A 55709-nucleotide genomic window follows, 5' to 3' on the forward strand; every position below is an offset into this window, starting at 1 on the left:
CAGGGCACCATCGTCAAGGTCGCCGTCGAGGAAGGCCAGCAGGTCGCCGAAGGCGACCTCGTCGTCGTCCTCGAAGCGATGAAGATGGAACAGCCGCTGAACGCGCACCGCTCCGGCACGATCAAGGGCCTGACCGCCGAGGTCGGCGCCTCGCTCTCGTCCGGCGCGGTGATCTGCGAGATCAAGGACTGACAGCCGGTACGGGACGGCCGGTACGGCCGTCCGGTCCGCCCGCGCGGGGGCCCGTGGCACTTGAGTGCCACGGGCCCCCGCGCTTTTCATGGAACGCATGGATGCGCACCTCGCGGCCCTGGCGACGACCACCGCCCAGGAGCTGTTCGCCCGGTCGCGGACGGACCGGTGGCACCGCTCACGCGACGAACTGACCGGTCTGCTCGCCCGGTTCAGCCCCGGCGGCGTCGACCGCGAGGCGCTCACCGACGAACTGGAGGACTCCCGCGAGGAGTTCCTGACCGCCCGGCTGGAGGGCGACCCCGCGGCGGCCGACGACGTGGAGGCCGGGTGGCGGGCGCGGCTGCGCCGCCTGCTGCGCGCGTCCCCCGCCCTGGCCGGCCCGTTGCGGGACCTGCTGGCCCGCTGGAGCGCGGCGGACGACCGGCAGGAGGGCGCGGGGCCTCCGTACCGTCCCGGGCCCGGTGTCAGGAGCTGTTGACCACGTCCTCCGGGAACGTCAGCTGCCGGCTCATCCACTGGAGCGCGGCGGGCAGTTCGCGCCGCCAGGTGGCGAAGTTGTGGCTGCCCTGGTCGAGGATGATCGACTCGGCCTTCATCGGCGGCTTGACCGCGTTCAGGAACTCCTTCGCCGCCGGGTAGTTCTTCTCGCCCTCCCGGCTGGTGCCGATCAGCACCGAGACCCGCGGTGCGGGCAGGTGCGCCAGCCGCCACATCAGGTCGTGCTCCCGCTTGCGCTCGGCGCGCTCCTTGCCGTCTCCGAAGAGGTTGCCGGTGGTGGGGTCGCTGGTGACTTTGTAATCGGGCGAGAGGGCCGCCGCCGAGGTGTACGTGCGGGGGTGCCGCATGGTGAGCTGGAGGGCGCAGCTACCGCCGGACGAGTAGCCGAGCAGCCCCCAGCCGCTGGCGGCGTGCCCGACCCGGTAGTGCTCCTTCAGCGCGGTGGGCAGGTCGCTCGCGAAGAACGTCTCCGCCTGCGGGCCGTCCGGCACGTCCACGCACTGGGTGTCGCGGGGCGGCGCGATGGTGGGCCGCAGCATGACGATGACGGTGGGCTGCATCTTCCCCTTGCCGATCAGGCCGCCGGCGGTCTGCGGCACCCGCAGGTGCTGGCCCAGCAGGAAGTGACCGCCGGGGTAGCCGCTGATGGCGACGATGACGGGGAAGCGCTGGCGCTCGTACTGCTTCTGGAAGTACTGCGGCGGCAGGTAGACGTACGCGGGGTCGACGGCCTTGGTGCGCTTGCCGACGATCCGTACGGACTCCACCCGGCCCACCTTGTCGGGCGGTCCTTTGGGCAGGCCGTGCACCTTCTCCAGGTCCTCCGTGCCGGCGGGCTGCACCAGCCCCTTCGACGGGTCGCCGGCCGGGCCCGCTCCCCCGTCGCCCCACTTGGCGACCGCGCCCGGGGCGTCGTCGTACAGGCCGAGCAGTTCGTGCCAGGAACCGTAGAACTGGAAGTTGGCGTTCACCACGAGGCCGAGCGCGGCGACGATGGAGAGCTGCGTGGCGAGGATGGAACCGATACGGCCCAGCCAGGCCAGCGGGCCGCGCCTGGCGAAGCGCGGCCACTGCCAGAGCGTGACTCCCACGCACACCACGGCGACCGCGATCATGGTGTACAGCAGCGATCGGCTGGTCAGTTCCATTGCTTCCCCAGGTGTTCCCGCACGCGTTCGGACGGTCTCTGCAGACCCCATTGCGCCAGGTTTGATGCCCCTCGGACGTGCTCCGTTGCCACCTTGGCCACTTGTTCGCCGAGGCGCCCGCGCCGCCTTCCCTCCCCGTCATCCGCGGGCCGCCTGCCGTCCACCCCGCGCTCCGGGCGGCGCCCGCGCGGAGCGGGGCGCCGTCCCGGTCCGAAGGCTGGCGGCCCGGGGGCAGTGGCATCCTGGGGGCACCGGTCCGCTGGAGGGCCGCGCTCAGGGAGGACGGCGAGGACGGCGATGGTGACCGAGACGGCAGGGCAGGAATCCGTACGACCCATGCGTGCCGACGCGCGCCGCAACTACGAGCGGCTGCTGGCGGTGGCCCGCACGGCCTTCACGGACCACGGCACCGACACCTCGCTGGAGGACATCGCACGGCGTGCGGGCGTGGGGATCGGCACGCTCTACCGGCACTTCCCCAACCGGACGGCCCTGATGGGCGCCGTGTTCCAAGGCGAGGTGGACGCGCTGCTGGCGCACGCGCGGGAGCTGAGCGACGCGCCGCAGCCGTGCGCGGCGCTGGTGGAGTGGCTGCGGGCGATCATCACGCACGCCAGCACCTACCGCGGGCTGTCGCGGGCGCTGATGGCCGCGCCCGGCGACGCCAGTTCGGGGCTGTCCCGGTGCAGTGTCCCGATGCGCGAGGCGGGCGGCGAACTGCTCAGCCGCGCGCAGCAGGCCGGTGCCGTACGGTCCGATGTGAGCATCGGTGATCTGATGCAGTTGACCAACGGCATCGCCCTGGCCGCGGAGGAGTCACCGGACGACCCCCGGCTGGCCGACCGGCTGCTCACCCTGACGCTGACGGGGCTGCGCGCCGAGCAGGGGTGAGCGGGGCCGGGCGTTGCCGTGCGCCGTACGGGGCCGGGCGCTGCCGTGCGCCGTACGGGGCCGGGTGGCGCCGTCCGCCCGGCCGTTCACCGTGCGGTGCCGACGCGGCCGTACGCGCGCCGGCACCCGCTCAGCGACGGCGCGGCGCCAGGTCGGCGACCCGGCTGCCCGGCGGCTCCGTGAGGGGAGCGGCCGTACGCAGCTGGGGCCCGGAACCACCGCCGCCCGGAGCCAGATTGCGCCGTTGGCCGGGCAGCGGCACGTCCCGGCGTGGGCCGCGGCGGTCGGCCGCCACCGCCTCCGGTGCCTGCTGGGCGGCGCCCGCACCGGGGCCGCCGGCCACCGCGATCTGCACACCCTGGTCGGCCAGGGCCTGCAGCTCGGTCGCGGCCCGGTCGTCGTGGCCCGGCGGCTCGTCGGTCACCAGCCGGGTGATCACGTCGGTGGGCACCGTCTGGAACATGGTGTCCGTACCGAGCTTGGTGTGGTCGGCGAGGACCACGACCTCCGCCGCCGCCTGCACCAGCGCCCGGTCCACGCTCGCGGAGAGCATGTTGGACGTGGACAGGCCGCGCTCGGCGGTCAGGCCGCTGCCCGAGAGGAAGGCGCGGGAGACCCGCAGCCCCTGGAGCGACTGTTCGGCCCCGCTGCCGACCAGCGCGTAGTTCGACCCGCGCAGGGTGCCGCCGGTCATCACGACCTCGACACGGTTGGCGTGGGCCAACGCCTGGGCGACCAGGAGGGAGTTGGTGACCACGGTCAGACCGGGCACCCGAGCGAGCCGGCGGGCCAGCTCCTGCGTGGTGGTCCCGGCGCCGACCACGATGGCCTCGCCTTCTTCGACGAAGCCGGCGGCGAGATCGGCGATGGCCGTCTTCTCCGCGGTCGCTAGATGGGATTTCTGTGGGAAGCCGGACTCCCGGGCGAAACCGCCCGGCAAGACCGCACCGCCGTGCCGGCGGTCGAGCAGTCCTTCTGCCTCCAGCGCCCGCACGTCCCGCCGTACGGTTACTTCGGAGGTCTGGACGACGCGGGCGAGCTCACGGAGCGACACCGCTCCGTTCGCGCGCACCATTTCGAGGATCAGTTGGCGACGTTCTGCAGCGAACACGAAACTGACAGTAACGCCAACGACCGTCTGCTTTCAGCAGGTTGCACCAATTAACGGAAGTTGTTCGTTACCGACCCTCGCACGTGGTATATGCCGCTGGCCGGTCACTCAGGGACACCAGACTGCCACGAACCGGCCCCCGCCGCCTGCCTTCCGCGGCAGGACGGCACCGGAAGCGGTACGCGGAACGGCCCGCCGCGCGGGCGGGCGCACCCCGTCCCAAGGGGTGCCGCACCGCCCGCCGGGCGGACCGTTCATCCGGCTGGCCGCGGTCTATTCGCTGGACATCTTGCGCGTGTGCAGTTGCCGCGCCACCTCGGCGATCGACCCGGACAGCGACGGGTAGACCGTGAACGCGCTGGCGATCTGCTCCACCGTGAGGTTGTTGTCCACCGCGATCGAGATCGGGTGGATCAGCTCACTGGCGCGCGGCGAGACGACCACACCGCCCACCACGATGCCCGTGCCGGGGCGGCAGAACAGCTTCACGAAACCGTCCCGGATGCCCTGCATCTTCGCGCGCGGGTTACGCAGCAGCGGCAGCTTGACGACCCGGGCGTCTATCCGGCCCGCGTCCACGTCCGCCTGGCTGTAACCGACGGTGGCGATCTCCGGGTCGGTGAAGACGTTCGCGGAGACGGTCTTGAGGTTGAGCGGCGTCACCGCGTCACCCAGGAAGTGGTACATCGCGATCCGGCCCTGCATCGCGGCGACCGAGGCCAGCGCGAACACGCCGGTGCAGTCGCCCGCCGCGTAGACGCCGGGGGCCGAGGTGCGCGAGACCTTGTCCGTCCAGATGTGGCCGGACTCCTTCAGCCGTACGCCGGCCTCTTCGAGCCCTATGCCCGCGGTGTTCGGGATGGAGCCCACCGCCATCAGGCAGTGCGAGCCGGTGATCGTACGGCCGTCCGACAGGGTGACCTCGACGCGGTCGCCCACCCTCTTGGCGGAGGCGGCACGCGAGCGCGCCATGACGTTCATGCCGCGGCGGCGGAAGACGTCCTCCAGGACGGCGGCGGCGTCCGGGTCCTCGCCGGGGAGCACCCGGTCGCGGGAGGAGACGAGGGTGACGCGGGAGCCGAGCGCCTGATAGGCGCCCGCGAACTCGGCGCCGGTGACGCCGGAGCCGACCACGATCAGCTCTTCCGGCAGCTCGTCCAGGTCGTAGACCTGCGTCCAGTTCAGGATGCGCTCGCCGTCGGGCTGCGCGTCCGGGATCTCGCGCGGGTGCGCGCCGGTCGAGACGAGGACCGCGTCGGCGGTCAGCGTCTCCTCCGTACCGTCCGCGGCGGTGACCGTGACCGTGCGCGAACCGTCCGGCGACTGCCCCGGCTCCAGACGGCCGCGGCCGCGCATCACCCGGCCACCCGCGCGGGTGACGGAGGCCGTGATGTCGTGCGACTGGGCGAGCGCGAGGCGCTTCACCCGGCGGTTGACCTTGCCGAGGTCCACCCCGACGACGCGCGCGGGACGGTCGATCGGCGGCGTGTCGTCCGCGACGATGATGCCCAGCTCGTCGTACGACGAGTCGAAGGTGGTCATCACCTCGGCCGTCGCGATGAGGGTCTTGGACGGGACGCAGTCGGTCAGCACCGACGCCCCGCCCAGGCCGTCGCAGTCGACGACGGTCACCTCCGCGCCGAGAGAGGCGCCCACCAGGGCCGCCTCGTATCCGCCGGGTCCGCCACCGATGATCACGATCCGAGTCACGTCCTCCATTGTCCCGTACGCCCGCGCCGGGTTACCCCCCGGGGGCCGCCGTTCGAACCTCACGTACCACGAGCGCACCCCTGGACCTCCCGTACCCTCGGAACCATGTCGCTCTACGCCGCGTACGCCGGCAACCTCGACGCGCGGCTGATGACCCGCCGCGCTCCGCACTCGCCGCTGCGCGGCACCGGCTGGCTCAACGGCTGGCGGCTCACGTTCGGCGGGGAGCAGATGGGCTGGGAGGGAGCGCTCCCGACGATCGTCGAGGCCCCCCGCTCGCAGGTCTTCGTCGCCCTCTACGACATCGCCCCGATGGACGAGGAGTCCATGGACCGCTGGGAGGGCGTGGGCATGGACATCTACCGCCGTATGCGCGTACGGGTCCACACCCTCGACGGCGACGAGGCCGCCTGGCTGTACGTCCTCAACGGCTACGAGGGCGGTCTGCCCGCGGCCCGTTACCTCGGCGAGATCGCCGACGCGGCGGAGTCGGCCGGGGCGCCGCACGACTATGTGATGGAGCTGCGGAAGCGTCCCTGCTGAGGGGAGGACGGCCGGAGCGGGCGGCGCCCCGGACACCGTCCGGCCCCCGTCGACGCGGCCCGCGAACCGGGCGGCGGGACCGGTGCGGCCCGTGCCTGCCGGTGTAACGCCCACGCATTCGTAGAGAGCTACGAACAGATCGGCGGGATGCCGTCGGCGAGGACATCTACGCGCGTAGGCATTTACCGGCTACCCTCGTCCGCGTGAACGCATCTGTTACCCCGGACATCGCGCGCGACCCGCAGGGCGCCGCTGCCGACGCCGCCGCCCGCCTGCGCGAGCTGACCGGCGCCGAGACCCACGACGTCGCCCTGGTGATGGGCTCCGGCTGGGCCCCGGCCGCCGAGGAGCTGGGCGCGCCCGAGCACGAATTCCCGGTCACCGAGCTGCCCGGCTTCCCGGCGCCGGCCGTCGAGGGCCACGGCGGCAAGTTCCGCTCGTACAAGATCGGTGACAAGCGGGCCCTGGTCTTCCTGGGCCGTACGCACTACTACGAGGGCCGCGGTGTGGCCCCCGTCGTGCACGGTGTGCGGACCGCCGTCGCCGCGGGCTGCAAGACCGTGGTGCTCACCAACGGGTGCGGCGGTCTGCGCGACGGCATGCGCCCCGGCCAGCCGGTCCTCATCAGCGACCACCTGAACATGACCGCCACCTCCCCGATCGTCGGCGCGCGCTTCGTCGACCTGACGGACCTGTACTCGCAGCGGCTGCGCGCGCTGTGCAAGGAGGTCGACGCGACGCTGGAGGAGGGCGTGTACGCCCAGCTCCCCGGCCCGCACTACGAGACCCCGGCCGAGATCAAGATGCTCCGCACCCTGGGCGCGGACCTGGTCGGCATGTCCACCGTCCTGGAGGCCATCGCCGCCCGCGAGGCCGGCGCCGAGGTGCTCGGGCTGTCGCTGGTGACGAACCTCGCCGCGGGCATGACCGGTGAGCCGCTCAACCACGAAGAGGTCCTGCAGGCCGGGCGCGACTCCGCGACCCGCATGGGCAGCCTGCTCGCGCAGGTGCTCGGCAAGCTCTGAGCCGCGCGCGGCAGAGCAGCGGTACGGGGCGTTCTCGGGCGCCCCGTACGGCGTTCGGGGTACCTGCGCGGGTGCTCCGTACGGCGTCAGGGGCGCCCGCCGGCGCTCCGCAGACATGAAGCCGGGGTGTCCCGGTGGCGCGGCGCGCGGCCGGTGTCCGCGCGCCCGCCGGTCGAACCATCGCGCGGAGTGGGTAAGCGTTAACGCGCCGAGCGCTTCCCCCACCACCGCAACCAGAGGCAGGAGCATCACGTGGCAACCGATCCCGCGGAGCTGATCAGCCGGGCGAAGGCATGGCTGGCCGAGGACCCCGACCTCGAAACCCGCGAAGAGCTGGGCAAGCTGATCGACGCCGAGGACCTGGACGAGCTGTCCGCCCGGTTCGCGGGCACCTTGCAGTTCGGCACCGCCGGGCTCCGCGGTGAGCTGGGCGCGGGCCCGATGCGGATGAACCGCGCCGTCGTCATCCGCGCGGCGGCCGGGCTGGCCGCGTACCTCAAGGACCAGGGCCGGGCCGGGGGCCTGGTCGTCGTCGGGTACGACGCCCGCTACAAGAGCGCGGACTTCGCGCGGGACACCGCGGCCGTGATGGTGGGTGCCGGACTGCGCGCCGCGGTCCTGCCGCGCCCGCTGCCCACCCCCGTGCTGGCCTTCGCCATACGGCACCTGGGCGCCGTCGCGGGCGTCGAGGTCACCGCCAGCCACAACCCGCCACGCGACAACGGCTACAAGGTGTACCTGGGGGACGGCTCGCAGATCGTGCCGCCCGCCGACGGGCTGATCGCGGAGCGGATCGCGGCGGTGCGGTCGCTGGACGACGTGCCGCGGCCGGAGCAGGGCTGGGAGGTGCTGGGCGAGGACGTGCTCCAGGCGTACCTGGAGCGTACGGACGCGGTGCTCACGCCGGGCTCGCCGCGCGACACCCGCGTGGTCTACACGCCGATGCACGGCGTCGGCCGGGACGTGCTGGTCGCCGCCTTCGCGCGGGCCGGCTTCCCGGCGCCGACCGTGGTCGCCGAGCAGGCCGAGCCGGACCCGGACTTCCCGACCGTGGCCTTCCCCAACCCGGAGGAACCGGGCGCGATGGACCTGTCCTTCGCGACCGCGCGCTCCGTCGGCCCGGACATCGTCATCGCCAACGACCCGGACGCGGACCGCTGCGCCGTCGCCGTGCCGGACCCCGGTACCAAGGACGGCTGGCGGATGCTGAGGGGTGACGAGGTGGGCGCGCTGCTGGCCGCGCACCTGGTCGGCAAGCAGGCGACCGGCACCTTCGCCACCACGATCGTGTCGTCCTCGCTGATGTCGCGGATCGCCGCCGCGGCCTCGCTGCCGTACGAGGAGACGCTGACCGGCTTCAAGTGGCTGGCCCGGGTGGACGGCCTGCGGTACGCGTACGAGGAGGCGCTGGGCTACTGCGTCGACCCCGAGGGCGTACGGGACAAGGACGGCATCACCGCCGCCCTGCTGATCACCGAGCTGGCGGCCGAACTGAAGCAGTCCGGCCGCACGCTGACGGACCTGCTGGACGACCTGGCGTTGCAGTTCGGCCTGCACGCCACCGACCAGCTTTCGGTCCGCGTCGAGGATCTGTCGCTGATCGCCGACGCCATGCGGCGGCTGCGCGAGCAGCCGCCGGCCGCACTGGCGGGCCTGGCCGTGTCGTCCTCCGACGACCTCTCCCGGGGGACGGACACCCTGCCGCCCACCGACGGCCTGCGCTACTACCTCGCGGGCTCGGAGCAGGACGGCGTGGAGGCAGGCCGGGTGGTGGTCCGGCCCAGCGGTACCGAGCCCAAGCTGAAGTGCTACCTGGAGGTCGTGGTGCCGGTGGCCGACGCCCAGGGGCTGGGCGCGGCGCGCGCCAAGGCCGACGCGGTGCTCGGTGCGATCAAGGCGGACCTGTCGGCGGCGGCCGGCATCTGACCTGACCGCGCACACGGCTGTCACGTAGGACGGGCCCCGGGACCACGGCGTTCCGGGGCCCGATCCGTTTCCCCCGTACGGGTGGCAGCCGTACTGCACCTGCCGCAACGCGCCCGTCCGGCGTCCGGCACCTCGGGACACCCTGGTCTGGTCCGACAACCTGCCCGGCCCACCCAGGAGTTGCCGCAGTGCCCCCGACCGCGCCCGGTCCGACCGCGTCCCCTTCGACCGCGCCCGGCCCGGCCGCCGTCTCCGCACCGGTCGCGGGCCCCGCTTCCCGCGGTCCCGCCGCGCGGGTGGCCGGGGACCTGCTGCGCCGCGCCGGGCCCGCGCTGCTCGGCTACACCGCCGTACGGCTGCTGGGCACCCTCGTGCTGATGAAGTGGGCGCATCTCCAGCACCGCGGTCTGTGGCCGCTGCTGGCCGACCGGTGGGATTCCCGCTGGTACCTGGGGATCGCGGACCACGGCTACGCGTACGCGTTCGACGCGGACGGCTTCAACGAGAGCAACCTCGCGTTCTTCCCGCTGTACCCGGTGGTGGTGAAGGCCGTCGCGGGAGTGACACCGGGCTCGCGTGCCTCGGTCGGGGTGGTCGTCGCGGTCGGCTGTGCGCTGCTGGCCGCCTGGGGGATCTTCGCGGTGGGCGACCGGCTCCACGGGGCGCGGGTCGGCACCGTGCTGGCCGTGCTGTGGGGTGCCACGCCGGTCGCCCTCGTGCAGTGGATGGGCTATACGGAGTCGCTGTTCACGGCGCTGGTGGCGTGGTCCCTGTACGCCGTGCTGGCCGACCGCTGGGTCGCGGCCGGTGTGCTCTGCCTGCTCGCCGGCCTCACCCGCCCCACCGGTCTCGCGCTGGTCGCGGCGGTCTGTGTCAGCGCCGTCGTCGCCCTGTGGCGCCTGCGCCGCGTCGCCCTCGTTCCGGAGCCCGCGGACTCCGGCGCGCCGCCCGCGCCGGAGCCCGCGCCGGAGTCCGTTCCGGGCCGGGCGCCGGAGCCCGCCCCGGCGCCCGGCCCGGAACCCGCGCCCCTCGCCGCGGACCGCGACCGGGTGCGCCGGATCGTCCTCGGCGCGCTGCTGGCGCCGCTCGGCTGGCTCGCGTACGTCGGGTGGGTGGGCCTGCGGCTGGGCCGCGCCGACGGCTATTTCGCGGTCCAGCGGCAGTGGGAGAACCAGTGGGACGGCGGCAGGGAGACGCTGCGTACGCTGCGCGACCTCTTGATGTACCCGTCGCACCCACAGCTCTTCCTGGTCGTGGTGGCGCTGGTGCTGATCGTGTCGGTGGCGCTGTTCATCCTGTGCGTGGGCGACCGGCAGCCCCTGCCGCTGCTGGTCTTCAGCGCCGCCCTGCTGCTGATCGTCCTGGGCAGCGGCGGCGTCTTCTTCCCCCGGGCCCGCTTCCTGCTGCCCGGTTTCCCGCTGCTGCTCCCCCTGGCCCTGGCGATCGCCCGGGCACACCGCCGCGTCGCCGTGCTGGCCCTGGCGGGTGCCGCGCTGGGCTCGGCGTACTTCGGGGCGTACATGTCCCTGGTGTACGGCGGCCCACCGTGACCCGCCCGCACAACTGCCCGCGCGCTCCCGAACCGCTCAGGGGGCGGGGCGGTGGCGGAGGTGGACCATGCCGTTGCGGAAGCGGCGTTCTTCGAGCGGTTCGAGGTCCAGCCGGACGCCGGCGGGGAAGTACGGGGTGCCGCCGCCCACCAGGACCGGGGTGAGGAAAAGGTGGTACTCGTCGACCAGGCCCGCCCGGATCGTCTGCGCGGCCAGCCCGGGGCCGCCCACGGCCAGGTCCCGTCGGGCCGGCGCCTTGGGGTGTGGGACCGCCGCCGGGTCGAATCCACGTTCCAGACGGGTCCTGGCGGTCGTCACCGACTCCGGCGTCGTGGAGTAGACGATCTTGTCAGCGCCGCGCCACAGCTCCGCGAAGTCCCGGACCGCCGGTGACGACTCGTCATGGGCGTCCACGGCCTCCCAGACGGCCATCGTCTCGTACATCCGGCGGCCGAAGAGGCAGGTGCCGCACGAGCGCATCAGCTCGTTGACGAAACCGTGCGCCTCCTCGTCCGGGGCGGCCCAGGTGAACGCACCCTGCGCGTCCGCCGCGTGCCCGTCGAGCGACGTGATGGCCGAGTAGATCAGCTTGCCCACCGCGGTCTCCTACCCGCCGCCCGGTGCCCGCCGTACGACCGGCACCGCACGCCACACCGCGGCGCCGCACGCGACGCTCCCGGCACCGCGTCTAGACGGTGACGAGGACCACCAGCGCCACCGCGCCCACCACGCACGGCGCCAGGATCTCGTACGCCCACTTCACCACCGGAGCGCCCTGCGCGCCCTTCCGCGCGGCGCCCCGCTCCTGGAGTTCCCGCAGTTCGTCGAGCGACCGGTCGGCAGTGGCCCGCGGCACACCGGACTCCGCGCCGGAGCCGAGGTGCGCGTCACCACGGCCGCGCGCCGGGCGCCCCGCGGCGGCGCGCTGCGCCTGCCGGTTCGCCCTCTTGCGCTGCCGCAGCGACACCGGAATCGACCAGAGCTGGTACTTCGTACCGTCCGCGGTGAAGACCTCGCTGGAGAACGACGCCCGCAGGTCGGCGACCGCCGCCCAGGGCAGCGTGATCGTACGGAACGGGTTGCGCACCAGCAGCCGGTCCGCACCGGCCCGCACCAGCGGGCGCAGCGTGAAGGCGACCACCAGCGGCACCGCGAACAGCAGCCCGGCCACCGCCGTGAGCTTGGTGTGCGCCGTGCCGCGCACCAGCGCGTCACCGCCCAGCCAGGCGGCCAGCGCGAGCAGCAGCACTCCGCCGACGAGGGCCGCGGGCGAGCGGTAGCTGCGGTCCGCGTACTGCTCCTGCGGCGTGGAGGACTGTTCCGGGCTCGTCATGCCTGCGATTCTGCCTGAGCGTCCGGAACCCGGACATTGCGGTACGGCATCATTCGTACGCGGGGCGCCCGCGCCCGGCGGCCACGCCCGGCGCCCGCGCCCGGTGCCCGCCCCCTCGGTCCGCCGTCTCAGTCCGCCACCAGATCGGCGTAGACCACGATGTTGTCCGGCCGGTGGCCGTCCACCAGATCGCCGCCGCAGGTCACCAGGCGCAGCTCGGGCCGGTCGGTGTCGCCGTAGACCCGCTGGGTGGGGAACGCCTTCTTGTCGACCTGCTGGAGCGCCCGGACGGCGAAGACCGCGGTGCGCCCGTCCGCCCGGTCGACGTAGATCTTGTCGCCGGGCCCGATGCGGCCGACGTTCCGCAGGACGGCGGGGCCGTCGACGGTGTCGTAGTGGCCTATGAGGACGGCGGGCCCGGTCTCACCGGGGGTGACGCCCTGGTCGTACCAGCCGATCCGGTCGGCCTGCGCCACGGACGGCACCTGCGCCGTGCCGTCGGCGGTGAGTCCCAGGCCGAGGACCGGACCGGTGTTCACACCGGCGGCCGGTATGCGGACGCGTACCGGCCGGGAGGCGGGCAGGGCGGCCGGGGCCGGCGCGCGCGGGGCCGCGGCGGGGGCGCCGACGTTCGCGACGTGCACGGGCGGCGCCGCCCCGGAGGCGCCGCTGCCCAGGACACCCCGGGCGATCAGTACGCCGCCCGCCACGAGGAGGAGCAGACTGGCCGCCGTCAGCAGACGGCCCGGCAGGCGCCGGTCAGGGCCCCGGCTCAGCACCCCGTTCCCTCGGACTGACGGCGTCGGCGCACCGCGAAGACGACGCCCGCCGCACCGGCCGCGGCGAACAGGCCGCCCGCGGCGAACAGCGGGGTGGTGTCCGGCTGCTCCAGGTTCTCGTAACCGGCGGCCACGGCGCCCTTGGGCAGCACCTTGGTCTGGCTGCCGGTCGGCGTGGCCTGGGCGCCGACCGCGCCCGGGCTCTTGCTGCCCGCGGGCTTGGCGCCGGGCGCGCCGCTCTTGGCGGGCTTCGCGGCCGGGGCGCAGCCCTGGGGCAGGGCGGGGAAGTTGGCGGTGCCGGGCGGGTAGTTTCCGCCCTGCATCTTGAAGCGGAGCTTGGGGCGGGCGCCGTACGGGTCGACGATCTTCGCGCCGAAGCGGGCCAGGGTCGGGTGCGCACGGTCGAGGCGGGCGCCCGGTACGGCGTTGCCCGGACCGTCCTCGAACGTCGCCGAGGGCCCCTGCGGACCACGCTTCAGTACGGCGAGGGTGCCGCCGCCGATGGCCACGCGGCGGGTGACGGTGCAGCTCTTGCGGCTGCCGGAGGCCGTGCCGCTGTCGGTCCGGTGCGCGGTGGGCCGGCCCTGCGGGTGTGCGGTGGCCTGGCCCGCCTGGTGTCTGCCGGCCGTGTCGCCACCGGCCGACTTGCCGCCCGCCGCGGGCGCGGCGGACTGCGGCAACGCGAAGCTCCTCGCGCCGCCGGGGCCGCCGCTGACGTGCAGCTTCGGCGACGTGCCCGAGAGGCCGGTCAGCCGCAGGGACAGGCCCTTGAGGTGTGCGCTCGGGTGCTCGCGGTCGAGCAGGCCGAGCACCCGGACCAGGTACCAGTCGCCCGGCTTCCACTGCGGACCGACGTAACGGATCCACGCCTCCGGTCCGCCCGCGGCGGGCACGTTGCGCAACACGGCCACCATGCCGTTGCCGATGGCGACCGGCTTGCCCTCGTAGCGGGCGGTGGGGTCGGCGGCGGACTGCGCGGCAGTGGCCACTGTGACGGGCGTGGTGGTCGTTGCGGGGGTGGCGGCGAAGGCGCCGGAGGCGGAGCCGAGGACGGCGGCCCCCAGGGCGGCGGACGCGACGGCGGCACGCAGTGTGCGGCGGGCGGACTGTGCGGTCATGCGGACCCCCGGGGGATGGTCGGTCGTTCGGCGACGTGACCACATCCGCCGCCCTTCGTGCGGAAGGCCGGAAAGTGCTGCGGTGCGGTGCGGCACTACTGAAGGTAGGGGACTGCCGTGACGACCCGTCCGCTGTTGTGTAACGGTCGCCGCACAGAAGCGCATCACTCCCCCGCGCGCCTGTTACAGAACGCCTGCGCACAGCCGTTACGGGGCCCCTGCGCACGTTGTTACGGAGCGCTCGCGCGAAACGGCCGCACGCCCCCCGTGCCCCGCCGCGAACGGCGCCGGCGCACCCGGCCGGACGGCCGCCGCGCCCGTATCCGTCCGCGGGGGGTGACATGCAGCTACGCGCGTAGATATGCTCCCCTCGTGACCATGCCCACCACTGTTCCCGCATACGGCAAGGAAGCCGCGGGGCGTCTGGCGTCGATGGCGGACGTGACCGCTTCCGACGGTGCGCTGCGCCGCTTCCTGCACGGCCTCCCGGGCGTCGACGCGGTCGGCCTCCAGGCCCGCGCCGCGACCCTCGGCACCCGCTCGATCAAGACCACGGCGAAGGCGTACGCCATCGATCTCGCCATCTCGATGATCGACCTGACGACGCTCGAAGGAGCGGACACCCCGGGCAAGGTCCGGGCCCTGTGCGCCAAGGGGATCAACCCCGATCCCACCGACCGCGGCACCCCCAAGGTCGCCGCGATCTGCGTCTACCCCGACATGGTGGCGACCGCCAAGGAGGCCCTGACCGGCTCCGGCATCCACGTCGCCTCCGTCGCCACCGCCTTCCCGGCGGGACGGGCCGCGCTGCCCGTCAAGCTGGCCGACACCCGTGACGCGGTCGCGGCCGGCGCCGACGAGATCGACATGGTGATCGACCGGGGCGCGTTCCTGTCCGGCCGGTACCTGTCCGTCTTCGAGGAGATCAAGCAGGTCAAGGAGGCGTGCCGCCGCGAGGACGGTTCGTACGCCCACCTGAAGGTCATCTTCGAGACCGGCGAGCTCCAGACGTACGACAACGTGCGCCGGGTCTCCTGGCTCGCGATGCTCGCGGGCGCGGACTTCATCAAGACGTCGACCGGCAAGGTCGCGGTCAACGCCACCCCGCCGGTGACCCTGCTGATGCTGGAGGCCGTCCGCGACTTCCACGCCACGACCGGCGTGCAGGTCGGCGTGAAGCCGGCCGGCGGCATCCGTACGACCAAGGACGCGATGAAGTACCTGGTCATGGTCAACGAGACGCTGGGCGAGGAGTGGCTGACCGCGGACTGGTTCCGCTTCGGCGCCTCCAGCCTGCTCAACGACCTGCTGATGCAGCGGCAGAAGCTCGGCACCGGCCGCTACTCCGGCCCCGACTACGTCACGGTGGACTGAACCGATGAGCTCAGTATTCGCATACGCACCGGCGCCCGAGTCGCGCGCCGTCGTTGACATCGCGCCGTCCTACGGCCTGTTCATCGACGGCGAGTTCACCGAGGCGGCCGGCGGCAAGGTCTTCAAGACCGTCTCGCCCGCGAACGAGGAGGTCCTCTCCGAGGTCGCGCAGGCCGGCTCCGAGGACGTGGAGCGCGCCGTCAAGGCCGCCCGTAAGGCGTTCGAGAAGTGGTCGGCGCTGCCCGGCGCCGAGCGCGCCAAGTACCTCTTCCGCATCGCGCGGATCATCCAGGAGCGCTCCCGCGAGCTGGCCGTGCTGGAGTCGCTGGACAACGGCAAGCCGATCCGCGAGTCCCGCGACTCGGACCTGCCGCTGGTCGCCGCGCACTTCTTCTACTACGCGGGCTGGGCCGACAAGCTGGGCCACGCGGGCTACGGCGCCGACCCGAAGCCGCTGGGCGTGGCCGGCCAGGTCATCCCGTGGAACTTCCCGCTGCTGATGCTGGCGTGGAAGATCGCCCCGGCGCTGGCCTGCGGCAACACCGTGGTCCTCAAGCCCGCCGAGACCACGCCGCTGTCCGCGCTGTTCTTCGCGGACATCTGCCGTCAGGCGGGCCTGCCGAAGGGTGTCGTCAACATCCTGACCGGTGACGGTTCGACCGGCGCCGAGCTGGTCGCGCACCCGGACGTGAACAAGGTCGCCTTCACCGGCTCGACCGAGGTCGGCAAGGCCATCGCCCGTACCGTCGCCGGTACGGACAAGAAGCTCACCCTGGAGCTGGGCGGCAAGGCCGCGAACATCGTCTTCGACGACGCGCCGATCGACCAGGCCGTCGAGGGCATCGTCAACGGCATCTTCTTCAACCAGGGCCACGTCTGCTGCGCGGGCTCGCGCCTGCTGGTGCAGGAGTCCGTGCAGGACGAGCTGCTGGCGGCGCTCAAGCGCCGGATGAGCACGCTGCGCGTCGGCGACCCGCTGGACAAGAACACCGACATCGGCGCCATCAACTCCGCCGAGCAACTGGCCCGTATCACGGAGCTGGCCGACGCGGGCGAGTCCGAGGGCGCCGAGCGCTGGGCCCCGGCCTGCGAACTGCCCGACACGGGCTACTGGTTCGCGCCGACGCTGTTCACCGGCGTCACCCAGGCCCACCGCATCGCCCAGGAGGAGATCTTCGGGCCGGTGCTGTCGGTGCTCACCTTCCGTACGCCGGAGGAGGCCGTCGCCAAGGCCAACAACACCCCGTACGGGCTGTCGGCGGGCGTCTGGACGGAGAAGGGCTCGCGCATCCTGTGGATGGCGAGCAAGCTCCGGGCGGGCATCGTCTGGTCCAACACGTTCAACAAGTTCGACCCGGCCTCGCCGTTCGGCGGCTACAAGGAGTCGGGCTTCGGCCGCGAGGGCGGCCGGCACGGTCTGGAGGCGTACCTCGATGTCTGATCGCTTGAGCGTTCTCAAGACCTACAAGCTGTACGTCGGGGGCAAGTTCCCCCGGTCCGAGAGCGGGCGGGTGTACGAGGTGACCGACGCAAAGGGCAAGTGGCTCGCCAACGCCCCGCTGTCCTCCCGTAAGGACGCCCGGGACGCGGTGGTCGCGGCCCGTAAGGCGTTCGGCGGCTGGTCCGGTGCGACCGCGTACAACCGCGGTCAGATCCTCTACCGCGTCGCGGAGATGCTGGAGGGCCGCCGCGAGCAGTTCGCCGCGGAGGTCGCCGACGCCGAGGGCCTGTCGAAGGCCAAGGCCGCGGCGCAGGTGGACGCGGCGATCGACCGCTGGGTCTGGTACGCGGGCTGGTCCGACAAGGTCGCCCAGATCGCGGGTTCGGCGAACCCGGTCGCCGGACCGTACTTCAACCTGTCCTCGCCGGAGCCGACCGGTGTGGTGGCCGTACTGGCGCCGCAGGAGTCGTCGTTCCTCGGCCTGGTGTCGGTGATCGCCCCGGCGATCGTCACGGGCAACACCGTCGTGGTCGTCACGAGCGAGAAGTCGCCGCTGCCCGCGCTGTCCTTGGGCGAGGTGCTGGCCACCTCCGACCTGCCGGGCGGCGTGGTCAACGTGCTGTCCGGCCGCGTCAACGAGCTGGGCGGGCCGCTGGCCGCGCACCAGGACGTCAACGCGATCGACCTGGCGGGCGCCGCGGGCGACGCGGAGCTGGTCAAGGCGCTGGAGACGGCCGCGGCCGACAACCTCAAGCGCGTGCTGCGTCCACAGGCTGTGGACGGCGCCGCCGACTGGGCCGCCGACCCCGGTACGGAACGGATGCTGGCCTTCCTGGAGACGAAGACCGTCTGGCACCCGATGGGAGTCTGACTCCCCCGGCCCGCGCGCGTCCGTGCCCGCGAGCCACTGCCTCCGCGCGCGTCCGCGCCCGCGGAAGTACGCCGCCGCCCGCCCTCATCCGTCCATGAGGGCGGGCGGTCCGCGTCCCACCCCGTGACCGGCGGCCTCAGCCGGGCAGCAGCCCCACGGCCGCGCCGGTCAGCGGCAGATCCTCCAACGCGCCTCCACGGGCGATCGGATCCGTCACGATGCCGGTGGTCAGCGGCTTGAAGTCGGCGACCTGGGTGCCGATCTTGTTGGTCAGCGGGTCGGCGGTGGTGCCCGCCAGCGGGTCCAGTTTGAGGCTCTTGACCGGCCCGACTCCGCCCGCGAGGGAGTGCTGCAACGCGCCCCCCAACGCCTTGCCGGCCGCCTGGACGTCCAGGTCGCTGTCGTGGCCGGGCGCCGCGCCCGCCGGTGCCGCACCGGCCGCCGCGAGCGCCGCACCGGCCACCGTGAGCGCCAGACCCACGCGCGTCGGACCGCGCGGTACGCGGCGCCGGTGCCGGGGTCGTGCATGTGAGGCCATGTGCCACCTGCCTGTGCGTCGCCGGAGACATAATTGCGTAATCGAACGATTGCGAAGCGTAGTTGAGCGGTGCCGGGCCGTTCCAGCGACCGCGCTCCGGGTAACCCGCACGGCCCAATGCGCGACAATGGCTTCCCGTGAGCTCCCACACCGCCGCCCGGCCGCCCGCCGCCCGGGTCGTCCTGCTGACCGGCCCCTCCGGCTCCGGCAAGTCGTCCCTCGCCGCCCGCAGTGGCCTGCCCGTGCTCAACCTCGACGACTTCTACAAGGAGGGCACGGACCCGACGCTGCCGTCGCTGGCCGACGGCGGCGGCACCGACTGGGACTCGCCGCTGTCGTGGGACGCCGGTGCCGCCGTGGCCGCGATCGAGGAACTGTGCCGTACGGGACGTACGGCCGTGCCGGTGTACGACATCGCCGCCAGCGCACGGGTCGGTGAGACGGTTCTGGAGCGGGGCGACGCGCCACTGTTCCTCGCGGAGGGCGTCTTCGCGGCGGACATCGTCGAGCGCTGCCGTACGGCGGGTCTGCTCGCCGACGCGCTGTGCCTGCGCGGCCGCCCCACCACGACCTTCCGGCGGCGGCTCGTCCGTGACCTGCGCGAAGCCCGCAAGCCGGTGCCGGTCCTGCTGCGCCGCGGACTGCGCCTGCTGCGCGCCGAGCGCGCGATCGTCGCCCGGCACACCGCGCTGGGCGCCCACCCGTGCGCGAAGCCGGAGGCGCTGGCCCGGATCGCGGCGGCCCGGGACGCGGCCGCCGGAGCAGGCCACGCCGCCGCGACCCCCACGCATTCCGCGACCCCCGCGGACCCCGCGTCTGCGACCGTGAGCGTCTGAACACCTGAATACCGTTCGGGTCCGCGGCATGCGGCCCGAACGGCGAAGGAGCGGATTCGCGCCGTACCCCCCGGCCGGCCGAACCCGCTCCTCATCCCCCCGTGTCCCCCGTGCTTCCCCCTCGGGCCCCCGTCCCCCCTCTTCTCGCTCCCCCGTGTCCCCCCGTCTTCCCCGCCCTCAGGCCACCAGCTCGCCGAAGGACTCCTGCTCGTCACGGCCGAAGCTGAGGACGTCGTCCTCGCGCAGCCGGCGCAGGGAGCGCCAGATGCTGGACTTCACCGTGCCGACACTGATGTTGAGAATGTCCGCGATCTCCGGGTCCGTACGGCCCTCGTAGTAGCGCAGCACCAGCATCGTGCGCTGCGTCTCGGGCAGTCGGGCCAGCGCCTGCCACAGCACCGCGCGCAGCTCCGTGCCGCGCATCGCGTCCGTGTCACCGGCCGTCTCCGGCAGCTCCTCGGTCGGGTACTCGTTCAGCTTGCGGCGGCGCCACGCGCTGATGTGCAGGTTGGTCATCGTGCGGCGCAGGTAACCGCCCAGCGCCGCCTTGTCACTGATCCGGTCCCATGCCCGGTAGGTCGAGAACAGCGCGCTCTGCAGCAGGTCCTCGGCCTCGAAGCGGTCGCCGGTCAGGTGGTAAGCGGTGGCGTACAGGGAAGCGCGGCGCTCCTGGACGTAGGCGGTGAACGCCGCGGCGGCGTCCCCCGTTTCCTCCGCCTGCGACGCGGTGCGCCGTTCCCCCGTGCCCTCCCTGTACGCCGGTCCCGCGGCGGAAGCACCGTCGCCCCCGTCGGTTCCCCCGTGTCCCCCGTCGCGCTGCGTCATCGCGTCGATCGCGACCATGTAAGGAATGCGATGACGCCCGGTGCCGCGAGCGCACCCCCGCCCGCCCACGGCACCGGACTTCTCGACGGCCCGGCCGACATCGTGCAGACGCGTGATGACTGCGCTGGTCGTGGTGCTGTGCAGTGTGTTCATCGCGCGCCCCCCGTCGGTAGACCCTGCTTGCTTCGGTTCGTGATGGGGAAAACTCTGCCGAAGCAGTTTCATGACGCTGTCTGCCGTCTGTCACAGCCCTGTCACAGCGGGAGGGTCGCGGCCGGAACACCGTACGGACGCGGGGCGGGCCGGGGCACGGGCCCCGCCGGACACCGTGCAGGTCGAAGTCCTGGTCCCCCATGGGCCAGAATGGCCGGTGTGCCTTTCCTGTTGCTGATCGAGGACGACGACGCCATCCGCACGGCCCTCGAACTCTCCCTGTCGCGCCAGGGTCACCGTGTGGTGACCGCGGCGACGGGCGAGGACGGCCTGAAGCTGCTGCGCGAGCAGCGCCCGGACCTGATCGTGCTGGACGTGATGCTGCCGGGCATCGACGGTTTCGAGGTGTGCCGGCGGATCAGGCGTACGGACCAGCTGCCCATCATCCTGCTGACCGCGCGCAACGACGACATCGACGTGGTGGTCGGGCTGGAGTCCGGCGCGGACGACTATGTCGTCAAGCCGGTGCAGGGGCGGGTGCTGGACGCCCGGATCCGGGCCGTGCTGCGGCGCGGGGAGCGGGAGTCCAACGACGCGGCGACGTTCGGTTCCCTGGTCATCGACCGCTCGGCCATGACGGTCACCAAGAACGGCGAGGACCTCCAGCTCACCCCCACCGAGCTGCGGCTGCTGCTGGAGCTGAGCCGCCGGCCCGGGCAGGCGCTGTCCCGGCAGCAGCTGCTGCGGCTGGTGTGGGAGCACGACTACCTCGGTGACTCGCGGCTGGTGGACGCGTGCGTGCAGCGCCTCCGGGCGAAGGTGGAGGACGTACCGTCCTCGCCGACCCTGATCCGTACGGTGCGCGGTGTCGGCTACCGGCTGGACACCCCGCAGTGACGGAGCCCGTGTCCGGAAGCCGTACGGATGCCGAAGCGGCCGGTGACGGCGAGGACACGCCCGGGCGGCCCGGTTTCCTCCGGCGGTGCGTACGGGCGCTCGGCCTGCTGCGCTGGACCAGCCTGCGGCTGCGGCTCGTCTTCGTCTTCGCGCTGGTCGCGCTGACCGCGGCGGTCTCCGCCTCCGGCATCGCGTACTGGCTCAACCGCAACACCGTGCTGGACCGCACCCAGAACTCCGCGCTCAACGACTTCCGCAAGTCGCTGGAGGACAGCACCCGTTCGCTGTCGCTGCGGCCGCGGTGCGCGGAGCTGGACGAGGCGGCACGGCAGATGGCGGGCGGGCCGCAGAACTACGCCGTCCTGCTGGTCGCGCAGGGCAGCGACGGCAAGCAGTGCGTGGCGTCCACGGACAAGGACCTGTTCACGCTCAAGACGGTGCCCAAGGCGCTGCAGACGGCGGTCAACGAGAAGCGCGCGCTGGACGACGGCAACCGCGTCCCGTACCACATGTACTGGCAGCGCAAGGAGCTGCGGGACACCCCGTACCTCGTCGCCGGGGCCCGGATGAACGGCGGCGGCCCGACCGGCTACATGCTCAAGTCGCTGGCCACCGAGCGGCAGGACCTCAACTCGCTGGCCTGGTCACTGGGGATCGCCACCGCGCTGGCCCTGGTCGGCTCGGCGCTGCTGGCGCAGGCCGCCGCGACGACCGTGCTGCGGCCCGTGCAGCGCCTGGGCCACGCGGCCCGGCAACTGGGCGAGGGGCGGCTGGACACCCGGCTCCGGGTGACCGGCACCGACGAACTCGCCGACCTCTCGCGCACCTTCAACCGCACGGCCGAGCGCCTGGAACAGCGGGTCGAGGAGCTGAGCGGCCGCGAGGCGTCCTCCCGCCGCTTCGTCGCCGACATGTCGCACGAGCTGCGGACGCCGCTGACGGCGATCACGGCCGTCACCGAGGTGCTGGAGGAAGAGGAGGACTCCCTCGACCCGATGATCGCGCCCGCGGTGAAGCTGGTGGTCAGCGAGACCCGGCGGCTGAACGACCTGGTGGAGAACCTGATGGAGGTCACCCGCTTCGACGCGGGGACGGCGCGTCTGGTGCAGGACGAGGTGGACGTCGCCGACCAGGTGACCGCGTGCATCGACGCGCGGGCCTGGCTGGACGCGGTCGAGCTGGACGCCGAGCGCGGCATCGTGGCCCGGCTGGACCCGCGCCGCCTCGACGTCATCCTGGCCAACCTCATCGGCAACGCGCTCAAGCACGGCGGCTCGCCGGTCCGGGTGTCGGTGCGCACCGAGGCCACGCCGGACGGCGAGGATCTGCTGATCCGGGTACGGGACCACGGCCCCGGCATCCCGCAGGAAGTCCTGCCGCACGTCTTCGACCGCTTCTACAAGGCGAGCGCCTCCCGGCCGCGGTCGGAGGGCAGCGGTCTGGGCCTGTCGATCGCGCTGGAGAACGCCCACATCCACGGCGGCGAGATCACGGCCGCGAACTCGCCGGAAGGCGGCGCGGTCTTCACCCTGCGGCTGCCGGTGGGCCTCTCGGCCGCCGGCTCCGCCGCGGAGACGGACACCGGTACGGACGCGGGCACCGGTACGGAGGCAGGCCCCCGCGCCGACGCGGACGCCGGTTCCGGAGGCACGGAGCGCCGCGGCACCGAAACCCGCGGCACGGAAGACGGTGACGGCCGATGACGTGGCGCACCCGCACCCTGTCGACGGGGCCCGGACCCGGTCCCCGTACCCGCACCCGGTCCGCACCCCGGCGCCGGGCCGCGGCACTGACCGCCGTGGCCCTGGGCGCCCTCGTACCGGCGCTGGCGAGCTGCGGCATCCGCGGTACGTCCGTGCCGGTCGACGCCGGGGGCGCGCCCTCCCGCGTGAGCTGCAAGGTTCCCGCGGAATCGGTCCCCCCGGTCCCGCCCGACAGCTCGCGGGTCACCGTCTACCTGGAGTGCAGCTCGGCGCTGGCACCGGCGGAGCGGACCGTGACCCACCCCAAGCAGCAGCCCGCCGACCGTCTCCGGTCGGCCCGCGCGCTGCTGGACGAGCTCCAGGAGCAGCCGGGGCCCGTCGAGGAGGAGGCCGGGTTCGTCACGGCGGTGCCGGAGAACCTGGAGGTGTCCGGGCCGCGTGCGGGTGATCCCGCCGGGACGCTGCGGCTGAGCGCGCGGCCGGAGGACCTGCCGTCCTTCGCGCTCGCCCAGATCGTGTGCACGTTCGGCGAGAGCGCGGCCCTGGGCCGTACGCACGCCGCGGTACTGGGCGGCCCCGGCGATGGGCATCCGCAGCGTTACGCCTGCTCGGACGAGGTGCGCACGCACCCGGACAGCGTGCTGGGCGCCGGTTCGGACGCTCCGGCGACGTCGGGCTGAGGCGGACGGGCCCGGAGTGCGGGCGTGGGGCGGGAGCGCTGGGCACGGGCGCTGGGCACGGGCGCTGGGCACGGGCGCTGGGCACGGGCGCTGGGCGCCTCTCCTCCCGGAACAGCCGCTCCGTGCCCCGGAGTGACCGGGACGACCGCGGGCAAGGGGTCTTACGGAACCGCGGCCGCCGGTAGGCGCGTCCTGGCCTGTGTGCAGGGTCATGGCCGCGGCGGTACCGCCGCCCTCCGTATGCGCGCCGCGGGAGCCGTTCTCCTCGTGGCGCATCTGCTGGTCGTCGGCTGGCTGTCGCTGCGTCCCCGTACGGTTCCCTGGGTGCCCGCCGCGAACCTCCGGCCGCTGGCGACGATCCGCGCGGAGCTGGCGCACGGGCCGTGGGAGGCCGTGCAGAGTCTCGGGGGCGCGGTGCTGCTGCTGGCGCCGCTGGGCATCCTGCTGCCGATGGCAGCCGGCCGCCTGAACGTTTCTCCGCTGGGCTCCCTGGCGCGTACGGTCTTCACCGGCGCGATGGTCTCGCTGGCGATCGAACTGCTGCAGGCCGGCATACCCGGCCGGGTGCCGGACGTCGACATGGTGCTGCTCAACACGGCCGGGGTGATACTGGCGCACCTGCTGGTCGTACCAGGGTTCCGGTACCGGCTACGCCGCAAGGAGGACCCGCCCGCACGGCCGACCCCCACGAGGGCCAGGGTTCACATCGCACCGCAGGCCGACGCCCTGTCGGGCTCCCGGACCTACCTTTGAGACATCGGGGCACACCGTCCCGTACCCGGTCGAAAAGGAGTCGTGAACCATGGCCGCCGCACTGGTCCGCCCCCGCAACAACAGGATGATCGCCGGAGTGTGCGCGGGCCTTGCGCGGCGCTTCGGCACCACGCCCGGCACGATGCGCGTGCTCTTCCTTCTCTCGTGCCTGCTCCCGGGCCCGCAGTTCCTGATCTACCTGGCCCTGTGGCTGTTCCTGCCCTCCGAGGACAAGGCCCACCGGAGCGCCTGGTAGTCCGCACACGGCCGTGCCCCGGCTCCGTACACGAAGTACGGGCCGGGGCACGGCCGTGTCCGCTCCGGGACGCGTCGCGGAGCCGGTGACTCAGCCGAGCGCCTTGGTGAGGCCCCCGGCAGGCAGGCCGCCCAGCAGGTTGCCCTTGTTGTTGGTCTTCAGGGCGTGCTCGGCGCCGTGGTCGCCGGTGACGCCCTTGGCGGTCTCCTGGACGGGCAGGCTGTTCTGCAGTGTGTCCGCGACGTCACCCGGTACGTTGGCGCCGGTCACCTCGGCGGCGGAAGCCGTACCGGCCGCCGCGGCGGCGAAGGCGACGCCGAGCGCGGCGGCACCGAGGGTCCTGATGGTTCCCTGCTTCATGGAAATACATCCTTGTGATGGGAGATCGACCGGACCGGAATCTAGTGACGCCACCGACACGCCGCAAACACCCGCCGGGAACGGAAAACGACCGGCGCTTGACACGCCAGCCGTTCCCTTCTCCCGTAAGCGTTCCGCTTACTCGGAGCGATACTCGCTGATCACCGCGGGCTCGGCGTCCACCTGACGGAACAGCCATTCGGACCGCAGTTCGGCGTAGCCGGGCTTGATGACATCGTTGATCATCGCCAGGCGTTCATCGAAAGGAATGAACGCGCTCTTCATCGCATTGACGGTGAACCACTGCATGTCGTCGAGCGTGTATCGAAATGTCGAGACCAGGTGCTCGAATTCCCGGGACATGCTCGTACCGCTCATCAGCCGGTTGTCGGTGTTGACCGTCAGACGGAACTGGAGCCGGCGCAGCAGGCCGATCGGGTGCTCCGCGTACGAGGTGGCGGCACCGGTCTGGAGGTTGGAGGTGGGGCACATCTCCAGCGGGATGCGCTTGTCCCGTACGTACGAGGCGAGCCGGCCCAGCTTCACCGAGCCGTCGTCGGCGACCTCCATGTCGTCGGTGATGCGCACGCCGTGGCCGAGCCGGTCGGCGCCGCACCACTGGAGGGCCTGCCAGATCGAGGGCAGGCCGAACGCCTCGCCCGCGTGGATCGTGAAGTGGTTGTTCTCCCGCTTGAGGTACTCGAACGCGTCGAGGTGGCGGGTGGGCGGGAAGCCGGCCTCGGCGCCCGCGATGTCGAACCCGGCGACCCCCAGGTCGCGGTAGCGGTTGGCCAGTTCGGCGATCTCCAGGGCCCGGGCCGCGTGCCGCATGGCGGTCAGCAGGGCGCCGACGCGGATGCGGTGGCCGGCCGCGCGGGCCCGCCGCTCGCCCTCGCGGAACCCCGCGTTGACCGCCTCGACGACCTCTTCGAGGGTGAGGCCCTTCTCCAGGTGCTGCTCGGGCGCGTACCGGACCTCGGCGTACACGACGCCGTCCGCGGCCAGGTCCTCGGCGCACTCGGCCGCCACCCGCGTCAGGGCCTCGCGGGTCTGCATGACGGCACAGGTGTGCGCGAAGGTCTCCAGATAGCGTTCCAGCGAACCGGAGTCGGCGGCCTCGCGGAACCAGACGCCGAGCTTCTCGGGGTCGGTCTCGGGCAGGCTCTCGTAGCCGACCTCGCGGGCCAGCTCGACGATGGTGGCGGGGCGCAGGCCGCCGTCGAGGTGATCGTGCAGCAGCACCTTGGGCGCGCGACGGATCTGGTCGACGGTCGGCAGGGTGGTGGTCTCGCTCGTCATCTCGGCACTGTAGCCCCTACGCGCGTAGAACTTCACGAACGATACCCAACGGTGACCCGTACACGGGGTGGCCGGAGGCTCGCCTTCTGCCATCGTTTCGGTCATGGCTCAGCAAGCGTTGCCGGTGCGCGGTGCCCGGCTGGGGAAACCGCGGGGAGCGGCCGGAGCGGGACGGGCGGTGTGCGGCGTCGCGCTGTTACTGCCGGAGGGCGGCCCTTCGGGCACCCGGCGCCCCTCCCCCTTGTCCACCCTGGCGGCCCGTCCGCTGGCCGCCCGGCTGGCCCGGGCGGGCCGGACGGAGGGCCTGGTGGCCCACGTCGTGCACTACCGCTGCCGCGGCTGGAACGGTGCGGCAGCCCATCCGGCGGCGGACGCCGCCTGGGCACTGGAGGAGGTGGTGCGGCGGTACGGGGACGTGCCGGTCTGTCTGGCCGGTACGGGCATGGGCGCCCGCGCCGCACTGCACGCCGCGGGCCATCCGGCGGTCAACTCCGTACTGGCACTGGCCCCGTGGATACCCGACCTGGGCCCGGAGGGCGCCGACTCCGTACCCGTGAAGCAGCTCGCCGGCCGGCGGGTACTGCTCGTCCACGGCACCAACGACGAGCGGACCGATCCGGACCTGTCCTACCGCTACGCCGAACGCGCCAAGAAGATCAACCGCGACGTCTGCCGCTTCGAGGTCCACTCGGACGGCCACTCCCTGCACCAGCACCGCGCCGAAGTCCTGTCCCTGGCAGCCGACTTCGTCCTGGGATCGCTCTTCGCCCACAGCTACGCCCGCCCGGTCGCGGACGCGCTGGCGGCGCCGCCGCCGCTGGGCCTGCGGATGCCGCTGGCGTCGGGCTTCGGGGAGTCGCTGAAGCACTAGGAAGGAGGTACGCGCGGCAGCGCGGTTTCCGGGCTCCTGCCCACCGTCAGCTCCGTCGACCGACTTGATCGGCTTGATCGGCTCGATCGGCTCGATCGGCTCGATCGGCTCGATCGTCAGGGAGGCTCTCGTGCCGAACACGCTCGACCACGTGATCGTCCACTGCCACGACCAGAAGGCCACCGCCGCCTTCCTGAGCGACCTCATGGACGCCCCCGCGCCCGCCGACTGGGGGCCGTTCACCCAGGTGCAGACCGCCAACGGCGTCGGCATCGACTTCCTCGACAGCCAGGTGGCGCCGGACGCGATCAACGGCAGCCATGTCGCGTTCCTGGTCACCGACGAGGAGTTCGACGCGATCTTCGACCGGATCCAGCAGCGGTCGGTGCGCTACTGGGCCGACCCGTACCGCGCGAAGGAAGGCGAGATCAACCACCACTGGGGCGGTCGCGGGCTCTACGTCCTCGACCCGGGCGGCACGGTCGCCATCGAGTTCATGACCGTGACGTACGGAGCCCTGGAGGACATGGGAACGGAGTGACGCCGGCGGAACGCCCGCATCTCACCGGGGAATCAGCTTCCCCCTCCGCCCCAGCAGGAACTTTTTGAACGCCGCCACCGGAGGCGTGTCGGGATGACCGTCCATCCAGGCCAGCCCGATCTCGCGGACCGCACGCGGGGCCGTGACCGTCAGCTCGGCGACGCCCGGGCGCGGCACGGCCGGCGGCGGCAGCAGCGCCACCCCGAGACCGGCGGCGACCAGGCCGCGCAGCGTCTCGGCCTCCTCCCCCTCGAACGCGATCTTCGGCGTGAAGCCCGCCTCGGCACACAGCGCGTCGGTGATGCGGCGCAGCCCGTACCCCGGTTCCAGGGTCACGAACAGCTCCCCCGCCGCCTCGGCCAGCCGGACCCGCTTACGGGCCGCCAGCGGATGGTCGTCCGGCACGACCAGCCGCAGCTTCTGCTCGTCCAGACGGCGCGCGACCAGGTCCGGATAGTCCGGGACCGGCGAGGTCAGGCAGAGATCCAGGTCACCGGCGCGCAGCCGCTCGATCATCGCCTCGCCGTAGTTCTGGACGAGCTGGAAACGCACCCGCGGGTGGTCGGCGCGGAAGGTGCGGATCAGGCCCGGTACGGTCTCCGAGCCCATGGTGTGCAGGAAGCCGAAGGCGACCTTGCCCGCCGTGGGGTCGGTGTCGGCCCGTACGGACTCGGTGGCACGCTCGACGTCCAGCAGCGCGCGCTCGGTGGAGGCCAGGAACGCACGGCCCGCCGGGGTCAGGGAGAGCGCCCGGCCGCGCCGGGCGAAGAGCGCGACGCCGAGGTCGGCCTCCAGCCGGACGATGGCGCGGCTGAGGGTGGACTGCGGCATGCCCAGCTCGTGCGCGGCCCGCGTGACGTGCTCGTGGCGTGCGACGGCGGCGAACTGCGCGAGCCGGGGCGTCAGGGCCAGCGCCCACGAATCCACCCCGAGGTCCGCGGTCTCCGCCGGCTCCCCCGCCCGCGCCCGGATGTCTTTCGCGTTGCCATTGTGCGACAGAGGCTGCCCTGAGCTGCTGTTATGTGCCACAGCATCGATTATGGCGTTTCCATGCATTGGACGCATGAAACCGGCAGGCATACGTTCGGATCATGCCTCCCGCCGATACCGGGGCGTCGGCCGCCGCGCGCGCCGACGCCTCCGCGCAGTCGTCCCCCGTCACCTCCTCCGCGCCCGCCGCCGACGCGCCCCCGGCGCCCGACCCCGAGGCCGCCAAGCTGCACCCGGGCGGCCCCGGTTACCGCCGGATGAGCTTCGCCCTCTTCGCGGCAGGCGTCGCCACCTTCGCGCTCCTGTACTCCACCCAGGCGCTGCTCCCCGCGATCTCGGCCGACCTCGCCGTCCCGCCCGACCAGGCCAGTTGGTCCGTGTCGGCCGCGACCTTCGGCCTGGCCCTGGCCGTCGTACCGCTGAGCGCGCTGTCCGAACGCTTCGGCCGCCGCACGATGATGACCGCCTCCCTGACGGTGGCCGCGCTGATCGCGATGCTGGTGCCGTTCGCCCCCGACCTGGGCTGGCTGGTCGCGCTGCGCGCCGTCCAGGGCGTGGCGCTGGCCGGACTGCCGGCCTCCGCGATGGCGTTCCTCGCCGAGGAGGTACGGGCCAAGGCGCTGGTCGCCGCGATCGGCCTGTTCGTGGCGGGCAACAGCATCGGCGGCATGTCGGGCCGGATCGTCACCGGCTGGGTGGCCCAGGCCTGGGGCTGGCGAGCCGGGCTCGGCGCGGTCGGACTGCTGGCCGTGCTCTGCGCGGTGGCCTTCCGCCTCCTGGTCCCCAAGGCCCGGCACTTCTCCCCCCGCGCGGTCGGCCCGCGCGCCCTGGCCCGTACCCTCGGCGGCCACCTCTCCGACCCGCTGCTGCGCCGCCTGTACGGCATCGGCGCGCTCTTCATGACGGTCTTCGGCGCCGTCTACACCGTCATCGGCTACCGCCTGGTCGACGCGCCCTTCAACCTTCCGCAGGGCATCGTCGGCTCGATCTTCCTCATCTACCTGGTCGGCACGGTCTCCTCCGCCGCGGCCGGCCGCCTGGTGGGCCGCGTCGGCCGCCGCGGGGCCCTCTATCTCGCGGTCGGCACCACGGCGGCGGGCCTGCTGCTCACCCTCACCACGTCGCTCGCCGCCGTCCTGCTGGGCCTGGTCCTGATCACAGCGGGCTTCTTCGCGGGCCACGCGGTGGCGTCGTCCTCGGTGAGCCGTACCGCGAAGACCGCCCGCGCACAGGCGTCGGCCCTGTACCAGTGCGCGTACTACATCGGCAGCAGCGTCGGCGGCGCGCTCGGCGCGGCGGCGTTCCACGCGGGCGGCTGGGAGGCCACCGTCGCCCTGGCCCTGGCCGCGATGGCCGGCGCCGCGTCGATCACGCTGTACGCGACGCGGAAGGCGATGGCGGAACGGCGCGTCCTGCACGTACGGCAGGCCGCGTAGGCGGCTCCGCCGCCCGGAACCCGGAAGGCCCACTCCGCCACCTGTCCTGGTGGGGTGGGTCTTTCGTCCGTCTCAGGGACCGAAGGGAAACACGCTGGTGTCGATGGTGAGGCCGAAGGGCTCCGGGAGGTGAATGTCCTCCCCGAACTTCACCGCCTGGAGTTCCTGGTAGACGGCGTCTTCCGGCTCCCCGAACAGCGTGACCGTGGGTCCGGCGGGAGCGAAGCGATCAATGAGGAGGTAGAGCGGAACGCCCGCCTCCGCGTACGCGGCTGCCTTGTTCAGCCGGTCGTAGCCCGCGTTGTTCGGCGAGGTGACTTCGACGATCAGCTCCGCAGAGGTGAGCGGGACGTCCTCGCCTCCTTCGATCCGGTCCAGCACGTCGTCCGGGACCACGACGAGGTCCGGGATGAACAACCGCCCACGCATGGGATGCGTGACCCCGAGGGTCTGGTAGACCTCCCAGTCCTTCGGCAGCACTGAGTACAGGCTGCGCTGGACCTTGGCGGCGATGCGGTTGTGCGGTGCGGCCGGTGGTGGTGACACAACGATGACTCCATCATGAATCTCCACCTTGCTGCCCTCTGGCCAGTCCGCTTCCTGCCGGAAGCGGAGCAGCTCATCCCAGTACTCCGCCGGAGCGGGGTCGGCGGGGAGTGCACTCATGGCGGTCTCCTTACGTGTTGTGGCACCGATCCCAGCATGCCGAACAGGACCGGCACTGGTCCACCGGTCCCGTTCACCCGAACGATTCATCCCCTCACCCCTTCAACGGATCATGCCCCCAGTTCATCAACGAATACCGCCATGTCGTCTCCTTCACGTCCCCCGACGGCTTCTGCGCGAGATGGCGGTGGACGTACCCCGTCACCTTGCGCATGTGCGCGTAATCGTCGTCCGAAAGATCCGCACGCTTGGTGCGCAGCAGCGAAACGATTCGGCGGCCCGACTCGTGGCCCACGGACTCCCCACCCCCCTTGTGCTGCCCTGACTCCTTGGACTCGTCCTTCCTCAACCAGGACTCCAGCTCGGACGGGGACATGTTCACCGCGTCCTTGAAGTCCTCCCAGACGGTGTCCTGGTCGTCCTCCGTCTTCGCCATGGCCTCAGGACCGCTTCTTCTTCAGGGCGCCGGGCTTGTGCACGGCCGAGCCGCCGGACTTCTCGCTGCGGACCTTGTACTGCGGGTCGTCCGGCGAGGCGTCCACCGTGCGGCCCGCTTCCTCCGTACGGCTCGTGATCTTCTTCTCCACCTTGCCGACGGCCTCACTGCCGTGGCTCTTCCAGGTGACCTTGTCGCCCTTGCTGAAGTCGTCCTTCTTCTTCGCCATCGCCGGTCTCCTCGCGGTCGGGTGCTTCCAGGACAGCACCGGTCGGGGCGCGGCGCGCGTCGGGCGCGCCCCGGAAGGAGCGCGCCCGACGGCGGCGGTGCGGGGCCGGATCAGCCGATGCGGTCCAGCACCACCGGGTTCGGGGTGAAGTCCGTGCCGGGCGGGGCGATCAGGACGCCGCCGTCGAGGGCTTCGAGGGCGTAGGGGAACTTTTCAGGGGTGTCGGTGTGGAGGGTGAGCAGGGGCTGGCCCTCCTTGACCTCGTCGCCGGGCTTGGCGTGGAGTTCGATGCCCGCGCCCGCCTGGACCGGGTCCTCCTTGCGGGCGCGGCCGGCGCCCAGGCGCCAGGCGGAGACGCCCACCGCGTACGCGTCGAGGGTGGTCAGGACGCCGGAGGAGGAGGCGTTGACGGTGTGCTGTTCGCGGGCGACCGGGAGCGGGGCGTCGGGGTCGCCACCCTGGGCCTGGATCATGCGGCGCCAGTGGTCCATGGCGGAGCCGTCGGCGAGGGCCTTGGCCGGGTCGGCGTCCTTCAGGCCGGCCGCGTCGAGCATGTCGCGGGCGAGGGCAAGGGTGAGTTCGATGACGTCGGCCGGGCCGCCGCCTGCCAGGACCTCGACGGACTCGCGTACTTCGAGGGCGTTGCCGGCGGTCAGGCCGAGGGGGGTGGACATGTCGGTGAGCAGCGCGGAGGTCCGTACGCCGTGGTCGGCGCCGAGTTCGACCATGGTGGTGGCCAGTTCGCGGGCGTCCTCGATGTTCTTCATGAAGGCGCCGGAGCCGACCTTGACGTCCAGGACGAGCGAGCCGGTGCCCTCGGCGATCTTCTTGGACATGATCGAGGAGGCGATCAGCGGGATGGCCTCGACGGTGGCGGTGACGTCGCGCAGCGCGTACAGCTTCTTGTCGGCGGGGGCCAGGCCGTCGCCCGCGGCGCAGATGACGGAGCCGACGCGGTCGAGTACGTCCATCATCTCGGCGTTGGAGAGCAGCGCGCGCCAGCCGGGGATGGCCTCCAGCTTGTCGAGGGTGCCACCGGTGTGGCCGAGGCCGCGGCCGGAGAGCTGGGGTACGGCCGCGCCGCAGGCGGCGACGAGGGGCGCGAGCGGCAGGGTGATCTTGTCGCCGACGCCGCCGGTGGAGTGCTTGTCGGCGGTCGGGCGGGCCAGGCCGGCGAAGTCCATCCGCTCGCCGGAGGCGATCATGGCGGCGGTCCAGCGGGCGATCTCCGTACGGTTCATGCCGTTGAGGAAGACGGCCATCGCGAGGGCCGACATCTGCTCGTGGGCCACCTCGCCGCGCGTGTAGGCGTCGATGACCCAGTCGATCTGCTCGGGGGTCAGCTCCTGCTTGTCGCGCTTGGCGCGGATGACCGAGATGACGTCCATCTGGGCTTCCTTTCGTGGAACGGCCGGCTCAGCCCGTCCCTGTACCCGGGAACGACGCGGCGAGCGGGCGTGAACAGTTCTACACGCATAGAGCCGGGAGATCGAGAGGCCCGCACCATCGGATGCGACGGTGCGGGCCCGGCGTTCTCGGGAAGGCTCTAGCGGCCCAGGTGCTGGGGGCCGAAGGCGTCCGGGAGGAGGTCGTCCAGGCGTCGGACGCCCCCGTCGCCGGCGTCGACCAGCAGGCCGGGGCCACCGTGCTCGTACAGCAACTGGCGGCAGCGGCCGCACGGCACGAGCAGTTCGCCCCGGCCGTCCACGCAGGTGAACGCGGTCAGCCGGCCGCCGCCGGTGGCGGCCAGCGCGGAGACCAGGCCGCACTCGGCGCACAGGCCCAGTCCGTACGAGGCGTTCTCCACGTTGCAGCCGACGACCGTACGGCCGTCGTCCACCAGGGCCGCGGCGCCGACCGGGTAGCCGGAGTACGGGGCGTACGCCCGGGACATCGCGTCCCGGGCCGCCTCACGGAGCGTCTCCCAGTCGACCGGTGCCCGGCCGTCGTCGTTCCGGCCTTCGTTCATCCGGCCATCGTCCGTCATGTGCCCTGCCCCCGCCGGTACGGCTTGCCGTTGGCCTTCGGGGGCCGCAGCCGCTGCGCGAACAACGCCAGCACCAGCAGCGTGGCGATGTACGGGCTGGCCTCGACGAGCTCCAGCGGCACCGCGTCGGTGAGGAAGTACCAGAGGACGAGGAGGACCGCCGCGACACCCGCGACCGACGCCTGGGCGCGCTTGGCCGCGCGCAGGCGGAACAGCGCCAGGACGGCGAGCAGCGCGGCCAGGCCCAGCAGCAGCGCGTGCACGGTCGGGCCGCCGCTGCGCAGTTGCATGGCGTCCATGAAGCCGAACAGGCCCGCCCCCATCGCGACCCCGCCGGGCCGCCAGTTGCCGAAGATCATCGTGGCCAGGCCGATGTAGCCGCGGCCGCCGGTCTGCCCGTCCTGGAAGAAGTGCGTACTGATGGACAGGAACGCGCCGCCGAGCCCGGCCAGCGCACCGGAGACCAGCACCGCCGCGTACTTGTACGTGTAGACGTTGACGCCCAGCGACTCCGCCGAGACCGGCGCCTCGCCGCAGGACCGTAGCCGCAGGCCGAAGGAGGAGCGCCACAGCAGGTAGAAGGTGCCGACGAAGAGCAGTACGGCCAGCACGGTGAGCCAGGAGACGTTGGTTACCAGGCCGCCCAGGATGCCGGCCACGTCGGAGACCAGGAACCAGTGGTGGTTTTCGAGGGATCGCAACGCGTCCGAGAGGCCCGGGACCGTGAACGTCGGCATGTCGGCCATCGGCGGCGACTGCTTGTCGTTGCCGCCCGCCCGCATCGCCGCGCTGCCCTCCGCCCCGAACCACAGCGTGGCCAGGTACTGCGTCGCGCCCAGCGCCAGGATGTTGATCGCCACACCGGAGACGATGTGGTCGACGCCGAAGCTGACGGTGGCAATCGCGTGCACCAGCCCGCCGAGGGCGCCGCCCAGGATGCCGACGGCCGCGGCGGCCCATGGGCCGTGCTGCCAGCCGATCCAGCCGGCCGCGAACGAGCCGAGCATCATCATGCCTTCGAGACCGATGTTGACCACGCCGGCCCGCTCGGCCCACAGGCCGCCGAGACCGGCCAGGCCGATCGAGGTGGCGGCGGCGAGCGCCGCGCTGAACTGTCCGGCCGAGGTCAGGTCGTCGGTGCCGGTCACCGCGCGCAGCAGGGACACCGCGACGATCGCCCCGGCGACGATCAGCAGGATGACGGGGTAGGTCAGCTTGCGGCGGCCGCCCCGCGACGCACTGGCGCCGGGCCGGGCCGCGGGCTTGAGTTCGGTACTCACGCGGTCGCCTCCGCCTTGTCGTTCTCACCTGGGTTCGTACGGGCCTGGGCGGCCAGCTCCTCGCCGACCTTGCGCTGCTGGGCGCGCAGCCCGTACCGGCGCACGATCTCGTACGCGATGACCACGCACAGCACGATCACGCCCTGGATGACGCCGACGATCTCCTGTGCGTACCCCTCGAACTCCAGGCGGGAGCCGGTGCGGTCGAGGAACGCCCACAACAGCGCGCCGAACGCCATGCCCACCGGGTGGTTGCGGCCCAGCAGCGCGATGGCGATGCCGGTGAAGCCGATGCCGGCCGGGAAGTCGGTGCCGTAGTTGAAGGACTCGTTGAGCAGGGTCGGCATGCCCACCAGGCCCGCCGCGGCACCAGAGAGCAGCATGGAGATGACCACCATGCGCTTGACGCTGACGCCGCTCGCCTCGGCGGCCGGCTCGGAAGCACCCACCGCGCGCAGGTCGAAACCGAAGCGGGTGCGGTTGAGCACGAACCAGTAGACGAAGCCGGCCAGCGCCGCGATCAGCACGAAGCCGTAGACCGGCTTGGGGTCGGTCGGGAAGCTGAAGAAGTGGCTGGACTCCGGCAGGAACTTCGTGTGCAGGAGGTTGCCGTCCTTGATCGCGAGGCGGCCGTCCTGGAGGAAGTAGCCGATCACGGAGGCGGCGATGGCGTTCAGCATGATCGTGGTGATCACCTCGCTGACGCCGCGCGAGGTCTTCAGTACGCCCGCGATGCCCGCCCACACCGCGCCCACCAGCATGGCGATCACGATGAGCAGGATGATCTGGAGCGCGCCGGGCAGCGCGATCGCGCCGCCGACCGCGGCCGCCGCGAAGGCCGCCAGCCGGTACTGCCCGTCCACACCGATGTTGAACAGGTTCATCCGGAAGCCGATGGCGACCGCCAGTGCCGACAGGTAGTACGGCACCGCCTTGTTGACGATCCAGACCTGGCTGTCGCTGTAATGGCCGTAATCGACCATGATCCAGTAGGCGCGCAGCGGGTTCTCGCCCGACGCCAGGAAGACCAGCGAACTGATGACGAACGCGGCGGCGACGGCCAGCAGCGGCGCCGCGAGCGCCAACAGCACCTTGTCCTTGGTGAACGACCTGGTCAGCGTCTTCACTCCCGGTCACCACCCTCGCGCGTCTCAGCGTCTTCAGCGGTGAGGTGACCGCTGGCGGCACCGGTCATGGCCGAGCCCAACTCCTCCGGGGTGATGGTCGCGGGGTCGGCGTCCGCGACCAGCCGGCCCCGGTACATCACCCGCAGGGTGTCGGAGAGCCCGATCAGCTCGTCCAGGTCGGCAGAGATCAGCAGGACCGCCAGGCCCTCCCGGCGCGCCGCGCGGATCTGCTCCCAGATCTGCGCCTGCGCGCCGACGTCCACGCCGCGCGTGGGGTGGGCGGCGATCAGCAGCTTGGGGTGATGGCTCATCTCCCGGCCGACGATCAGCTTCTGCTGGTTGCCGCCGGACAGCGAGGCCGCCGTCACCTCGATACCGGGCGTCCGTACGTCGTACTCGGCGACGATCCGCTCGGTGTCCTTACGGGCACCGGCCAGGTCGAGCAGCCGGCCCTTGCTGTTCGGTCGCTCCGTGACGTGCCCCAGGACGCGGTTCTCCCACAGGGGTGCCTCCAGGAGCAGGCCGTGCCGGTGGCGGTCCTCGGGTACGTAACCGATGCCGTCCTCGCGGCGCTTGCGCGTGCTGGCGCCGGACAGGTCCTGCCCGTCCAGCGTCACGGTGCCGGTGTCCAAGGCGCGGGTGCCGATGATCGCCTCGACCAGTTCGGCCTGTCCGTTGCCCTCCACGCCGGCGACGCCGAGCACCTCGCCCTTGTGAATGGTGAAGGTGATGCCGTCCAGCACGGTCCGTACGACGCCGTCGGAGTCGGTGGCGCTCAGACGGAGATCCGCGACGCCCAGCATCGGTGTGTCCGTCACCGTCGACTCACGCGTCTCCGGGGACGGCAGTTCGCTGCCCACCATCAGCTCGGCGAGCTGCTTCGGCGTGGTCTTCGACGGCTCCACCGAGGCGACGGTGGTGCCCCGGCGGATGACGGTGATGTCGTCCGCGACGGACAGCACCTCGCCCAGCTTGTGCGAGATGAAGATGACGGTCAGGCCCTCGGACTTCAGCTCCCGCAGGTTGTCGAAGAGCGCGTCGACCTCCTGCGGGACCAGGACCGCGGTCGGCTCGTCGAGGATGAGCGTACGGGCGCCGCGGTAGAGGACCTTGAGGATCTCCACCCGCTGCCGGTCCGCGACGCCGAGGTCCTCCACGAGGACGTCGGGCCGGACGGCGAGTCCGTACGCGTCCGAGATCTCCATGATCTTGGCGCGGGCCCTGCCGGCGATGCCGTGCAGCTTCTCCGCGCCGAGGACCACGTTCTCCAGGACGGTGAGGTTGTCGGCCAGCATGAAGTGCTGGTGCACCATGCCGATGCCGCGGGCGATGGCGTCCGCCGGGGTGCCCAGTGCCGCCTGCTCGCCGTCGAGCGTGATGGTGCCCTCGTCCGGCTTCTGCATGCCGTAAAGGATCTTCATCAGCGTCGACTTGCCCGCGCCGTTCTCGCCGCACAGGGCGTGCACGGTGCCGCGGCGCACGGTCAGGTCGATGTCGTGGTTGGCGACGACACCGGGGAAACGCTTGGTGATACCGCGGAGTTCGACGGCTGCGGGGCCCGGCTTCGCCGGGCGGCTGATCGTGGGTGCTGCGTTGATGGCGCACTCCCCTCGGGGGTGGTTGTCCTTGGCCATGTCCTGGGCGGACGGCGTGTCCTTGGGCGGACGGCGGCAGCGAATACCGGCCGTCGGGGGCGCGGGCGGGGGTGTGTCCGCGGCCGCGTGGTGATTCGGCCGGGGTCTGTCCGCGGCCGGACGGTGATCCGGCCGGGGTGTCTCCGCGGCCGCGGTGGGGCGCACGGTATCGGGCCGCGATGCGGCGGGACACCGTCCGGCGCCCTGCTACGGCGTCTCCTTGACCTTCACCTTGCCCTCGACGATCTTCTGCCGGGCGGCGTCGATCTGCGGCTGGATGTCCTTGATGAAGCCGCCCGACGTGGCGAGCGTGACGCCCTTCTTCTTCATGTCGTACGCGTGCACGCCCGTCAACGGCTTGCCGTCCTCGACGCTCTTGATCAGGTCGAACACCGCCACGTCCACGTTCTTGACCACCGACGTCAGGATGCAGTCCTTGTACTTCGCCAGGCCCGGCTGAAGGTACTGGTCGGAGTCCACGCCGATCGCCCAGGCGCCCTTGCGCTTGCTGATCGCCTCGATGGCGCCCGCGCCCGACTGGCCGGCCGCGGAGTAGATCACGTCGATACCGCTGTCCAGCATGCCGCCGGCCTTGGCCTTCGCGGCGGCCGGATCGTTGAACCCCTTGTCGTTGTTGGGGTACAGGTACTGCGACGTGATCTTGGTGTTCGGGTCGGTGTCCCGTACACCTTGCTCGAAACCGGCCTGGAACTTCTGGATCAGCGCGTTGTTCACGCCGCCGATGAAGCCGACCTTGTGGTTCTTGCTCTTGAGCGCGGCGGCGACGCCCGCCAGGTACGAGCCCTCGTGCTCCGCGAAGACCATCGCGTCCACGTTCTTGCCCTGCGGCACCGCGTCCACGACGCCGAACGTCGTCTCCGGGAAATCCTTGGCGACGTTCTCGATGGACCGGCTGTAGGCGAAACCGACCCCTATGACCGGGTTGTATCCGGCCTCGGCGAACGACGTGAGCCGCTGCTCGCGGTCCGCCTCCGTCTCGCCGTTCTTCGCGGTCAGCATCTTGACGTTGACGCCCAGCTTCTTCCTGGCGTTCTCGGTGCCGCGGGCGGCCGCCTCGTTGAAGGAGTGGTCGTCCCGCCCGCCGATGTCGAACGCGAGCCCGACACCGGCATGGCTGGCCCGGTTCGCCTCGGCGAAGCTCTGGCCGCAAGCGGTGGCGGTGACCGCGAGAAACGCGGAGGCGCTGGCCGCGGCGGCAAACCTGGTGACCCGACGCACGGGGCCTTCCCTTCGCTCACAGCGCCCACGGTGGCGCTGGCTTGACGGGAGATTAACGCGCGTAGACCTGGCGCAAAACCCTTCACTGCGTGGCCGTTATCTGATTGTTCCTCCCGGCCGGGCCACCGGGCCACCGGGCCGCCGGGCCGCCGGGCCGCCGGCGCGGCGGGTGGGGGTGGTGGGCCTTGCGCGGTTCGCATTGCTTGCGTCGTGGGGCGGGGGCGCGCAGGGGGCCATCTCCTCGGCATCCTTTAGTTAAGGTGCATCGGATACGTGGGCCAGTGTCCGGACTGCCTGCGGGGATGGCCCCCTGCACGCCCCCTCCGGTCGGATTGGCGAGCTCGGCCCGGTGGGGGAGAAAAAGAACGATCACCCTGGTGCGCGCCCACCTGGTGCAGAGGCTCACGGGAGCGTCGGCGCCACCGCTGTGCCCCTCCGGGGCGCCTCCCGCTGCTCCGCGCGGGAGAAGGGCCCCTCGTGCTGTGCGCAGGAGACGGGGCCCCGTCGCGCTGTGCGCGGGAGAGCGGCCGTCCTCGCGCTGTGCGCGAGGGACGGGCTCTCGGGCTTGTGAGAGTGCACAGCCCGATCGCCTGGGACAGCCGCCCGACGGTCAGGGCTCGGGGACATTCCGGGGTCTCCCCGCAGGCAGTCCGGACACTGGCCCACTATCCGATGCGCCTTGGCTAAAGGATGCCGTGGGGGCGCCCCCGGCCGAAGGTTGGGGGAGAGTGGCCCCGAGCCCTCGCCACCGACCCCATCGCGCCCCCACCAGACCGCACTACCCCAGCAACGCCGCCGCCGTGAACAGTTCCACCCCGGCGCGGATCGAGCTTTCGTCCACGTCGAAGTCGCCTCGGTGGAGGTCGAAGCGGGCCGTGCTGCCCGGGGGGCGGACGCCGAGGCGGGCCATGGCGCCGGGGACGTGTTCCAGGTACCAGGAGAAGTCCTCGCCGCCGAGGGACTGCTCGGTGCCTTCGACGGCGTGTGAGCCGCGGCGGGCGGCCATCGCGTCGTGCAGGAGCTGGGTGGAGACCGGTTCGTTCACGACCGGTGGTACGCCCCTCACGTAGGTGACCTGGCACTTCGCCCCGTACAGCGCAGCGACCTCATCGATCGCCGCGTGCACCATGTCGGGTGCGCCGCGCCAGGCGTCGAGGTCCAGGCAGCGCACCGTGCCGGCCAGCTCCGCGTGCTGGGGGATGACGTTGCAGGCGTGGCCCACGTCCAGGCGTCCCCAGGTCACCGCGAGACCGGCGCGGGTGTCGACGCGCCGGGAGAGGAGGGCGGGGACGTCGACGACGACGCGGGCGGCGGCCGTGACGAGGTCGGTGGTCAGGTGGGGCCGGGCGGTGTGGCCGCCGGGGCCGTCGAGGGTGACCTCCAGACGGTCGCAGGCGGAGGTGATCGCTCCGGTGCGCAGCCCGATGCGGCCGGCGTCGACGCGGGGGTCGCAGTGCACGGCGAGGATGCGTCCGACCCCGTCGAGCGCCCCGGTGCCGATCACATCGGTGGCGCCGCCGGGCAGCGCTTCCTCGGCGGGCTGGAAGAGGAGGCGTACGGGGCGCGGCAGCCGGCCTTCGCGGGCCAGTTCGGCGAGGAGGAGGCCGGCGCCGAGGACGACGGTGGTGTGGACGTCGTGGCCGCAGGCGTGTGCGCGGTTGGGGACGGTCGAGCGGTAGGGCACCGTCTTCACGTCGGGAATCGGCAGCGCGTCGATGTCGGCGCGCAGGGCGAGCAGCGGTTGCCCGCCGTCCCAAGGGGTGAGACCGGGCGTGATGTCACAGATCAGGCCGGTGCCGATGGACAGGACGCGTGGGGTGAGGCCGGCCCGCTCAAGGCGCGCCTTGAGCGCGGCGGTGGTGCGGAACTCCTGGTTGCCGAGCTCGGGGTGCATGTGCAAGTCGCGGCGGAACGCGATCAGTTCGGCGCACAGCTCTTCCGGCAGCGCGCCGGGCAGCGGTTCCCCGGCAGGGGCGTCTTCGGTTGCGGCCTCGCGGGACATCAAGTGGTTCACCCGTTGAAGGTTACGGGTGCGGTTGGGGCAACTGTCCCTCGATCAACAAAAGTTCAGCCCGTTAGGGGAAGGAAATCTAGGCCGCCCGGCGCATGGAGCAGTCATCACGGGGGTATCAGTATCGGTTCCGCTTCTTTCCGGAATCAGGGGTGCCGGTCGCCTCGGGCGCCCCGTGCGGCGGTCCGGCCCCCGGCGTCGACGGCGCCGCGGGGAGGCGTCGTACGGCCCGTGCGGTGCCGGTCACGCCGGACAGGAAACCTTCGGCGCGTGGGGACGCCTTGCTGGTCAGCCAGGTCGGGTCGATGTCGCAGACGGCGACGCCGACCTCGGTTCCGGCGAGGGCGAGCGGCAGTGTGTGGACCACGGTGGACGGGAAGCTGAGCACGAGGCGGCCAACGGGTCCGCGCCGGGCGATGAGTTCCAGGGGCAGGTCGGGGCGGACCACCTCGAGGCCGGTCTCGGTGGCGATGCGGTGAAGTTTGGTGGCCGATTCACGCCGGTGGGCGAAGTAGCGGGTGGCGCCGTGGTCCCGGGCGAGTGCGGCGACGGCCGTCAGGTAGCGGTCGGGGTCGACGACGCCGGTCTCGACGAGGGAGGTGCCGACGATGTCCGCGCCGCGGGTGAGCCGGGGCGGCCCGAACCGCCGTCTGGTCCAGGCGAATTCGTTCGACAGGGTGGCGATGCCCGGTGGCGGGTCGACGGGCATCGAGGTGAAGAGGGCCACGGCCCGGCGGCGACGGCCGGGGGCGAGCCGGCGGCGGGCGGCGGCCGCGAACGGTGCGAAGAGCAGGTCGCGCGGGCCGCGGCCGCCGTGGCGGTGCCAGCGTACGAGGCGTTCACCGTTGGCCAGTTGGGTGACGAACTCCATCGTGGCCGTGCCGTCGTCGACCACGACGAGATCGCGGGCGCTGGTGAGGGTGAGCAGGAGCTGGACGTAGCGGGAGAAGGGGTCGCCGATGACGACGCGGCCGGCGCGTCGCAGCCGGGGGGTGAGGCCGCCGATGGTGCGCAGGGGTGCGGCGGCTCCCCCGCGGGCTTCTTCCCACCGTACGGAGAAGCCTTCTTCGCGGGCGAGTTCGGCCATCCGCCGGAGCTGGCCGCGGGTCATCGGGTCGTGCGGGGCGAGGACGACGACCGTGAGGTCCGTGGCCTGTTCGCGGTACGCCCATTCCAGGACGTTCAGCAACTGGACCGGGCTCTCGACGAAGGCGAGGGTGCCCGCGGCCGCGCGCCGCGCGTCGCGTCGGGCCGCCCGCCCGGTGGCACGGGTGTGCTGGGCCGTCTCCCCGGTCCCGGCGCGGTGCGCGGCGGATCTGCGGCGCTGCCGGGGGACCCCCAGGAGGCGGCGGGCGGGAGTCCCCGCCGCCTCCCGGGGCGGGCCACAGGCCCCGTCTGGTGAGCTCACGGTGGGTACGTCCCGTTCGTCAGGCGTCTGGAGCGTCGTGCGCGGGCGGGTGCGGCCGTACGGAGGTGAGTACGGGTACGGGTCAGGCGGAGACCGGCTCGCGGTCGGCGGCCTCCGCCTCGGCGACGACGCCGGCGACGCGGCGCAGCTTCTTCATCGGGCCGAGTTCGCTGTCGTAGACCTTCTTGACGCCGTCGCCGAGGGAGTCCTCGATGGTGCGGATGTCGCGGACCAGGCGGGTCAGGCCCTGGGGCTCGACGGAGGCGGCCTGGTCGGAGCCCCACATGGCGCGGTCGAGGGTGATGTGGCGTTCGACGAAGGCGGCGCCGAGGGCGACGGCGGCGAGGGTGGTCTGCAGGCCGGTCTCGTGGCCGCTGTAGCCGATCGGGACGTTGGGGTATTCGGCCTGGAGGGTGTGGATCATGCGGAGGTTCAGCTCTCCGGCCTTGGCGGGGTAGGTCGAAGTGGCGTGGCACAGGACGATGTTGTCGCTGCCCAGCACCTCGACGGCGTGCCGGATCTGCTTGGGGGTGGACATGCCGGTGGAGAGGATCACCGTGCGGCCGGTGGCGCGCAGTGCGCGCAGCAGTTCGTCGTCGGTGAGGGAGGCGGAGGCGACCTTGTAGGCGGGGACGTCGAACTTTTCCAGGAAGGCGACGGACTCGACGTCCCACGGGGAGGCGAACCAGGCGATGCCGCGCTTCTTGGCGTACTCGTCGATGGCGCGGTAGCCGTCCTCGTCGAACTCCACGCGGTGGCGGTAGTCGATGTAGGTCATCCGGCCCCAGGGGGTGTCCCGCTCGATGTCCCACTGGTCACGCGGGGTGCAGATCTCGGGGGTGCGCTTCTGGAACTTCACGGCGTCGCAGCCGGCGTCCGCGGCGGCGTCGATGAGCGCGAAGGCGTTCTCCAGGTCGCCGTTGTGGTTGATGCCGATCTCACCGGTGACGTAGACGGGACGGCCGGGGCCGACGAGGCGGTCGCCGAGGGTGCGAAGGCGGGGGTTGCTGGTCATCTGGGTGAGTTCCTTACCTGGTCAGAGGGTCGGGCCGAGGATCCACGAGGCGATCTCGCGGATCGCGCCGCTGCCTCCGGGGGTGGAGGTGACGGCGCGGGCGGCGCCGCGTACGACGTCGTGGGCGCCGGCGACCGCCACGGGCCAGCCGACGAGGCCGAAGCACGGGAGGTCGTTGACGTCGTTGCCGACGTAGAGCACGCGCTCGGGCGCGATGCCCTGTTCCTCGCACCACTGCTTGAGCGCGAGGTCCTTGCGGTCGATGCCGTGGAGCACGGGCAGGCGCAGTTTCCTGGCCCGTGCGGCGACGACCGGGTTCACTTCCGTGGACAGGATGAGCAGCTTCAGTTCCGCCTTGCGCAGGGCGGCGATACCGAGGCCGTCGCCGCGGTGCACGGCGACCATCTCCCGTCCGTCGGAGTCGACGAGCACCCGGTCGTCGGTCTGGGTGCCGTCGAAGTCGAGGACGACCGCGTCGATGTCGTCGCGGGTCGGCAGCGCGCCGGGGCGCGCAGTGTCCAGCAGGGGCGCGAGGGCGCGGGCGCGCGCCAGGTCGTGCGGGTCGTCGACCTCCAGCACGCGGGCCGGATCGGTGCGGACCAGTTCCGTACGGCCGAAGAAGCGGTGCCCGGCGGCGCGGAAGCCGGCGGCGTCCATGGCGTAGGCGGCGCCGGTCTCCAGGTAGTCCTGGGGGCGGTCCTGGCGGCGGGGGCGGAAGGCTTTGTCGTGGTTGACACCGGTGCCGCCGGGAATCGTGGGGGCGGCCTCCGCCTCGACCGCCGCGTCGGCGCCTTCGCGCCATACGAAGCCGTGGAACGGGGCCACGGTCAGCGCGCTGTCCGCACCGGTCTCGACGACCGCGGCGGCGACCGCGTCGATGTCCTCGCTGATCAGGAAGGGGCTGGTGCACTGGACGAGCAGGACCGCGTCGACGGGCCTGCCGTGCTCGGCCTCGTAGGCGTCCATGGCGTGCAGGACCGCGGCCTCGCTGGTGGCCGTGTCGCCCGCGATGGTGCCGGGGCGGCGTACGACGACGGCGCCCGCGCCGCGCGCCGCGGCGGCGATCGCCGCGTCGTCCGTGGAGACCACGACGTCGGTGACCCGGCGGGCCGCGCGGCATTCGCGGACCGCGCGGGCGATCAGCGGGACGCCGCCGACGGCGGCGAGGTTCTTGGCGGGTACGCCCTTGGAGCCGCCGCGGGCGGGGATGACGGCCACGACGGTGGGCACGGCCGTACGGCTCGGGGTGGTCGGCATTGCGGGCTCCTTCCGGGGGCCGTGCGGGCTCCGGGAGCGGGCGGGTGGGCGGCTCACAGCTGTCCCCAGCGGCGGATGGCGGGCGCGACGCGCTGGACGCCGTGGCGGTAGGCCCCGCGGGCGGCGTCGCGCACGGTGTCGCGGGCGAGCCGTCGCAGGCCGCCGGTCTCCGCGGGTTCGGCGGTCCGTCCTGGCAGCGGTTCGCCCTCGGGGCCGAGGCCGTGGCGGGCGAGGATGCCGGGGAGGTGGCCGGGGGCGGTGCGGGGTGTGTAGTACGGGGTGAGGGGCGGCAGGCGGTCTGCGGCGCGCAGAGCGGTGACGCGGGTGCGGGCGGCGTCGAAGGCGGTGGCGTAGCGGGAGCCGGGGGCCACGCCTTGGCGGTCCAGCCAGTCCGGGTCGGGGTCGGGGTGGTGTCCGGCGTCGAGTTCGTCCCAGGAGGCGAGGCAGCCGGAGCCGAGGAAGTGGTGGTTGCCGAGGACTTCGCGGATGCCGAGGTCGGTGAGGACGGCGGTGGGGATGCCGCGGTGCAGGGATTCCAGTGCGGCGGTCGAGCTGACGGTCACCAGGAGGTCGGTGCGGTCCAGGACGTCGCCCATGTTGCCGTACGCGAGGCGGCAGTTGGGGGGCAGGCCGCCGGGGAGGCGGGCGGCCAGTTTCTGGTACGGGAGTTCCTCGATGTGTGTGGTGTGTTCGCCGGGCTTGCTGCGCAGCTTGATCAGCACCTCGCGGCCGGGGTTGCGGCGGGCGTGTGCGGCGGCGCGGCGCAGGAGGTACGTACGGTCCTCGCGGCGGTCCGGTACGGAGGGCTGGGCGGCGAAGACGACCGTGTGCGGGCGGTCGTCGGCGGGTGCGTACGGGGCACCGCCCAGGAAGGGCAGGGCGCACTCGACGACGCTGCCGCTGTCCGCGCCGACGCCTTCGTACACCGCGCGGAAACGCTCCGCGTCGTGGCGGGAGTTGGCGAGGACGACGTCCGCTCCGTGCCGCAGCAGCAGGCCGTCGGCGAGCTTCTCGTAGACGACGCCGACGTAGCCGGTGACGACGACGGGCCGCCGGGCCGCGCCGCGCCAGGCGCGGGCGAGGCCGTGCAGCATCGCCTGCACGGCGCCGCCGACGCAGGCGAGGACGACCACGTCGTACCGCGTGGTGTCCTTCATCAGCTCCAGGAAGTCCGCGCCGCGGATCTCGCGCAGCGTCTCCGCACGGGCGCCGACCTCGTCGAGCTGGCGGACCGTGGGGGTGGCGCGGCCGCGGAGCAGATATCCGTCCAGACGGATGTCCGATTGAATACGGTGCGCTGTCGAAGCGCCCCATTTCCATCGGGTGTCCGAATCCGCGAGCACCGCGACACGCGGCTGGGAAGTGGTACGAGTGGGCACGACGAAAACGCTAGGAAGGCGTTCCGTTCGGCGGGCCAACTGTGCCGCAACAACGGGTTAACAGCGCGACGCGGGACAGCGAACCGGCCGGCCGAATTGCCCGGTTAACCATCCCGCCATTCTTCGTTCACCGTGGAGCCCGCGTCCCGTCAAGACGAATGCCGGGACCGCGCCTAACGTCACCCGGGTGGTTAAGCTCTCCGTCGTCGTGCCGTTCTACAACGTGCAGACATATGCGCCCGACACCCTGCGAAGCCTGGCGGCCAACGCCCGTGAGGACTTCGAATTCCTGCTGGTGGACGACTGCTCGCGGGACGAGACGCCGCAGATCCTGGCGCGCGCCGAGGGCGAGCTGCCCGGCGCGCGGGTGCTGCGGCACGAGCAGAACGGTGGCCTGGCCACCGCCCGCAACACCGGCCTGGACGCGGCCAACGGCGAGTACGTGACCTTCCTGGACGGTGACGACTGGCTGGCGCCCGGGTACTACGGGCAACTCCTCGCCACCATCGAGGGGTTGGGGTGCGACTTCGTCCGTACGGACCATGTGCAGTGCACCGCGCGCGCCCGTTCCGTGCACCGCGTGCCGCACGGCCGCCGGAACACCGTGCTGGACCCGCGCGCGCTGATCCTGCCCGCCGACCGCTCCACCTCCGTCGACTACGCCTTCGCCTGGGCCGGCATCTACCACCGGCGGCTGCTGGACGACGGACTGCTGCACTTCCGGCACGGTCTGCGCACCGCGGAGGACCGGCCGTGGATCTGGCGGCTGCACCGTGCGGCCCGGTCGATGGCGGTGTCCGGGCTGCTCGGTGTCTTCTACCGGCGCGGGGTGGCGTCCTCCCTCACCCAGATCGGCGATGTGCGGCAGCTCGATTTCATCCGCGCATTTGACCAGGTCATCGAAGAAACGGCACAGGACCGGGAAGCGGACCGGCTGCTGCCGAAAGCCGTCCGCACTTATTGCGCCATCATTGCCCATCACCTCGGTTCGATCGAACGATTCGAACCGCAGGTCGCCCGTCAATTGCGCGCACTGAGCGCGGCGGCGCTGAGAAGAATGCCGCAGGACGTACTGAAGGAAGCACTGAATTCCATGGACACGCAGCGTGCCTCCCGTCTGCGACGGCTGCGCCGGCGCCCGGTTCCGGCGGAGGTGGCCGTCTGATGGCCCCCCGTACCGACGCCGAGCACCGGCCGGGCCGGCCGCGTACGCAGCTCTTCCTGGCGTCCACCCTGTACGGGGCCGCGACGCTGGCCGCCGCGCTGGACGCGGACCGCTTCGGGCCGGCCGACCGCCGGCTGCTGCTGGTCAGCAACAACGCGGCGACCCCGGAGACCGCCACGCCGGTGGACCGGATGCCCGGCTTCGAGCGGCTGCGCGGCCGCTTCGACCGGGTCCTGTCGTGGAACGAGACGATCCGCCCGTTCCACCCCGGCGGCTGGTCCCCGCGCCCGGACGACGTCCCGCTGTGGGAGCGGTACCTGCGGCTGCTGTGGGAGCTGGGCGAGGACGAGATCGAGCTGGTCGTGGAGTCCCTCCAGGTCCACCCGGCGCTGGCACTGGCGCAGCTCTTCCCGGACGCGCCGGTCGACGTGTACGCGGACGGCCTGATGAGTTACGGCCCGACGCGCAACAAGCTGGACCCGCTGGTCGGCACCCGGGTCCGCCGCCTGCTGCACCTGGACCTCGTGCCCGGCCTGAAGCCGCTGCTCCTCACCGAGTTCGGGGTGGGCGCGGAGGCCGTGCCGGACGCGGCGTTCCGGGAGGTGCTCGCCGACCTGGCCGCGGACTTCGACGACCCGGCGCTGCACGCCGTACCGGAAGGCGCCGCGCTGCTTCTGGGGCAGTACCTGTCGGCGCTCGGCATCCTCACGCCCGAGGAAGAGGAGGAGCTGCACGTCCGGATGGTGCGCGGCGTGGTCCGGCGCGGGCACCGCGAGGTGGTGTTCAAGCCGCACCCGTCGGCGCCGGCCCGCTGGTCCCGTGCGCTGGAGCGGGAGGCGGAACAGCTCGGCGCCGCGCTGACCGTACTGGCCACACCGGTCCTCGCCGAGGTGCTCTACCAGCGCAAACGGCCCGCGCTCGTGGTCGGCTGCTTCTCCACCGCGCTGCTGACGGCGTCCGTCTTCTACGGCCTGCCGACCGCCCGCGCCGGCACGGAGCTGCTGCTGGAGCGCCTGACCCCGTACCAGAACAGCAACCGCGTGCCGGTCACCCTCGTGGACGCGCTGGTGCCCGATCTGGCGGACGAGCCGGGCACGAAGCCGGTGCCGACCCACATCAACGGGCTGGTCAGCGCGGTCGGTTACGCGATGCAGAACCAGATCTACCCGGACCTGCGCCCGGTCGCCGAGCGCTACCTCGCCTCCCACCTGAACGAGCGCACCTGGCGCTACTTCAAGCGCCGCCGCCTGACCGCGCTCGCCCTGCCCGGCGCGCTGCCGTCCCAGCTCTCCTTCATCCCGCGCAACGCGGCCGTCCGCAGGGTCGCGCGGCGCGCCCGGGCGATGCAGCGGCGCCTGAAGAAGCGGGCCGCGTTCGGATGACCGCGCAGCTCCCGGCCGGCGCGCCGATACCGGCGACGGTCGCCCGGCCCCTGCCCGCCGTGCCGGACGTACGGCACGGCGCGGCGGCCCCGCCGGCCAAGAGACCCCGTGGCGTGCCCCGTCTGCGCGCCCTCGACGGGCTGCGGCTGTGCGCCGCCCTGATGGTCGCCGCCTACCACCTCGGCGGCCGGAACGGCGAGATAGCCAAGGCGTGGGGCAGCTCACCGGCACACCAGTTCCCCACGCTGCACAGCGCGTTCGCGTACGGCTGTCTCGGCGTCCAGATCTTCTTCGTGATCAGCGGCTTCGTCATCTGCATGAGCGGCTGGGGGCGTTCGCTGCGCTCCTTCATCGCCTCCCGCGTCGCGCGGCTGTATCCGGCGTACTGGGTGGCGATCCTGCTGGTGACGGCCGTCTTCGCGCTGCCGTGGGTGGCGTTCGGGGCACTGGGGCCGAGCGAGGTGCTGACGAATCTGACGATGCTCCAGCAGCCGCTGGGCGCGAAGCGGGTGCTCGGGGTGTGCTGGACGCTCTGGGCGGAGATGCGGTTCTACGCGCTGTTCGCGCTGTGCGTCGTGCTGCCGGGTGCCACCCGCCGCCGGGTGGTGCTGTTCTGCGCCGGGTGGACGCTGGCGGCGGCGCTGGCCCAGGCCGCGCACGTCCCCGCGCTGGACGTCGTGCTGATGCCGCAGTACGCGCCGTTCTTCATCGGCGGCATCGGCTGCTACCTGCTGCACCGCTACGGCGGGCGCGACCCGGTGGCGTGGGCGGTGGTCGGCGTGAGCTGGCTGACCGGCCAGCACCACGCGGTGGCCGGACTCTGGCACCCGCCGTCCGCCCACGCGTTCTCCTACCGCTCGACGGTGGTCGTCGTCGCGATCGTCACGGTGGGCTTCGCGCTGGTGGTGGCGATCGCGCTGGGCCGGATGCAGTGGGCGAACTGGCGCTGGCTGACCGTCGCCGGGGCGCTGACGTACCCGTTCTACCTCGTCCACGAGCACCTGGGCTGGGTGGCCGTCCAGGGCCTGCACGGCGGCCTGCGGCTGCCTTCGTACGCGACGCTCGCCCTGACGGTGGCGCTGATGCTGACGCTGGCGTGGGTGCTGCACCGGTGGGTGGAGCGGCCGCTCACGCCCGTACTGCGCCAGGCGGTCGACCCGCGGCCACGCCGCTGAGGCCGGGGCGCCCGGGGGCGGCCCCCTCGGGCACCCCGGTCACTCGCCGTGCAGCAGCGCGGCCTCGATCCCCGCGACGACGGCCCGCAGGCCGTCCTCGAAGCCGCGTGCGGTGTCGCCGAACATCTCGACGCCGGCCGCGGCCGTGAGCGGGTAGTCGGCGCCCACGCTCCGCTCCCGTTCCTGCTGGTCGTACGCGGGGTCGCGGTGCGAATCACCGGGCACCGGGAAGACGGACTGCTCCTCGATCACGTAGCCGATGGTGTAGGCGTACGTGGTGAACCAGGCCCGCGCGGCCCGCTCCGTGGTGAACCCGGCGCCCCGCATGGCGGTCAGCAAGGTCTCCATCGGCCGCAGCAGCGCCTGGTCGCGCAGCCGGGTGCCGCCGAAGACCTTGCCGCCGTCGCGGTAGCGGAGCAGCGTGTGCCGGGTCTGCCGGCACGCCGCGGTGAGCATGGCCCGCCAGTCGCCGCCCGCGGAGCCGTCGCCGAAGCCGTCATTGAAGCGCTCCCCGGAGCCGCCCGCGGAGCCGTCACCGGCCCCGGTGACCGGCGCGGTCATCTGCCCGAGCAGCACGGTGGCCATCTCGTCCAGCAGCTCCTGCTTGTTCTTGAAGTGCCAGTAGAGCGCGGGCGCCTTGACGTCCAGCTCCTTGGCGATACGGCGCAGGGTGAGCCCTTCGAGGCCGACGTCGTTCAGCAGGCCCAGGGCGGTCTCCGCCACCAGTTTCCGGTCGAGTCTCGTAGCCACGTTGACAATTTAACACCGTTAAGCGCATCCTCGGAAGCAGGCAACTTAACGACGTTAAGGAGACTCCCATGGCCAGCACCGACTCCCTGCCCGGACACGTGGACGTACTGATCTCCGGCGCCGGCCCCACCGGCCTGGCCCTCGGCCTCGACCTCGCCCGGCGCGGCGTGCGCGCTCTCGTCCTGGAGCGCCAGGACCGGCTGGCGCCCGGCACCCGCGGCAGCGGCATCCAGCCCCGCACCCAGGAGGTGTACGAGGACTTCGGAGTGCTCGACGCCGTCCGGGCGTCCGGCGGGACGTACCCGCCGCGGGGGGACTGGAAGGACGGCCGCATGGTCGACGAGCGGGTGATGGTCGAGCCCGGCGTCCCGACGCCGGCCGCCCCGTACAGCACCATGCTGATGCTCCCGCAGTGGCGCAACGCGGAGATCCAGTACGCGCGGCTGACCGAACTGGGCGGCACGGTGGCGTTCGGCACCGGCCTGGAGTCGTTCACCCAGGACGCGGACGGCGTCCAGGCCCGCGTCGCCGGTGCGGACGGCACCGTCCGCACGGTGCGCGCCTCCTACCTCGTCGCGGCCGACGGCGGGCGCAGCCCGGTCCGCAAGGCGCTCGGCGTCACCATGACCGGCCAGTCCGTCGCGCCGTACCCGATGCTCCTCGCCGACATCCGCCTCGACGGGCTGGACCGGGAGCACTGGCACATGTGGGGCGAGTTCCGGGCCACCGACTTCGTCTCGCTGCTCGCGCCGGCGAAGTACGACTACTTCCTGCTCATGGCGGGCTTCATGCACCCCGACACCGAGCCGGACACCTCGCCCGACGGTGTGCGCAAGCTGATCGCGGACCGCACCCACCTCTCCCTCGACCAACTGGGCGAGGTGCTGTGGTCCTCCTCCTTCCGTCCGAACGCCGCCCTGGCCGACCGGTTCCGGGTGGGCCGGGTCTTCCTCGCGGGTGACGCGGCGCACGTGCACTCCCCCGCGGGCGGCCAGGGCCTGAACACCAGCGTCCAGGACGCCTACAACCTCGGCTGGAAGCTGGGCCAGGTCATCCGGCACGGCGCGCCGGACTCCCTCCTCGACAGCTACGAGGCCGAGCGGCTGCCGGTCGCCGCGGGCATCCTGGCCACCAGCACCCGGCTGCACCGGTCGGGCGACATGCGGCGCGGCAGCGACCTGCACCAGATGGGCGTCGGGTACCCGGACGGGCCGCTCGCCACCGAGCGGCGCACCGGCCTCGCCGACGGCGGGCTGCGCGCCGGCAACCGGGCCCCCGACGCGCCCTGCGCCACCCCCGACGGCACCCCGCGCCGCCTCTTCGAGGTCTTCCAGGGGCCGCACTTCACCCTGCTGGCCGTCGGGGACGTCGAACTCCCGGCGCTGGACGGCGGGATGATCCGTACGTGCCGCGTCGGCGGCCCGGCCCCCGACCTGCTCGACCCCGAGGGGCACGCCCGCGACGCGTACGGCGAAGGTCTGTTCCTCGTCCGTCCCGACGGCTACGTGGCGTACGCCGCCGACGACGCGTCCGGCCTGCCGGAGGAACTGGCCCGGTACGGCCTCCTCACGGCCGCGGCACACTGACGGCGGCCTGCCCGGCGCCCTGCTCCGAGGGCCGCCGGGCGCCCTCCCCCGGCTCGGTCAGCGTCCGCGCGACGAGCCAGGCCACGACGCACAGCGCGATCAGCGGCAGCAGCGCGGTCCGCAGGCTCGTGGCGTCGGCGAGGGCGCCGATGGCCGGGCTGGCGACGCCGCCGACGCTGACCGCCAGGCCCAGGGTGACACCGCTCGCCGTACCCATGCGGTTCGGCAGGAGGTCCTGGCCGAGGGTGATGTGCAGGGAGAACGGCACGTACAGGGCCGTGGCCGTCAGGGCGGCGAAGACGTACAGCGCGGGGCCGGGGACGAGGACCAGCCCGGCGACGGCCGGGACACAGGCCGCATAGGCGATCCGTACCGTACGGACCCGCCCCCACCGGGACGCCAGCCGGCCGCCGAGCACGGTGCCCACCGCGCCCCCCGCGAACAGCACGAACAGGGCCACCGAGCCCGCGGTGGCGCCCCCGCCCACCCGCTGCTGCGCGTACACGGCGATGAAGGCGCTCAGCCCGACGAAGACGATGGAGCGGCAGACGATGACGGCCGTCAGCCGCAGGAACGCCGGCCAGTCGTCGCGGCCTGCCGTGCGCGCCGCGGCCTTGGCGACGGCCGCCCGGGGCGCCAGTGCGCGGATCACCGAAGCGGTGATCAGGGCACCGGCCACCGCGGGCACCGCCAGCCACGGCGACGCGCCGAGCGAGCCCGCGGAGAGCAGCGGGCCGACGGCGGCCGGGGCGAGGGCGAAGCCGATGTTGCCGCCGAGGGAGAACCAGCCCATGGCGACGTGGCTGCCGCCGCTCGCGATCCGGGCCAGCCGCGCGGCCTCCGGGTGGTAGGCGGCCACGCCGATACCCGAGAGGGCGACCGCGAGGCAGGTGAGGACGTAGGAGTCGCCGAGTCCGGACAGGGCGATGCCGAGTCCGGCGCACAGGGTGCTCACCGGGATCAGCCAGGGCATCGTCCAGCGGTCGGTGAGCGAGCCGAACAGGGGCTGCACGAGGGAGGAGAGGAGGGTGGCGGCCAGCACGATGCCCGAGGCGGCGGCGTAACCGTAGTGGCGTTCGGCCAGCAGGAAGGGCACCAGGGCCGGGACCGCGCCCTGGTAGAAGTCCACCGCCGCGTGTCCGACGGACATCATCGCTACCGGCCGCCGGGGAGCGGCCACGTGCTTCGTCGTCATGCGTCGATCCTGGCGACCGCACCCGGTGGCGGACTTCCCATAAGCTGCCACGTCATGCCGGTTTTCCGCCATCATCCGCCGCACGTCACGACCGTCACCCGCTTCCTGCCGCAGGGTACGGAGGTGACGGCCCATCACCACGACGTCCACCAGATCGTCTACGCGGGGCACGGCGTGCTCACCGTGACCACGGACGCCGGGAGCTGGGTCACCCCGGCCACCCGCGCGATCTGGATCCCGGCCGGGACGGTGCACGAGCACCGGGCGCACGGGGACACCGACCTGCACACCGTCGGCGTACCGCTCGACGCCGACCCGCTGCGGCTGGACCGGCCCGCCGTCCTGGCGGTCGGCCCCCTGCTGCGCGAGCTGATCATCGCGTACAGCGGTACGGGCAGCCGCCGTACGGCGGAGGCGCGGCGCCTGCTGGCCGTACTCCTCGACCAGCTCCGCCACACCCCGCTCCAGGCCCTGCACCTGCCCAGGGCCCGCGACCCGCGGCTGGCGGCGGTCTGCGCGGCGCTGCGCGCGGACCCGGCCGATCAGCGCTCGCTGGCCGCGCTGGGCGCGGGCGCCGGGGCGAGTGAGCGGACCCTGGCCCGCCTCTTCCGCGCCGAACTGGGCATGACCTTCCCCCAGTGGCGTACGCAGCTACGCCTGCACCACGCGCTGGTGCTGCTGACGCGGGACGGCCCGGCGCTGTCCGTGACCGCGATCGCGCACCGCTGCGGCTGGGCGTCGACCAGCGCCTTCATCGATGCCTTCCGCCGGTCGTTCGGGCACACGCCGGGCGCCCACCGGGCTCTCGTGGGCCCGGCTACAGCACCAGGGACAGCAGCAGTACGCACACGATCCCGACGACGGAGATCAGCGTCTCCATGAGCGACCAGGTCTTGAGCGTCTGGCCGACGTTCATGCCGAAGTACTCCTTCACCATCCAGAAGCCCGCGTCGTTGACGTGGCTGAAGAACAGCGAACCGGCGCCGACGGCGAGGACGAGCAGGGCGGTGTGGGTGGTGGACATGTCCGCGGTGAGCGGCGCCACCAGGCCCGCGGCGGAGATGGTGGCCACCGTCGCCGAGCCGGTCGCGAGCCGGATCGCGACCGCGATCAGCCAGGCCAGCAGCAGCGTGGAGATGTTCCAGTCCTTGGACAGCTCCAGGATCATCTGGCCGACGCCCGCGTCCACCAGGGTCTGCTTGAAACCGCCGCCCGCGCCCACGATCAGCAGCACGCCGGCGATCGGGGCCAGGGACTTCTCGACGGTGGTGGCGATCCGGCCCTTGGTGAACCCGGCCGACCGGCCCAGCGTGAACATGCCGACGAGCACGGCGGTGAGCAGCGCGATCAGCGGGGAGCCGACCACGTCGAAGACGCGCTGGATCGTCGTTCCCTTGTCGTCCACGACGACGTCCACCAGGGCCTTGGCCAGCATCATCACGACCGGCAGCAGCACGGTCGCGACCGTGATCCCGAAGCCGGGGCGCTTGTCCAGCTCGCCGGAGGCCCGCTCCGGGACCATGTTCTCCGGCGGGCGGATGTCCACCCAGCGGGCGGCGTAGCGGGAGAAGAGCGGACCGGCGACGATCGCGGTGGGGACGGCGACGACGACGCCGAGCGCCAGGGTGACGCCCAGGTTGGCGTCCAGCGCGGCGATGGCGGCCAGCGGGCCGGGGTGCGGCGGGATCAGGCCGTGCATGACGGACAGGCCGGCCAGCGCCGGGATGCCGATGCGCATCAGGGAGAAGTTGCCGCGCTTGACGACCAGCAGCACCACGGGGATCAGCAGCACGATGCCGACCTCGAAGAAGATCGGCAGGCCGACGATGCCGGCGATCAGCACCATCGCCCAGGGCATCACGCGCCCGCTCGCCTTCGCCAGGATCGTGTCCACGATCTGGTCGGCGCCCCCGGAGTCGGCGAGCAGCTTGCCGAGGATCGCGCCCAGCGCGATCAGGATGCCGGTGCCCGCGACCGTACTGCCCAGGCCGGACGAGAAGCTGGCGATGGCCTTGTCCAGCGGCGCGCCCGCCACCGCGCCCAGCACCAGCGAGCCGATGATCAGGGACAGGAAGGCGTGCAGCTTGAACTTGGTGATGAGCAGGACGATGACGGCGATGCCCGCGAGGACGGCGATGCCGAGCTGCGCGTGACCGGCCGAGGTGATCGGCTCGGTCGCATCCGCTGCCAGCATCTCGACGCTGAGATGTGTCACGGCTGTTCCCTAAGGGGTGCTGTTGCTGGTTGTGGTGGCCCCGGCGCCGTGGCGTACAGGGCGGTGTCCCGCGGTGGCGCGGGGCGTACGGGACGGTGTCCCGCGCGGTGGCGGGGCATCGGGCCGAGGTCAGGCGGGGGCGGGCCGACCGGTGTCGTACTGGCGCAGCGCCTCGACGGCCCGCCCGGCGATCTCCTGCGGAGTGCCGGACACGTCGACGGCGACACCCGCCTCGTCCGCGCCGAGCGGCTCCAGGGTGGCGAACTGGGAGTCCAGCAGCGCGGTGGGCATGAAATGGCCCTTGCGCTCGGCCATCCGGGACTCGATCAGCGAACGGTCGCCGGTCAGGTGCAGGAAGACGACGCCGGGCGCGGCGGCCCGCAACCGGTCGCGGTAGGCGCGCTTGAGGGCCGAGCTGCTGACGACCCCGCCCTGACCCGCGCGGCCGTGGGCCCAGGCGCCGATGGCGTCGAGCCAGGGCCACCGGTCGGCGTCCTGGAGCGGGGTGCCGGCGGACATCTTGGCGATGTTGGCCGGGGGGTGGAAGTCGTCGCCCTCGGCGTAGGGGACATCAAGGTCGGCGGCCACCAGCGGCCCGATCGTCGTCTTGCCGGTGCCGGCCACGCCCATCACGACGATGACGTGGGGGGTGCTCATCCCGTGTACCTCGCTGTCCTCTTTGACCTCGGTCTGTCGTCCCACTGAAACCCATGGGATACGACGTATTCAAGCCTCTGTGACGTAAAAGTCATACTTAAAGGCGGGCCTTCCCCGGGAACGTAGGCTGATCCCATGGAGAACCAGGGGGCGGGGCAGGGGCTGCACGCGCGGGTACTGGAGTCCCTGGGACCCGCCATCACCGCGGGCGAGTACCCGCCGGGCACGATCTTGCGCACCGACGAGCTGGAGCAGCGCTTCGACG

55 protein-coding genes (1 of these 55 running past the window's edge) are annotated in these 55709 nt (G+C 72.5%); 25 read left to right on the forward strand and 30 right to left on the reverse strand.

Annotated elements, in window-relative coordinates:
- Together ACZ4QV_RS36680 and ACZ4QV_RS36685 are read left to right on the forward strand one after the other, a co-directional pair.
- The coding region (locus ACZ4QV_RS36680) for an acyl-CoA carboxylase biotin carboxyl carrier protein subunit (protein ID WP_467764041.1) at positions 1-192 on the forward strand (192 nt) is incomplete at its 5' end.
- A gap of 97 nt (positions 193-289) precedes the next feature.
- On the forward strand, positions 290-673 hold the full coding sequence (locus tag ACZ4QV_RS36685; protein WP_361618236.1) for a hypothetical protein: 384 nt from the start codon (positions 290-292) through the stop codon (positions 671-673).
- Here ACZ4QV_RS36685 and ACZ4QV_RS36690 read toward each other — a convergent pair.
- Positions 660-1841, reverse strand: coding sequence for an alpha/beta hydrolase (locus ACZ4QV_RS36690; protein WP_361582963.1), 1182 nt, complete (start codon positions 1839-1841; stop codon positions 660-662). The genes ACZ4QV_RS36685 and ACZ4QV_RS36690 overlap by 14 nt on opposite strands.
- 336 nt (positions 1842-2177) lie before the next feature.
- Here ACZ4QV_RS36690 and ACZ4QV_RS36695 point away from each other — a divergent pair, with 336 nt between their 5' ends.
- On the forward strand, positions 2178-2732 hold the full coding sequence (locus ACZ4QV_RS36695) for a TetR/AcrR family transcriptional regulator (RefSeq protein ID WP_174857163.1): 555 nt from the start codon (positions 2178-2180) through the stop codon (positions 2730-2732).
- A 130-nt stretch (positions 2733-2862) separates the two neighbouring features.
- Here the strand turns inward: ACZ4QV_RS36695 and ACZ4QV_RS36700 are convergent, their stop codons facing one another.
- A complete protein-coding gene (locus ACZ4QV_RS36700) occupies positions 2863-3843 on the reverse strand; it encodes a DeoR/GlpR family DNA-binding transcription regulator (RefSeq protein WP_361156404.1) in 981 nt (326 codons plus the stop codon).
- A gap of 273 nt (positions 3844-4116) precedes the next feature.
- Complete coding sequence (locus tag ACZ4QV_RS36705; protein WP_361156406.1) at positions 4117-5562, reverse strand: NAD(P)H-quinone dehydrogenase; 1446 nt, start codon at positions 5560-5562, stop codon at positions 4117-4119.
- Between the two features lie 96 nt (positions 5563-5658).
- Here ACZ4QV_RS36705 and ACZ4QV_RS36710 point away from each other — a divergent pair, with 96 nt between their 5' ends.
- The 4 genes from ACZ4QV_RS36710 to ACZ4QV_RS36725 all read left to right on the forward strand — a co-directional run bounded on the left by ACZ4QV_RS36710 (position 5659) and on the right by ACZ4QV_RS36725 (position 10597).
- Positions 5659-6096 carry a gamma-glutamylcyclotransferase family protein gene (locus ACZ4QV_RS36710; protein WP_030017478.1) on the forward strand — a complete coding sequence of 146 codons (438 nt, stop codon included), beginning with the start codon at positions 5659-5661 and terminating at the stop codon, positions 6094-6096.
- Positions 6097-6299: 203 nt separating this feature from the next.
- On the forward strand, positions 6300-7121 hold the full coding sequence (locus ACZ4QV_RS36715) for a purine-nucleoside phosphorylase (RefSeq protein ID WP_361156409.1): 822 nt from the start codon (positions 6300-6302) through the stop codon (positions 7119-7121).
- Between the two features lie 252 nt (positions 7122-7373).
- Positions 7374-9047: a phospho-sugar mutase gene (locus ACZ4QV_RS36720; protein ID WP_467764042.1), complete on the forward strand. Its 1674-nt coding sequence runs from the start codon at positions 7374-7376 to the stop codon at positions 9045-9047.
- 188 nt (positions 9048-9235) lie between these two features.
- Complete coding sequence (locus ACZ4QV_RS36725) at positions 9236-10597, forward strand: hypothetical protein (RefSeq protein ID WP_467764043.1); 1362 nt, start codon at positions 9236-9238, stop codon at positions 10595-10597.
- Between the two features lie 36 nt (positions 10598-10633).
- On the opposite strand, the gene ACZ4QV_RS36730 is transcribed toward ACZ4QV_RS36725, so the two are convergent.
- From ACZ4QV_RS36730 to ACZ4QV_RS36745, 4 genes are all read right to left on the reverse strand, one after another.
- The gene (locus ACZ4QV_RS36730) at positions 10634-11194 is read right to left on the reverse strand and encodes a dihydrofolate reductase family protein (protein WP_361156417.1); all 561 of its coding nucleotides are present in this window, start codon (positions 11192-11194) and stop codon (positions 10634-10636) included.
- 91 nt (positions 11195-11285) lie between these two features.
- Positions 11286-11930 carry a PH domain-containing protein gene (locus ACZ4QV_RS36735; protein WP_361156419.1) on the reverse strand — a complete coding sequence of 215 codons (645 nt, stop codon included), beginning with the start codon at positions 11928-11930 and terminating at the stop codon, positions 11286-11288.
- Between the two features lie 128 nt (positions 11931-12058).
- On the reverse strand, positions 12059-12706 hold the full coding sequence (locus ACZ4QV_RS36740) for a class F sortase (protein WP_361619555.1): 648 nt from the start codon (positions 12704-12706) through the stop codon (positions 12059-12061).
- Positions 12703-13827 (reverse strand): hypothetical protein, encoded by a 1125-nt coding sequence (locus ACZ4QV_RS36745; RefSeq protein ID WP_361156425.1) that lies wholly within the window; start codon positions 13825-13827, stop codon positions 12703-12705. The genes ACZ4QV_RS36740 and ACZ4QV_RS36745 overlap by 4 nt, the downstream gene beginning before the upstream one ends.
- Before the next feature lie 378 nt (positions 13828-14205).
- Between ACZ4QV_RS36745 and deoC the strand changes: the two genes are divergently transcribed.
- Genes deoC through ACZ4QV_RS36760 form a run of 3 tightly spaced genes read left to right on the forward strand, consistent with a single transcriptional unit; the run spans position 14206 to position 17513 of the window.
- On the forward strand, positions 14206-15201 hold the full coding sequence (deoC, locus tag ACZ4QV_RS36750) for a deoxyribose-phosphate aldolase (RefSeq protein WP_361156790.1): 996 nt from the start codon (positions 14206-14208) through the stop codon (positions 15199-15201).
- A 4-nt stretch (positions 15202-15205) separates the two neighbouring features.
- Positions 15206-16642 (forward strand): aldehyde dehydrogenase family protein, encoded by a 1437-nt coding sequence (locus ACZ4QV_RS36755; protein ID WP_361619550.1) that lies wholly within the window; start codon positions 15206-15208, stop codon positions 16640-16642.
- Positions 16635-17513 (forward strand): aldehyde dehydrogenase family protein, encoded by an 879-nt coding sequence (locus tag ACZ4QV_RS36760; protein ID WP_361156430.1) that lies wholly within the window; start codon positions 16635-16637, stop codon positions 17511-17513. Before ACZ4QV_RS36755 ends, ACZ4QV_RS36760 begins: the two co-directional genes overlap by 8 nt.
- Positions 17514-17649: 136 nt before the next feature.
- On the opposite strand, the gene ACZ4QV_RS36765 is transcribed toward ACZ4QV_RS36760, so the two are convergent.
- Entirely contained in the window at positions 17650-17994 is a 345-nt protein-coding gene (locus ACZ4QV_RS36765) for a hypothetical protein (protein WP_467764044.1), read from the reverse strand.
- Between the two features lie 194 nt (positions 17995-18188).
- Between ACZ4QV_RS36765 and ACZ4QV_RS36770 the strand changes: the two genes are divergently transcribed.
- Positions 18189-18887, forward strand: a complete 699-nt coding sequence (locus ACZ4QV_RS36770) for a uridine kinase family protein (protein ID WP_361582944.1) — start codon at positions 18189-18191, stop codon at positions 18885-18887.
- A 177-nt stretch (positions 18888-19064) separates the two neighbouring features.
- Here ACZ4QV_RS36770 and ACZ4QV_RS36775 read toward each other — a convergent pair whose 3' ends face one another.
- The gene (locus tag ACZ4QV_RS36775) at positions 19065-19865 is read right to left on the reverse strand and encodes a SigE family RNA polymerase sigma factor (RefSeq protein ID WP_361156437.1); all 801 of its coding nucleotides are present in this window, start codon (positions 19863-19865) and stop codon (positions 19065-19067) included.
- Between the two features lie 219 nt (positions 19866-20084).
- On the opposite strand from ACZ4QV_RS36775, the gene afsQ1 reads away from it, so the two are divergent.
- From afsQ1 to ACZ4QV_RS36800, 5 genes are all read left to right on the forward strand, one after another.
- Positions 20085-20762 (forward strand): two-component system response regulator AfsQ1, encoded by a 678-nt coding sequence (afsQ1, locus tag ACZ4QV_RS36780; RefSeq protein ID WP_004571966.1) that lies wholly within the window; start codon positions 20085-20087, stop codon positions 20760-20762.
- The gene (locus ACZ4QV_RS36785; RefSeq protein WP_467764045.1) at positions 20759-22465 is read left to right on the forward strand and encodes an ATP-binding protein; all 1707 of its coding nucleotides are present in this window, start codon (positions 20759-20761) and stop codon (positions 22463-22465) included. Before afsQ1 ends, ACZ4QV_RS36785 begins: the two co-directional genes overlap by 4 nt.
- Positions 22462-23145: a hypothetical protein gene (locus ACZ4QV_RS36790; RefSeq protein WP_361156440.1), complete on the forward strand. Its 684-nt coding sequence runs from the start codon at positions 22462-22464 to the stop codon at positions 23143-23145. The genes ACZ4QV_RS36785 and ACZ4QV_RS36790 overlap by 4 nt, the downstream gene beginning before the upstream one ends.
- 240 nt (positions 23146-23385) lie before the next feature.
- A complete protein-coding gene (locus ACZ4QV_RS36795; protein WP_361582937.1) occupies positions 23386-23898 on the forward strand; it encodes a VanZ family protein in 513 nt (170 codons plus the stop codon).
- Between the two features lie 49 nt (positions 23899-23947).
- Positions 23948-24154, forward strand: coding sequence for a PspC domain-containing protein (locus tag ACZ4QV_RS36800; RefSeq protein ID WP_030017495.1), 207 nt, complete (start codon positions 23948-23950; stop codon positions 24152-24154).
- A gap of 90 nt (positions 24155-24244) precedes the next feature.
- On the opposite strand, the gene ACZ4QV_RS36805 is transcribed toward ACZ4QV_RS36800, so the two are convergent.
- Both ACZ4QV_RS36805 and ACZ4QV_RS36810 read right to left on the reverse strand, forming a co-directional pair.
- The gene (locus tag ACZ4QV_RS36805; RefSeq protein ID WP_361156446.1) at positions 24245-24514 is read right to left on the reverse strand and encodes a hypothetical protein; all 270 of its coding nucleotides are present in this window, start codon (positions 24512-24514) and stop codon (positions 24245-24247) included.
- A 138-nt stretch (positions 24515-24652) separates the two neighbouring features.
- Entirely contained in the window at positions 24653-25813 is a 1161-nt protein-coding gene (locus ACZ4QV_RS36810) for an adenosine deaminase (protein ID WP_361156449.1), read from the reverse strand.
- A 103-nt stretch (positions 25814-25916) separates the two neighbouring features.
- On the opposite strand from ACZ4QV_RS36810, the gene ACZ4QV_RS36815 reads away from it, so the two are divergent.
- Positions 25917-26684 (forward strand): alpha/beta hydrolase, encoded by a 768-nt coding sequence (locus ACZ4QV_RS36815; protein ID WP_361156451.1) that lies wholly within the window; start codon positions 25917-25919, stop codon positions 26682-26684.
- Between the two features lie 64 nt (positions 26685-26748).
- The gene (locus ACZ4QV_RS36820; protein ID WP_361876560.1) at positions 26749-27225 is read left to right on the forward strand and encodes a VOC family protein; all 477 of its coding nucleotides are present in this window, start codon (positions 26749-26751) and stop codon (positions 27223-27225) included.
- A gap of 21 nt (positions 27226-27246) precedes the next feature.
- On the opposite strand, the gene ACZ4QV_RS36825 is transcribed toward ACZ4QV_RS36820, so the two are convergent.
- Positions 27247-28254: a LysR family transcriptional regulator gene (locus ACZ4QV_RS36825; protein ID WP_361156457.1), complete on the reverse strand. Its 1008-nt coding sequence runs from the start codon at positions 28252-28254 to the stop codon at positions 27247-27249.
- Positions 28255-28316: 62 nt separating this feature from the next.
- Between ACZ4QV_RS36825 and ACZ4QV_RS36830 the strand changes: the two genes are divergently transcribed.
- Positions 28317-29651: an MFS transporter gene (locus ACZ4QV_RS36830; protein ID WP_467764046.1), complete on the forward strand. Its 1335-nt coding sequence runs from the start codon at positions 28317-28319 to the stop codon at positions 29649-29651.
- A 72-nt stretch (positions 29652-29723) separates the two neighbouring features.
- Here the strand turns inward: ACZ4QV_RS36830 and ACZ4QV_RS36835 are convergent, their stop codons facing one another.
- From ACZ4QV_RS36835 to ACZ4QV_RS36900, 14 genes are all read right to left on the reverse strand, one after another.
- The gene (locus tag ACZ4QV_RS36835) at positions 29724-30317 is read right to left on the reverse strand and encodes a Uma2 family endonuclease (RefSeq protein WP_361156461.1); all 594 of its coding nucleotides are present in this window, start codon (positions 30315-30317) and stop codon (positions 29724-29726) included.
- Between the two features lie 94 nt (positions 30318-30411).
- Positions 30412-30753, reverse strand: a complete 342-nt coding sequence (locus ACZ4QV_RS36840) for a DUF3140 domain-containing protein (protein WP_361582918.1) — start codon at positions 30751-30753, stop codon at positions 30412-30414.
- A gap of 4 nt (positions 30754-30757) precedes the next feature.
- On the reverse strand, positions 30758-30982 hold the full coding sequence (locus ACZ4QV_RS36845) for a hypervirulence associated TUDOR domain-containing protein (RefSeq protein WP_361156467.1): 225 nt from the start codon (positions 30980-30982) through the stop codon (positions 30758-30760).
- 110 nt (positions 30983-31092) lie between these two features.
- Positions 31093-32370: a thymidine phosphorylase gene (locus ACZ4QV_RS36850; protein ID WP_467764047.1), complete on the reverse strand. Its 1278-nt coding sequence runs from the start codon at positions 32368-32370 to the stop codon at positions 31093-31095.
- Between the two features lie 158 nt (positions 32371-32528).
- Positions 32529-32951, reverse strand: a complete 423-nt coding sequence (locus ACZ4QV_RS36855) for a cytidine deaminase (protein ID WP_467764048.1) — start codon at positions 32949-32951, stop codon at positions 32529-32531.
- Positions 32952-32965: 14 nt separating this feature from the next.
- A complete protein-coding gene (locus ACZ4QV_RS36860; protein WP_361616859.1) occupies positions 32966-34249 on the reverse strand; it encodes an ABC transporter permease in 1284 nt (427 codons plus the stop codon).
- Positions 34246-35376 carry an ABC transporter permease gene (locus tag ACZ4QV_RS36865; RefSeq protein WP_467764049.1) on the reverse strand — a complete coding sequence of 377 codons (1131 nt, stop codon included), beginning with the start codon at positions 35374-35376 and terminating at the stop codon, positions 34246-34248. The genes ACZ4QV_RS36860 and ACZ4QV_RS36865 overlap by 4 nt, the downstream gene beginning before the upstream one ends.
- A complete protein-coding gene (locus ACZ4QV_RS36870; RefSeq protein WP_361156480.1) occupies positions 35373-37010 on the reverse strand; it encodes an ABC transporter ATP-binding protein in 1638 nt (545 codons plus the stop codon). Before ACZ4QV_RS36870 ends, ACZ4QV_RS36865 begins: the two co-directional genes overlap by 4 nt.
- Before the next feature lie 207 nt (positions 37011-37217).
- Positions 37218-38249 carry a BMP family lipoprotein gene (locus tag ACZ4QV_RS36875; RefSeq protein WP_361156484.1) on the reverse strand — a complete coding sequence of 344 codons (1032 nt, stop codon included), beginning with the start codon at positions 38247-38249 and terminating at the stop codon, positions 37218-37220.
- Between the two features lie 778 nt (positions 38250-39027).
- Complete coding sequence (locus tag ACZ4QV_RS36880; protein ID WP_361156795.1) at positions 39028-40251, reverse strand: amidohydrolase; 1224 nt, start codon at positions 40249-40251, stop codon at positions 39028-39030.
- Between the two features lie 127 nt (positions 40252-40378).
- Positions 40379-41668: a hypothetical protein gene (locus tag ACZ4QV_RS36885; RefSeq protein WP_467764050.1), complete on the reverse strand. Its 1290-nt coding sequence runs from the start codon at positions 41666-41668 to the stop codon at positions 40379-40381.
- 82 nt (positions 41669-41750) lie between these two features.
- Positions 41751-42683, reverse strand: a complete 933-nt coding sequence (locus ACZ4QV_RS36890) for an N-acetylneuraminate synthase family protein (RefSeq protein ID WP_361582902.1) — start codon at positions 42681-42683, stop codon at positions 41751-41753.
- Between the two features lie 21 nt (positions 42684-42704).
- Positions 42705-43940: an acylneuraminate cytidylyltransferase gene (locus tag ACZ4QV_RS36895; protein WP_361156489.1), complete on the reverse strand. Its 1236-nt coding sequence runs from the start codon at positions 43938-43940 to the stop codon at positions 42705-42707.
- A gap of 53 nt (positions 43941-43993) precedes the next feature.
- Positions 43994-45319 (reverse strand): DUF6716 putative glycosyltransferase, encoded by a 1326-nt coding sequence (locus ACZ4QV_RS36900; RefSeq protein WP_467764051.1) that lies wholly within the window; start codon positions 45317-45319, stop codon positions 43994-43996.
- 187 nt (positions 45320-45506) lie between these two features.
- Between ACZ4QV_RS36900 and ACZ4QV_RS36905 the strand changes: the two genes are divergently transcribed.
- The 3 genes from ACZ4QV_RS36905 to ACZ4QV_RS36915 are packed head-to-tail and all read left to right on the forward strand — an operon-like array spanning position 45507 to position 49041.
- The gene (locus tag ACZ4QV_RS36905; protein WP_361156492.1) at positions 45507-46484 is read left to right on the forward strand and encodes a glycosyltransferase family 2 protein; all 978 of its coding nucleotides are present in this window, start codon (positions 45507-45509) and stop codon (positions 46482-46484) included.
- On the forward strand, positions 46484-47866 hold the full coding sequence (locus ACZ4QV_RS36910; RefSeq protein WP_361156494.1) for a polysialyltransferase family glycosyltransferase: 1383 nt from the start codon (positions 46484-46486) through the stop codon (positions 47864-47866). Before ACZ4QV_RS36905 ends, ACZ4QV_RS36910 begins: the two co-directional genes overlap by 1 nt.
- On the forward strand, positions 47863-49041 hold the full coding sequence (locus ACZ4QV_RS36915; RefSeq protein ID WP_361156496.1) for an acyltransferase family protein: 1179 nt from the start codon (positions 47863-47865) through the stop codon (positions 49039-49041). Before ACZ4QV_RS36910 ends, ACZ4QV_RS36915 begins: the two co-directional genes overlap by 4 nt.
- Positions 49042-49080: 39 nt before the next feature.
- Here ACZ4QV_RS36915 and ACZ4QV_RS36920 read toward each other — a convergent pair whose 3' ends face one another.
- Positions 49081-49791, reverse strand: coding sequence for a TetR/AcrR family transcriptional regulator C-terminal domain-containing protein (locus ACZ4QV_RS36920; RefSeq protein WP_361156499.1), 711 nt, complete (start codon positions 49789-49791; stop codon positions 49081-49083).
- Between the two features lie 68 nt (positions 49792-49859).
- Here ACZ4QV_RS36920 and ACZ4QV_RS36925 point away from each other — a divergent pair, with 68 nt between their 5' ends.
- On the forward strand, positions 49860-51377 hold the full coding sequence (locus ACZ4QV_RS36925) for an FAD-dependent monooxygenase (protein WP_361582894.1): 1518 nt from the start codon (positions 49860-49862) through the stop codon (positions 51375-51377).
- On the opposite strand, the gene ACZ4QV_RS36930 is transcribed toward ACZ4QV_RS36925, so the two are convergent.
- Complete coding sequence (locus ACZ4QV_RS36930) at positions 51358-52572, reverse strand: MFS transporter (RefSeq protein WP_361156503.1); 1215 nt, start codon at positions 52570-52572, stop codon at positions 51358-51360. The genes ACZ4QV_RS36925 and ACZ4QV_RS36930 overlap by 20 nt on opposite strands.
- A 54-nt stretch (positions 52573-52626) precedes the next feature.
- Here ACZ4QV_RS36930 and ACZ4QV_RS36935 point away from each other — a divergent pair, with 54 nt between their 5' ends.
- Positions 52627-53454 carry an AraC family transcriptional regulator gene (locus tag ACZ4QV_RS36935; protein WP_467764052.1) on the forward strand — a complete coding sequence of 276 codons (828 nt, stop codon included), beginning with the start codon at positions 52627-52629 and terminating at the stop codon, positions 53452-53454.
- Here ACZ4QV_RS36935 and ACZ4QV_RS36940 read toward each other — a convergent pair.
- Together ACZ4QV_RS36940 and ACZ4QV_RS36945 are read right to left on the reverse strand one after the other, a co-directional pair.
- Entirely contained in the window at positions 53390-54787 is a 1398-nt protein-coding gene (locus ACZ4QV_RS36940) for a GntT/GntP/DsdX family permease (RefSeq protein WP_361156507.1), read from the reverse strand. The two genes, ACZ4QV_RS36935 and ACZ4QV_RS36940, sit on opposite strands and share 65 nt — an antisense overlap.
- 129 nt (positions 54788-54916) lie before the next feature.
- A complete protein-coding gene (locus ACZ4QV_RS36945; protein WP_361156510.1) occupies positions 54917-55444 on the reverse strand; it encodes a gluconokinase in 528 nt (175 codons plus the stop codon).
- 135 nt (positions 55445-55579) lie between these two features.
- Between ACZ4QV_RS36945 and ACZ4QV_RS36950 the strand changes: the two genes are divergently transcribed.
- Positions 55580-55709: the 5' portion of a FadR/GntR family transcriptional regulator gene (locus ACZ4QV_RS36950; protein ID WP_361156512.1), read on the forward strand. 578 nt of this gene lie beyond the right edge of the window; the window shows 130 of its 708 coding nt (coding positions 1-130); the start codon lies at positions 55580-55582; the stop codon falls past the right edge of the window.

Source organism: Streptomyces sp. NPDC026394 (assembly GCF_055567735.1).

Coding starts and splice junctions, on each gene's coding strand:
- ACZ4QV_RS36685 (WP_361618236.1), top strand. CDS start 290: ATGGATGCGCACCTCGCGGCCCTGGCGACGACCACCGCCCAGGAGCTG.
- ACZ4QV_RS36690 (WP_361582963.1), bottom strand. CDS start 1,841: ATGGAACTGACCAGCCGATCGCTGCTGTACACCATGATCGCGGTCGCC.
- ACZ4QV_RS36695 (WP_174857163.1), top strand. CDS start 2,178: ATGCGTGCCGACGCGCGCCGCAACTACGAGCGGCTGCTGGCGGTGGCC.
- ACZ4QV_RS36705 (WP_361156406.1), bottom strand. CDS start 5,562: ATGGAGGACGTGACTCGGATCGTGATCATCGGTGGCGGACCCGGCGGA.
- ACZ4QV_RS36710 (WP_030017478.1), top strand. CDS start 5,659: ATGTCGCTCTACGCCGCGTACGCCGGCAACCTCGACGCGCGGCTGATG.
- ACZ4QV_RS36735 (WP_361156419.1), bottom strand. CDS start 11,930: ATGACGAGCCCGGAACAGTCCTCCACGCCGCAGGAGCAGTACGCGGAC.
- ACZ4QV_RS36745 (WP_361156425.1), bottom strand. CDS start 13,827: ATGACCGCACAGTCCGCCCGCCGCACACTGCGTGCCGCCGTCGCGTCC.
- deoC (WP_361156790.1), top strand. CDS start 14,206: ATGCCCACCACTGTTCCCGCATACGGCAAGGAAGCCGCGGGGCGTCTG.
- ACZ4QV_RS36755 (WP_361619550.1), top strand. CDS start 15,206: ATGAGCTCAGTATTCGCATACGCACCGGCGCCCGAGTCGCGCGCCGTC.
- ACZ4QV_RS36760 (WP_361156430.1), top strand. CDS start 16,635: ATGTCTGATCGCTTGAGCGTTCTCAAGACCTACAAGCTGTACGTCGGG.
- ACZ4QV_RS36775 (WP_361156437.1), bottom strand. CDS start 19,865: ATGAACACACTGCACAGCACCACGACCAGCGCAGTCATCACGCGTCTG.
- ACZ4QV_RS36790 (WP_361156440.1), top strand. CDS start 22,462: ATGACGTGGCGCACCCGCACCCTGTCGACGGGGCCCGGACCCGGTCCC.
- ACZ4QV_RS36795 (WP_361582937.1), top strand. CDS start 23,386: ATGCGCGCCGCGGGAGCCGTTCTCCTCGTGGCGCATCTGCTGGTCGTC.
- ACZ4QV_RS36800 (WP_030017495.1), top strand. CDS start 23,948: ATGGCCGCCGCACTGGTCCGCCCCCGCAACAACAGGATGATCGCCGGA.
- ACZ4QV_RS36805 (WP_361156446.1), bottom strand. CDS start 24,514: ATGAAGCAGGGAACCATCAGGACCCTCGGTGCCGCCGCGCTCGGCGTC.
- ACZ4QV_RS36810 (WP_361156449.1), bottom strand. CDS start 25,813: ATGACGAGCGAGACCACCACCCTGCCGACCGTCGACCAGATCCGTCGC.
- ACZ4QV_RS36815 (WP_361156451.1), top strand. CDS start 25,917: ATGGCTCAGCAAGCGTTGCCGGTGCGCGGTGCCCGGCTGGGGAAACCG.
- ACZ4QV_RS36830 (WP_467764046.1), top strand. CDS start 28,317: ATGCCTCCCGCCGATACCGGGGCGTCGGCCGCCGCGCGCGCCGACGCC.
- ACZ4QV_RS36835 (WP_361156461.1), bottom strand. CDS start 30,317: ATGAGTGCACTCCCCGCCGACCCCGCTCCGGCGGAGTACTGGGATGAG.
- ACZ4QV_RS36840 (WP_361582918.1), bottom strand. CDS start 30,753: ATGGCGAAGACGGAGGACGACCAGGACACCGTCTGGGAGGACTTCAAG.
- ACZ4QV_RS36845 (WP_361156467.1), bottom strand. CDS start 30,982: ATGGCGAAGAAGAAGGACGACTTCAGCAAGGGCGACAAGGTCACCTGG.
- ACZ4QV_RS36850 (WP_467764047.1), bottom strand. CDS start 32,370: ATGGACGTCATCTCGGTCATCCGCGCCAAGCGCGACAAGCAGGAGCTG.
- ACZ4QV_RS36855 (WP_467764048.1), bottom strand. CDS start 32,951: ATGAACGAAGGCCGGAACGACGACGGCCGGGCACCGGTCGACTGGGAG.
- ACZ4QV_RS36870 (WP_361156480.1), bottom strand. CDS start 37,010: ATGGCCAAGGACAACCACCCCCGAGGGGAGTGCGCCATCAACGCAGCA.
- ACZ4QV_RS36880 (WP_361156795.1), bottom strand. CDS start 40,251: ATGTCCCGCGAGGCCGCAACCGAAGACGCCCCTGCCGGGGAACCGCTG.
- ACZ4QV_RS36890 (WP_361582902.1), bottom strand. CDS start 42,683: ATGACCAGCAACCCCCGCCTTCGCACCCTCGGCGACCGCCTCGTCGGC.
- ACZ4QV_RS36895 (WP_361156489.1), bottom strand. CDS start 43,940: ATGCCGACCACCCCGAGCCGTACGGCCGTGCCCACCGTCGTGGCCGTC.
- ACZ4QV_RS36910 (WP_361156494.1), top strand. CDS start 46,484: ATGGCCCCCCGTACCGACGCCGAGCACCGGCCGGGCCGGCCGCGTACG.
- ACZ4QV_RS36915 (WP_361156496.1), top strand. CDS start 47,863: ATGACCGCGCAGCTCCCGGCCGGCGCGCCGATACCGGCGACGGTCGCC.
- ACZ4QV_RS36925 (WP_361582894.1), top strand. CDS start 49,860: ATGGCCAGCACCGACTCCCTGCCCGGACACGTGGACGTACTGATCTCC.
- ACZ4QV_RS36930 (WP_361156503.1), bottom strand. CDS start 52,572: ATGACGACGAAGCACGTGGCCGCTCCCCGGCGGCCGGTAGCGATGATG.
- ACZ4QV_RS36935 (WP_467764052.1), top strand. CDS start 52,627: ATGCCGGTTTTCCGCCATCATCCGCCGCACGTCACGACCGTCACCCGC.
- ACZ4QV_RS36945 (WP_361156510.1), bottom strand. CDS start 55,444: ATGAGCACCCCCCACGTCATCGTCGTGATGGGCGTGGCCGGCACCGGC.